Raw genomic sequence first — 57,151 nt, 5'->3', positions numbered from 1 at the left:
GCTGGCGGACTCAAGTTCTACGTCGGTGTCGACAACGTGCTCGACAAGGGCGTGCCGCAGGGCGCAACCACTGCAACCGGCGCAGGCAGTGCGATTTACAGCTTCCGCGGTCGCAACTTCTATGCAGGTGCCCGCGCTCGCTTCTGATCGAGAGCCACCGCAAAAGATTTGGGGGGTCGGAGCCATGCTTCGGCCCCCTTTTCTTTTTGCCGCAGGAAAACCATAGTCGGCCGGGAGGCATCATTTTGGCACTGACGAATCACGACGCCGAGCGATTGGCCAGATCGGGGGTTCAAGCGCTTCAGGGCGGCCGCTCCGCCGAGGCACGGCGAAACTTCGAGGCGATCACGCAAAGCGGGCGTGCCAATGCTCAGATATGGCTTTTGCTCGCGGTGGCCTGCCGCGCCGACACCGACGCGTTAGCCGAAGAGGCCGCGCTCGACCAATTGCTCGCGCTAGAACCGCACGCGGTTCGGGGCCTCATCATGAAGGGTGACTGCCGCGCAGGAGCAGATGATGAACGCGCCGCACTCCGCCTTTATGAAATGGCCCTTCGCATTGCGGCGCAACAGGAACTGCCGGATGACCTTCGGGTCGAGATGCAGCGCGCCGAAATATGGGTGGCGGCGCTCAAAGAACAAATTGTCGACCGGCGAGAAACCACATTAAACGCACGGGGGTGGCCGGAGAATCTTCGGAGCGCGCGCTTCCAGCAATCAATCGACATACTGGCCGGACGCAAACGCATCTTTGTTCAGGAACCAACGGCCTATTATTTTCCCGAACTGCCGCAAATCCAGTTTTACGATCGGGCTCTTTTCGATTGGGTTCCGGCAGTGGAGGCCGCCGCAGCGACGATAAAAGCGGAACTGACATCCTTGCTGGCCGACGGCCTTGAGGGCTTTCGCCCTTACATCCAGTCCGAAGCAGATCAGGCGCGCGCCAACCCCCTTCTCGACAATCGCGACTGGAGCGCGCTTTTCCTTTGCGAGAATGGCCGGCGTTCCGATGACGTCATCGCGCGGTGTCCGTCCGCCATGGCTGCGGTGCAATCGGCGCCCCTTCCCTATATCGCCAATTCGCCGACGGTGATGTTTTCCCTCCTGCGACCCGGCGCGCGAATTGCGCCGCATACGGGTATGCACAACGCGCGGCTGACCTGTCATTTGCCGCTGGTCGTTCCGCCCAATTGCCGCTTCCGGGTCGGAAACGACGTGCGCGAATGGGAAGAAGGCAAGCTGATGATTTTCGACGACACGATCGAGCATGAAGCATGGAACGACAGCGATGAGGATCGGTTTGTACTGATTTTCGACATCTGGCGTCCAGAGCTCAGCGATCAGGAACGCGAACAGGTCGCTGCGGTGTTCCTGGGTGCGGCAGACGCCTAGCTCATGCGCAACGTAGATATAATCGACCACGCCAACGCTTTGCTCGATGCTCGCCAAGCTCAGACCGCGGTCGATTTGATCGTCGATGCCGCCAAACGCGGCAACGGCGATGTCGACGAACGAAGTCGGCACGCCGGCCTCTCGGTAACCCGCGGCGAAAAATGGATCTGCACCCGCTGGATTCGCGCGCGGGACTTCGATCCTTGGGGCATGCGCCCCGCCAAAACTTAGCGCCAGACGCGCTCGAACCGATCGCCCAGCCCGGTGAGCAATTCATATTGCGACAGCCCGCTGCGCGCCGCGACAATGGGCAGATCATAGTCGAGGCTCAGCCAGTCGCCTTCGACGATGCTCCCGGCATCGCTTGCGTCAAACGTCGTCAGATCCATCGACACGCGGCCGATCAGCGGCAGCTTGCGCGTTTGCCACGTTGCACCGCCGCTTCCGGCGTGACAGCGCAGATAACCGTCGGCGTAGCCGAGGTTGGCAACCGCGATCCGGCTGTCGCGGGCCGCTGTCCACGTCGTCCCATAGCCCACCGTCTCGCCCGTGGGGACCGTTCGAAGTTGCAATACTCGCGCTGCCGGAAAGACGACCTGGCGGATATGACCTGTCGCCTCGCCGCGCGGTATGCCGCCATAGAGCGCGATGCCCGGACGCGTCAGGTCGAAACCATAGTCGGCACCGAGACAGATGCCCGCGCTGTTCGCAAGGCTGTAGCGGCGCGCCGGGATGCCGTCGCGAAGCGCGCGAAACGCGCCAAGCTGCTGCGTATTTTGCGGACTATCCTCGTCAGCCGACGCCAGATGGCTGAGCAAGGTTTCGATCGTCAGCCCGTCGAGCGCTCCGCCCAGCGCCGCTTCGGCGCGCAGCCCCAACCGGTTCATGCCGGTATCGACCATGACGTCGCACGGCCGCCCCTCGCCCGCTTCGCGCCAGCGCCGGACCTGTTCGACACTATTCAGCACCGGTCGCGCCGGGAGCAAGCGCGCGGCGACCATGTCGTCGGCGCCGACCCCGTGCAGGACCGAAAGCGAAACGCCTGCGGGCAGCGGCATCAGCGCCGCGGCCTCGGCCCAAGTGGCGACGAAAAAGTCGCGGCAACCCGCCGCGGCAAGATGTCGCATCACGTCGCGCGCGCCCAGCCCATAGCCATCGGCCTTCAGTGCCGCGCCGCACGCCGCCGCGCCGCCCTGCGCCGCCAGCCAACGCCAGTTAGCGACCAGCGCCTCGCGATCGAGATACAGACGGAGCGGCGACGGCACGGCAATCATGCTTCGCCCCTATACGGGTTCGCGGGCGGCGCCAATGGGTTGGATCAGGTGACGGGCGGCACGCCGGGCACCGCCTTGTCCCACTGTCCCTCGACCGGATCCTTCAGCATGAAGGCGGCAACCAGGAAAGCGATCAGCACCACGCCCCAGGTGTACCAAAGCCCGGCATACGCATTGCCCGTCTTGGCAATGATAAAGCTCGCGATCAGCGGCAGGAAACCGCCGAAATAGCCGGTACCGATATGATAGGGGATCGACAGCGACGAATAGCGCACGTGCGGGGGGAACATTTCGGACAACAGCGCCGCGACGGGGCCATAGGTAAAGCCCGACAGCGCGCTCAGGCCCAGCAGCGCGAGGAAGATGACGACGATGCTGCCCCAGCTTGGGATCTGCTTGGCGAAATCATATCCCATCGCCTCCAGCGCGGGTTGCAGCAACGCCGGGTCTTCGCTTGCGACTTCGCGGTCACCGATGCGGATCGTGACGCTGTCGAAGCCGCCCTTGGTCACCGCGACCTTATATGGCACGCCCAGCTTGGTCAGTTCACCAAGGGTGCGGCCGCAGGCGGTCGCCTGTTTCTGCGCGAAGGGATCGAAACTGCACTGCGATCCCATGACGGTCACCGGCGCGCGCGCGGCCGCCGCCTGCAACGACGGATTGGCGACGCTGCCCATCCACCAGAACAGCGGGAACAGCAGGACGAGCGTCGCCGCATAGCCCCAGACGATCGGTTTCCGGCGCCCGATCCGATCGGACAGATGGCCGGCCCAGATGAAAAAGCCCATGCCGAACGCCGCGGCAAAGCCGACGATGATCTCGGAGGCGGTATCCTCGACCTTCATCGGCCCCTTCAGGAACGCGAGGCCCGAGAACATCGCGGTGTACCAGATGACGGTCAGGCCGGCGGCGATGCCGAACAGCGCGATAAAGATGCGGCGCGGGTTGCCGGGATAGGTAAAGCTTTCCTTCAGCGGATTCTTGGCCAGCTCGCCCTGCGCCTTCATCGCCTGGAACACCGGGCTTTCTGACAGTTTCAGCCGCATCCACAGCGAAATCGCCAGCAGGATCAGCGACAGCAGGAACGGCACGCGCCAGCCCCAGCTTTCCCACACTGCGTCGGGCATCAGCGCCTTGCACCCCAGCACGACGATCAGGCTGAGCACAAAGCCGCCGACGACGCTCGCCTGGATGAAGCTGGTATAAAAACCGCGTTTGCCGGGCGGCGAATGTTCGGCGACGTAAACCGCGGCGCCGCCATATTCACCGCCGAGAGCGAGCCCCTGCAGGATGCGCAGCAAGATGATGATGATCGGCGCCGCGATGCCGATCGTGGCGGCGGACGGGATCATGCCAACGCCTGCGGTCGCAATGCCCATCAGGGTGACGGTGACGAGAAACGTATATTTGCGCCCCAGCCGGTCGCCAAGGAAACCGAACAGCACGGCGCCGAGCGGACGAAAGCCGAACCCGACCGCAAACCCTGCCCAGACGAGCAAGGTTTCCAGCGTCGCATTATCGCTGGGGAAAAAGGCCTTGCCGATGATCGCGGCAAGGGTGCCGTAGATGAAGAAATCATACCATTCGAACACGGTCCCTGCCGATGATGCGGCAATGACCATGCGGATTTCTTTCTTGGTCGGCTCGTATGCGGCGCCTGCGGCACTGGCTTCGGTCATGACTTTCTGGCTCCCCCACCCCGTCGGGCTTGTCACTTTTCCGATCGCATCGAGCGAAGTCGAGATGCCGTGAAGGCATTGTCCGACGACGGGTGTTCGACTTCGCTCGACACGAACGGTTACGCTACGTCTAGTTACACCGCAGCGTGGCGCAAGCCTTCTTGGCGTAGGGCGATTCCGGTGACAGACTGCGCAAATGCAGTTCATCGACCTCTCGATCCCGATCACCAACGACGTCATCTCCGACCCGCCGGTGATGCGGCCCAACATCACCTATATGACCCACGAGAATACGTGGGAACAGATCGCGATGTTCTTTCCCGGCCTGACCAAGGATGACTTGCCCGATGGTGAAGGCTGGGCGGTGGAAAGCCTGACCCTGTCGACCCACAATGGCACCCATATGGATGCGCCGTGGCATTATCATTCGACCACCGACAGCGGCGCGTCCCCCGCCCCGTCGATTGACGAAGCGCCGCTCGACCTGTTCTTCCGTCCGGGCGTGAAGCTGGACTTCTCAGACCGCCCGCACGGCGACGTCATCAACGGCGCCGAGGTCGAAGCCGAACTTGCGCGGATCGGGCATGATCTCCAGCCGCTCGACATCGTCCTCGTCCAGTCGGGCGCGGTGTACGGCACCGACAATTTCACCGACCAGGGCTGCGGCATGGGCGCCGAAGCGACCCTTTACTTGACCGAACGCGGCGTGCAGGTCGTCGGCACCGATGCCTGGAGCTGGGACGCGCCGTTCAGCCACACCGCCAAGCGCTGGGCCGAAACGCGCGACCCGAAGATTATCTGGGAAGGCCATAAGGCGGGGCGCATCCGGCCCTATTATCAGATCGAAAAATTAACGAACCTGTCGGCCATCCCCGCGACGGGTTTCACCTTCAGCTGCTTTCCCGTGAAGATCGAGCGCGCGAGCGCGGGGTGGATCCGTGCGGTGGCGCTGGTCGAGGATTGAAGCTCGGACGCTGTTTTAGGCGTCATTGGATGGCCGGCTAACGACCATTTTAGGATATTCTTCTCCCCTCCCGCTTGCGGGAGGGGACAAGCGAACGTCCGCTTCCCACCCCAAACCCGTCATCAGCTGCGCCTACAAATTCACCGTCACCAGCATCCACAAAGTCCAAGCACCCAGCGCCAACAACGTGCCGAAGGTCGCGACGACGCCGATCTGGCGCGGCACCGGTGCCTTGCCGGGAGTTATCTTCGCATACAGCCCCGCGATATGCGCGACGCGACCGATCAGGAAGATCGCGCCGATGACCATCAGCCCCATGTGATTGGCGCGCGCGCTTTCCAGCAGGCCGAGCAGGATGATCGTGATAGGCGCATATTCGGCCAGATTGCCGTGACTGCGGCTCGCACTGATCAGCTTGGCGTCGCCATGGTCGCCGAACGCGGCCTGAACGCGTAGCCGCTGGCGCACCGTGTCAATCGCGGTCGCGAGCAGCAGCAGCGCACATATGGCCGCGACAAAGGCGGTTACCGGTAAAGTCATCGTCTCATCTCCCCCATGGTCCTGCGCACCAGCCTAGCCGACCGGGCGCCGTTTGCCACCGGCAATCGCAGCTATGGATTGGGCGTCTTGCCCAGTTTCGCGCCGAGGAATTCGAGGACGCGCGCTGACACCGGCATGCGGCTGACTTTGTCGCCCAGGCTGACCGCGCCCATCGGGTAGAAATGCCCGAATCCCGGCACCCATGCGATCTCGGCGGCGACGCCCTTCCCCGCCAGCGCCGCGGCGGTGTGCCGGGTGCCGTTGATCACCCCTGCAAAATCATTCTGCCCCAGGATCAGCAGCGCGGGCGCCATACCGCTCTGCGTCGTTTCGTATAGATTATAGCCGCTGATCCCGCCCGACAGCGACACCACTGCCTTGACCGGGACGCCGATACCATAAGCGGTGTTAAGCGCGGTAATCGCGCCCGCCGAAAAGCCGCCAAGCGCCAGACGCTCGCCATCGATGCCGAACTCCGCGGCGCGGGCACGCACGAAATTGGCGGCCATCGCCATATCGTCGGCGGCGGCAAAGGTGGTGTGCCAATAATGGGTCAGCGTGGTGTCGTCGAACGGCGCCAGCCCCATCAACCGGCGCACCTCCTCGATCCGCTCGATATTTTGCGGCGCCATGTTCACCGCCATCGGCACGATGCGTTTCTCGTCGAGCGGGCGGACCAGCCCCGGCACTTCCTGGATCAGGCGATAGTCTATCGAAAAACAGGCGTAGCCCGCGGCAGCAAAGGTGCGGCAATAGTCAGCCATCGAGCTGTCCTGCGCGCCGTCGCCGGTGAAATGCATCTCGCCCTTGTCGCCGCGGTGAAACGCGCCGCCGAACGCCATGACGATCGCCGGACGATCGGTCAGCGGCTTGCCGTCCGCGACCGGGCGATAGGCATCGAGCAACAGATCGCGCGCGTTGGCGCCGTCCGCCGCCACCCCGACCGGGGCGCGGCCGTAAACGATGTCGCGCTTCACCATGACGTCATAGTCGCGCTTGGCCGGTTCTTGCGCTGTCGCGGTCGGCGCGACCAGCGCCGCACCGATCGCCGCCGCTATCATCGTTGCCCGAAACCCCATTGCCCATCTCCCCTGATTATGTTTTGCGCCAAGCCTGTGCCATGCTGGGCGGGCTCGACAAGTGGGCGGTAGCTAAACGCTTGTGCGGACCCACGCCGCATCGGAAATGGTCTAGCCCGCCGCGCGATCAGAAAAGCCGCGACCCATTCGGCACCGGGACATCGGGCGCAAACAGGATCACCGCGCCCGTCGCGTCGGCAAAACCGAGCGTCAGCACTTCGGACAGATATTTGCCAATCTGGCGCGGCGGGAAATTGACGACCGCGGCGATCTGACGCCCGACGAGTTCATCCAACGTGTAGCGATCGACGATCTGGGCGCTGCTCTTCTTGATCCCGATCGCGGGGCCGAAATCGATCTTCAGCTTGAATGCCGGCTTGCGCGCTTCAGGGAAAGGCTCGGCCTCGACGATGGTACCGATCCGGATGTCGACCTTCAGGAAGTCGTCGAAGGGGATGGGGTCGGCTGCGGCAGCGTCGGTTTCGTGGTTCAGGTGCATTCATCAAACTCCGTTCCAACCGTGTCCCTGCGAAGGCAGGGATCCATCTCCGGTCGGTTCCAGATAGAGCCGACCGGAGATGGGCTCCTGCCTTCGCAGGAGCGCAGACCGGGCTATTCCATCTCCAAAATCACTGCATCGACCGCCAGGCTGTCGCCTTGCGCCGCGTTGACGCTCTTCACCGTCCCCGATTTTTCGGCGCGCAGGATATTCTCCATCTTCATCGCCTCGACCGTCGCCAGCGGCTGCCCCGCCTCGACCTTGTCGCCCGCGCCGACGTGCAGCGCGACGAGCAGGCCGGGCATCGGGCAGATCAGGAAGCGCGACAGATCGGGCGGGATCTTTTCGATCATATGCCGGGTCAGCGGAGCGACATGCCACGGCAGCACCCGCACATCATGGATGCGTCCGCGTGTCGTCATCCGCCAGCCAGCGCGGGTCTTGGCGACCTTGACCGCCAGTTCGCTATCGTCGATCTCGGCAATCACCAGCCGGTCGCCGGGGGTATATTCCAGCGCGATGTCGATCTTGTCGTCATCCACCTTGATATGCTTCTGCCCCAGCTTCACCTTGTGCTCGACGCCGCCGACCGTGACCTGCCACTTGGCGGGCGGATCGAGCCGGTCGCCGAGCTGGCCGTCGGTGCGCCGCGCCCGGTCGGCCTCGGCGCTAGCCATAAAGCCAGCGATCGCAGCCAGCGCGCGAACGATATGATCCTCGGTCGCGGCGCCGTGGAAACCGTCGGGATATTCCTCGGCAATGAAGCCGGTCGTCAGCTCGCCCGAGCGGAAGCGCGGGTGCTGCATGATCGCCGACACGAAATCGATATTATGGCCCAGCCCCTCGATCTCGAAACGATCGAGCGCCGCGATTTGCTTGTCGGCGGCTTCGTCGCGCGTTTCGCCCCACGTCACCAGCTTGGCGATCATTGGGTCATAGAAAATCGACACTTCCCCGCCCTCTTCCACGCCAGCATCGACGCGCACGCCATCCTCGCCGCGCGCATTGCCTGCCCATGCCGGAACCGGCGTGCGATAACGCACGAGCCGCCCCGTCGAGGGCAGGAAGCCGCGATAGGGGTCTTCGGCATAGACGCGGTTCTCGATCGCCCAGCCGTCGATCTTGATATCGTCCTGCGTCATCTCGAGCTTTTCGCCCGCCGCGACGCGGATCATCTGTTCGACCAGATCGATGCCGGTGATCGCCTCGGTCACCGGATGCTCGACTTGCAGCCGCGTGTTCATTTCGAGGAAGTAGAAGCTCTCGCCCGTCGGGTCGGCGCCCGACACGATCAGCTCGACCGTACCCGCGCTATAATATCCTACCGCCTTCGACAGCGCGACGCATTGTTCACCCATCGCTTTACGCATTTTTTCGGTGACGAAGGGCGAAGGCGCTTCCTCGACCACCTTCTGGTGGCGGCGCTGGATCGAACATTCGCGCTCGTTGAGATACAGGATATTGCCGTGCTGATCGCCAAGGATCTGGATTTCGATATGGCGCGGGTTGAGGATGAATTTCTCAATAAACACGCGGTCGTCGCCGAAGCGAGTTCAAGCCCCTCACGTTTCGTGGCCTCGAAACCTTCGCGTACATCCTGCTCATTATAGGCAAGCCGCATCCCCTTGCCGCCGCCGCCCGCCGACGCCTTCATCATCACCGGATAGCCGATTTCGTTCCGAAATCCGCACCGCATGTTCGGTGTCGTCGATCTCGCCGACAAAACCGGGGACGACATTGACGCCTGCTGCCATTGCCAGTTTCTTAGACTCGATCTTGTCGCCCATTGCGGCAATCGCGTTCACCGGCGGGCCGATGAAGGCGATGCCGTCCTTCGCCAGCGCCTCGGCAAAGCTGGTCCGCTCCGACAAAAAGCCATAGCCCGGATGTACCGCCTCGGCGCCCGTCGCCTTGCACGCAGCGATGATCTTGTCGGCGATCAGATAGGATTCAGACGCGGGCGATGGCCCGATATGCACCGCCTCATCCGCCATCTGCACAAAGGGCGCGCGCGCATCGGCGTCCGAATAAACGGCAACGGTCGCGATGCCCATGCGGCGCGCGGTCTTGATGGCGCGGCAGGCGATTTCACCGCGGTTGGCGATCAGGATCTTCTTGAACATGCTAAGCTATTTTCCCACCAAAGGACGTAAATGTTCGATGCGTTCGCGCGTCATGTCGGTTCGGCATCCGATATAGATCAGCGGATAGATTGTTCCGCCGCGTCCCTCTAGATCGGCATATGCTGCGCATTGCGCGTCGCGAAACGCCAGCCACGCATTTTGCGCTTTTTGGGCAATATCGAGCCGGGGTTCGAGATGATCGTCGAACTGCCTGTCCTGGCGCCCCAAATCATCGGCAATGTCGCGCCACAGCGAATTGAGCTCGCGGTCCGCGCGGTCGAAACTTCGGTTGGCGCATTGGACCATCTCGACGGTGTTGCCGCCGCAGTCGGGATCGACCGCTGCTGCCTCGGGATCGGCGCCGAGGGCCAGCAACAGTGCGAACATCATCGCCCCGCCCCTCTATGCAGGACGAACGGACCGATCGGCATCGTGAAAAGGGGATGATGCGGCGCCATCAATATTCGGCAATCAACGCTTTGAGTTCGGCGGTCCGCGCTTCGGTCAGCGTCGCCAGGCAGCCGCTGATGACCATCGGTTCTGCCGAACCGCCGCGCATCGTATAGCCTTCGGCGTCGCATTGCCGGTCGCGATAGGTCAGCCAGGCGCGCTGTGCTGCGAGCAAGGTCTCATAATAGCCGGGCCGCTTGTCGTAGCTGCGGTCGAAACCCTTATCCTGCGCTTTCATCGCCGCGGCGGTCAGCTTCCACTGCGCGTTGAGCGCCGCATCGGCGCGCTCATATTCCTGATAGGCGCAGGCGTTCAGGTCGGGTTGCGCCATCGCGTTTTCGCAATCTACCGCAGGATCCTGAGCAGCCGCGACAAGCATCAGCAGCGAGGTGAGTATCATTCGGTCGTCTCCTTCGGCGCCGGTTCGGCGGCAGCGGTGCGATACAGGCGGCCGATCTGCCGCGCCCAATAGAGAATCAGCGCGAGCGCCGCGATCCACAGCAAATTCTCGACCCACAGTGGTCCGCCCGCTTCCCTACCCAGCCGTGCGCGCTGCATATCGCCCGCCGCCACACCCAGCGCGCAGGAGGCGGGAAGCAGGAACAGCGACATCAGCAGGGCGAGGAGCGGCTTTCGCGTCACTCGGCGGCTTCCATCGCCTGCCCTTGGCGCATCGGCTCTTCGCCTTCCATCGGCCGCAGCCCCAGCTTCGCGAACAACGCCGCGTCCTTGCTGTCGCCCGCATTCGCCGTCGTCAGCAGCTTGTCGCCGGTGAAGATGCTGTTCGCGCCCGCCATGAAGCACAAAGCCTGCGTCGCCTCCGACATGCTCTCGCGGCCCGCCGACAGGCGAACCATGCTGCGCGGCATCGTGATCCGCGCCACCGCGACGGTGCGGACGAATTCGATGTCGTCGATCTTGGCGAGCGGGGTGTCAGCCAGCATGTCGCCGAGCACGGTGCCCTTCACCGGCACCAGCGCGTTGATCGGCACGCTGCCCGGATGTTCGGGCAGCGTCGCCAGCACATGGATAAATCCAACGCGGTCGGCGCGGGTTTCGCCCATCCCGACGATGCCGCCGCTGCACACATTGATCCCCGCCTGCCGCACTTCCTCCAGCGTATCCAGCCGCTCGTCGAACGTCCGCGTCGTGATGACATTGCCGTAATTTTCGGGCGAGGTGTCGATGTTGTGGTTGTAATAATCGAGCCCCGCCACCGCGAGCTGCTGCGCCTGTTCCTTGCTCAGCATGCCCAGCGTCATGCAGGTTTCCATGCCCATCGCGCGCACGCCCTCGACCATTTCGACGATCGCGGGCATGTCGCGGTCCTTGGGGTTGCGCCAGGCGGCGCCCATGCAGAAACGCTGCGATCCCGAATCCTTCGCCTGCGCCGCGGCTTGCAGCACCGCGCGGACGTCCATCAGCTTGGTGGCTTTCAGGCCAGTGTCGGCATGCTTCGACTGCGAGCAATAACCGCAATCTTCGACACAGCCGCCAGTCTTGATGCTGAGCAGGGTGCACAGCTGAATCTCGCCGCGCGCGTGGTGGCGGCGGTGGGCGCTTTGCGCCTCCCACATCAGTTCGTCGAACGGCAGATCGAAGAGGGTGGCAATTTCGTCGCGCGTCCAGTCGGTCCTGCTCTCCCCTCCCGCTTGCGGGAGGGGCAGCGAGACTTGCGAACGCAGTTCGTTAGTCGCAGCGGGGTGGGCATCTCGGGTGCTGGAGCTCGCTTCGCTCGCGCCCACCCCTAGCCCCTCCCGCAAGCGGGAGGGGGACTTGATCAGTTCTTTACTCACGCAGCTTCTCCCAACGGCGGCATATTATGCCCCAGCAAGCGCAGCACGTCGGCCGCGCATTCGACAACATTCGAACCCGGGCCGTAAATCCCCTGCACCCCGGCATCGCGCAGATAATCATAGTCCTGCGGCGGGATCACCCCGCCCGCGATCACCTTGATGTCGGTGCGGCCGGCTTCGCGCAGCTTGTTGATCAATTCGGGGATAAGTGTCTTGTGCCCCGCCGCCAGGCTCGACGCGCCGACGACGTCGACGCCGCTGTCGAGCGCCAGCACCACCGTTTCGTCGGGGGTCTGGAACAGCGGTCCCGACACGATGTCGAAACCCATGTCGCCGAACGCCGATGCGATGACATTGGCGCCGCGATCATGGCCATCCTGCCCCATCTTGGCGACCAGCAGCTTGGGTCTGCGCCCAAGCCGCCGCGTCACCGCCTCGACCCCGTCGAGGACCTGCGCCCAGCGCGCGTCGCCTTCATAGGGCGCGGCATAGACGCCCTTCACCGGGGTCGGCTGGGTACCATAGCGGTCGAAACTTTCTTCCATCGCCGAGCTGATTTCGCCGAGCGTCGCGCGCGCGCGCGCCGCTTCGACCGCGAGCGCAAGCAGGTTGTTATCGATACTCGACGGCTTTGCCGCGCCATCGCGCAGCGCGTTTAGCGCGGCCTGACACGCCGCCTCGTCACGCTCGGCCTTGGTTTTCCTGATCCGCGCAATCTGCCCCTCGCGCACCTTGGCATTATCGATGTCGAGCGTTTCGAGGAGATCCTCGTCTTGCTTGCGATATTTGTTCACCCCGACGATCACATCGTCACCGCGATCGACCCGCGCTTGCCGCGCCGCCGCCGCGGTTTCGATCATCGCCTTGGGCCAACCCGCCGCAACCGCCTTGGCCATGCCGCCTTCGGACTGGACGCGGTCGATGATTTCCTGCGCCGCGTCGACCAGCTGCTGGGTCAGTGCCTCGACATAGTAACTGCCGCCGAGCGGATCGACGACCTTCGTCATCCCCGTTTCTTCCTGGATGACGATCTGGGTATTACGCGCAATACGCGCCGAGAAATCGGTGGGCAGCGCGATCGCCTCGTCGAGCGCGTTGGTGTGCAGCGATTGGGTGCCGCCCAGCATCGCCGCCATCGCCTCGATCGTCGTGCGCATCACATTGTTGTACGGGTCCTGCTCGGTCAGCGACACGCCGCTGGTCTGGCAGTGGGTGCGCAGCATCTTCGACCGCTCGTCCTGCGCGCCCAAGGTGGTCATCGCGCGATGCCACAGCACCCGCGCCGCGCGCAGCTTGGCGATTTCCATGAAGAAATTCATTCCGATCGCGAAAAAGAAGCTCAGCCGCCCGGCGAACTTGTCGATATCGAGCCCCGACGCCACGCCATATTTCACATATTCCATGCCGTCGGCGATGGTGAAGGCCAGCTCCTGCACCTGCGTCGCGCCGGCTTCCTGCATATGATAGCCGGAGATCGAGATGCTGTTGAACTTCGGCATCTCGCGCGACGTGTAGCCGAAGATATCGCTGATGATCCGCATCGATGGCTCGGGGGGGTAGATATAGGTGTTGCGGACCATGAACTCCTTCAGGATGTCGTTCTGGATCGTCCCGTCGAGCAGCTTGCGATCGACCCCCTGCTCCTCGCCCGCGACGATGAAGAACGCCAGGATCGGGATCACCGCGCCGTTCATCGTCATAGACACCGACATCTGGTCGAGCGGGATGCCGTCGAACAGGATCTTCATATCCTCGACGCTGTCGATCGCGACCCCCGCCTTGCCGACATCGCCGGTGACGCGCGGATGGTCGCTGTCATAACCGCGGTGGGTGGCGAGATCGAAGGCGACGCTGAGGCCTTTCTGCCCGGCGGCCAGGTTGCGGCGATAAAAGGCGTTCGATTCCTCGGCGGTCGAAAAGCCCGCATATTGCCGGATCGTCCACGGCCGCCCCGCATACATCGACGCCCGCACGCCGCGGGTGAAGGGCGCGAAGCCGGGCAGGCCCGGGTCGGTCTGCACGTCCTCCGCCGTATAGAGCGGCTTGACGTCGATCCCCTCGGCGGTGTGCCAGATGAGGTCCTTGCCTTTGACTTCCTTGTCGGCGGCGGCGGCCCATTGGTCGATGGTCGGTTTGTCGGTCATATGCGGTCTCGTTCTTTCTCTTCGTCATGCCGGGCTTGACCCGGCACCCGCCTTTTTTTCTTCAAGAACAGGCAGGCCCCGGATCAAGTCCGGGGTGACGATATGATGGATCTCAATGATCGCCCTTCGGCGTCTCCATAATCTCGGTCAGCACCCCGCCCATATCCTTGGGGTGCAGAAAGAAGATCAACGTCCCATGCGCCCCAATCCGCGGCTCACCCAGCACCCGCTTGCCCATCGCCTCGAACGCGGCCTTGGCGGCATGAATATCCGGCACCTCGTAACATAGATGATGCTGCCCCCCCCCCGGGTTCTTCTCCAGAAACCCAGCGATCGACGTATTGCCGGGCAGCGGCTCGACCAGCTCGATCTGCGTGCCGTTCTGCGCGCCGTCAGCGCCGGGCGTATCGACAAAACACACCTTCACCCCCTGCTCGGGCAGGTCGAACGGTTCGCAAATCTGCGTCGCGCCCAGCACGTCGCGGTAAAAGACGATGCTGTCGGCAATCGACGGCGTCGCAACGCCGATATGGTTCAGGCGGCCTAATTTCATTCTACAAACCCCATTCATGCCAGTTGTCGGCCAATAGGGTCAGAAGCCCCCAACTCACGGCCAATCCAACACTGTGAAAAATTCGGCTCCCGAAATCAGTGAAAGCCTCTCGCTGCAGATCATTATACAGATCGCGATACCCAGGCTCGTCGGCTGTCGTCAGCCATCCGTCCCGTGCAAGCTCTTCACCCTGCGCGAGAGCCAACCGCAATTCTTGTCGGCGTCGCCAATAGCGGAGCGAGTTGAATAAGAGCAGACCCGCGACCAGCAGAAAGCCGAGCAACTTATAGTGGAATATTGTCATGCTTTTTCCACGGGTTTTCCAACTGCTTGTTACGCAGCTTGCGCAGCCCAAGCGCGATCCGTTTGCGCGTATTATGCGGATGAATGACCTCGTCGATATAGCCGCGCGACGCCGCGACGAAGGGGTTGGCGAAGCGGTCCTCATATTCCTTCGTCCGCTGCGCGATCTTTTCGGGGTCGCCGATGTCGCTGCGAAAGATGATCTCGACCGCGCCCTTCGCGCCCATCACCGCGATTTCGGCGGTCGGCCAGGCATAGTTGAGGTCGCCGCGCAGATGCTTTGACGCCATCACGTCATAGGCGCCGCCATAGGCCTTGCGCGTGATCACCGTGATCTTCGGCACCGTCGCCTCGGCATAAGCGAACAGCAGCTTCGCGCCATGCTTGATGATGCCATTATATTCCTGCGCGGTGCCGGGCAGGAAACCGGGGACGTCGACGAAGGTGATGATAGGGATCTCGAACGCGTCGCAAAACCGCACGAACCGTGCCGCCTTTTTCGACGAATTGATGTCGAGTACCCCCGCGAGCACCAAAGGCTGGTTCGCGACGATCCCGATCGTCCGGCCCTCGATGCGCCCGAAACCGCAGATGATGTTGCCCGCATGCGCCGGCTGCACCTCAAAGAAATCGCCCTCGTCGACCGTTTTGCGGATCAGCTCGTGCATGTCATAGGGCTGGTTCGCGTTCGGCGGGATCAGCGTGTCGAGGCTGGGTTCGGCGCGGTCGAACGGGTCGCTCGTCGGGCGCACCGGCACCCCGCTGCGGTTGTTTTCGGGCAGATAATCGAAGAAATCGCGCGTCGCGAGCAGCGCCTCAATGTCGTTCTCGAACGCAATGTCGGCGACCGAGCTTTTCGTTGTGTGGGTGATCGCGCCGCCCAGCTCTTCCTGCGTCACCACCTCGTTGGTCACCGTCTTGACCACATCGGGGCCGGTGACGAACATATAGCTGCTGTCTTTGACCATGAAAATGAAGTCGGTCATTGCGGGGCTGTAAACCGCCCCGCCCGCGCACGGCCCCATGATCAGGCTGATCTGCGGCACCACCCCCGACGCCAGCACATTGCGCTGGAACACCTCGGCATAGCCGCCCAGTGACGCGACGCCTTCCTGAATGCGCGCCCCGCCGCTGTCATTGATCCCAATGACCGGCGCGCCGACCTTCATCGCATTGTCCATGACCTTCATCATCTTTTGCGCGTGACGCTCGGACAGCGACCCGCCAAAGACGGTGAAATCCTGGCTGAAGACATAGACGAGACGGCCGTTGATCGTCCCCGATCCGGTGACGATGCCGTCGCCGGGGATGATCTGGTCCTGCATCCCGAAATCAGTGCAATTATGCTCGACATAAGTGTCGAGCTCTTCAAACGACCCCTCGTCGAGCAGCACATCGAGCCGTTCGCGCGCGGTCAGCTTGCCCTTGCTGTGCTGCGCATCGATGCGTTTTTGCCCGCCACCCAGAGCGGCGGCAGCACGGCGGCGTTCCATTTCGGCGATATTGGCGGACATTCGGCTCTCCCACGCACTTCAAAGCGTCACTTGCCTGCTTAGAGCGGTGCAAGCAAATGCGAATTTGCAAAGTTGCAAAGTGATAGTTTGCAAACTAACTTGCCACCGATGGTTCAAAACCGACTCTACGCTGGGCGGCAACTTCGCCAACTTCGGGAAGCGCGTAAACTCCGCCAATCCGACTTCGCGATACAGCTCGGCATCTCCGCATCCTACCTCAGCCAGATCGAGCACGACGACCGCCCCGTCACCCCCGCCCTGCTCGACCGCCTGCAAAAGCTGTTCCCGCTCGAATGGGAGGAAGTCGCCGCCGACGCGGGCGACCGCCGCGCCGGGGCGTTGCGAGAGGCAGCCGCCGACCCGCTGTTTGCCGCGTCGCCCTTGCCCCCCGAACAACTCGAACGCGCCGCGCTGCAACAGCCGCAACTCGCCGACCAGTTCGTCGCGCTCCACGCCGCGTATCGCCGCGCCGGGCAGCGATTGCAGATCATCGACGAGGCGCTGACCGGCGGGACTGCCGAGGGCAGCCGCCTGCCATGGGAAGAGGTGCGCGACTGGTTTCACGATGCGGGCAATTATGTCGATAGCATCGACCGCGCTGCCGAAACGCTGGCGGGGCAGCTGCGCGGCAACGACCCCTCGCCCGCGATCGAGACGATCGAACGGCGGCTGCGCGACGCGCTCGGCATCTCGATCGTTTACACCCAGACGCAAAGCCTGCGCGATTTCGACGCGACGATGCGCCATCTGGTCATCGACCCGTCGCAGCCCGCCGAAAGCCGCCGTTTTCAGCTCGCGCACCAGCTCGCGGCGCTGGCCTTGGCGCGCGAGATCGCGGCGGTGGTCGAAGCTTCGCCGCTGCGCACAGCCGCGGCGCGCCAACTCCTCCACGTCGGCCTCGCCAACTATGCTGCGGGGGCGGTGCTGATGCCCTACGCCCCCTTCCGCGCCAGCGCCCGCGCAGTACGCCACGACATCGACCGGCTACGGATGGACTATGGGGTCAGTTTCGAGCAAGCGTGCCACCGGCTCTCGACGCTCCAACGCCCCGGCGCGCGCGGCATTCCGATGTTCTTCTGCCGCGTCGACATGGCGGGCAATATCACCAAGCGCCACAGCGCCACGCGGCTGCAATTCGCGCGCTTCGGCGGCGCTTGCCCGCTGTGGATCGTCCATGAAGCCGCCGCCATCCCCGACCGCATCTTGTTCCAGCTTGCGGAAACACCCGACGGCCTGCGCTATGTGTCGATGGCGAAGGGGCTGGTGAAGCCGTCGGGCAGCTATGCGCGCAGCCCGCGCCGCTACGCCGTGGCGCTAGGTTGCGAGGCCCAATATGCAGGGGACTTCGTCTATGCTGACGGTGTCGATGTCACCGCGCCGCAAGCGGCGACGCGCATCGGCCTGTCCTGCCGCATCTGCCCGCGCGACGATTGCGATCAGCGCGCCTTTCCGCCGAGCGATCGGCCGATTTTGGTCGATCCCGATCGTCGGGATGTCGTGCCGTACCGGATAGGGTGACGCCAACCTCCTCTCCCGCTTGCGGGAGGGGCAGTGAGACTTACGAGCTTGCTCGTTAGTCACAGCGGGGTGGGCCAATGCGATGTCAGAACGCTCGCTGTGCTCGCGCCCACTCCCGACCCCTCCCGTAAACGGGAGGGGAGCAGGACGCTATTTCAACAACACCAGCTCTTCCGCCATGCTCGGATGCAAAGCCACCGTCGCGTCGAAATCGGCCTTGGTCAGCCCCGCCTTCACCGCCACCGCCGCCGCCTGCAGAATCTCCGGCGCATCGGGGCCAATCATGTGCAGGCCGACGACCTGATCGGTCGCCTCGTTGACGATCATCTTGTACAGCGCGCGCTCGTTGCGCCCCGCGAGGACGTTCTTCATCGCGCGGAAATCGCTGGTGTAAACGCGAACGGTACCCAGCTTGTTGCGCGCCTCGGCCTCGGTCATTCCGACCGCGCCGATCGGCGGGTGGCTGAATACGGCGCTCGGGACATTGGCATAATCGACCGTCGTCGGCTTGCCGCCGAACACGCTGTCCGCAAACGCCTGCCCCTCGCGAATTGCGACCGGGGTCAGCTGGATGCGGTTGGTGACGTCGCCGACGGCATAGATGCTGGCAACCGACGACTGGTTAGTGTCATCAACCTTGACCGCGCCTTCCTTGTCGAGTTCGACCCCAGCTTCTTCAAGCCCAAGTCCTTTGGTGTTCGGCACGCGGCCCGCGGCGACCAGCACGATGTCCGCATCGATCGGATCGCAATTGCCCAGATGCACGGTCAGCGAACCGTCTTCCTTCTTCTCGATCGACTCGAATGGCGCGTTGAAACGAAATTCGATGCCCTTGGTCATCGAGATTTGCAGCAGTCGGTCACGTATCTGCTCGTCATAACCCCGCAGGATCGTATCGCCGCGGTTGACGATCGTCACCTTGCTGCCGAATTCGTTGAAGATGCCCGCAAACTCGTTGGCGATATAGCCGCCGCCCGCAATCACGACGCGCTTCGGCAGCTTATCAAGATGGAACACTTCGTTCGAGGTGATCGCATGCTCGCTACCCGGAAAGTCAGGGACGAAGGGCCAGCCGCCGGTCGCGATCAAAATGCGTTCGGCGGTGATTTCCTGCCCGTCCGCCAGCCGCACCTTTTGCGGTCCAATGATCGTCGCGCGCGTTTTGAACAACGTGACCTTGTGGCTCTCGAGCGTCTGACCATACAGCCCTTCGAGCCGCGTTACCTCGGCGAGCACATTGTCGCGCAGCCGGTCCCAGTCGAATTTGCAGTCGGGAACGTCCCAGCCGAAATGGCGCGCGTCCTTCAAATCTTCGGCAAAATGGGCGCCATAGACGAGCAGCTTCTTCGGCACGCAGCCGCGGATCACGCAGGTGCCGCCGACCCGATGCTCCTCGGCCACCGCGACGCGTGCGCCATAGGAAGCGGCGACGCGCGAGGCGCGCACCCCGCCCGACCCGGCACCGATGACAAACAGGTCGAAGTCGAAATTGCTCATGTGGGAGACCCCTGAAATGGAATTGGCTGGCATTCGCAGCCGGCGCCTATGTGGTTACGCGGTACCGCATTGCCAATCGATTTTTGCCATGACAGACAGTGGCGCGGTTCTATTCGCCCAGCGCCGCCGCCATCAGCGCCTGCGTTGCAGGGTCGAATTCGACCGTTCCCTCCGCCAGCCCCTTCGCCATGTCCTTGCCCAGCTCGACCCCGAACTGATCGAACGGGTTGATCCCCAGCAGCACGGCGTTGGCGAACACGCGATGTTCGTAGAAGGCGATCAGCGCGCCCAGCGCGTGCGGCGTCACCTGATCGAGCAGGATCGTCGTCGAAGGCCGGTCGCCGGGATAATTGCGCGCGCCATCGTCGCTCTTGCGTCCGGTCATCAGCGCGGCACCCTGCGCGATGCAATTGGCGACGAGTGTCTCATGATGCGCGTCGTCGAGCAGATGGTCGGGCTCTCGGGCGACGACGAACTCGACCGGAACCAGGTTCGTCCCCTGATGGAGCAGCTGGAACACTGCGTGCTGCGCATCGGTGCCGACCCCGCCCCACGTGATCGCCGCGCTGTTGCGCCCCACCGGCTGGCCGTCGAGCGTCACCGATTTGCCATTCGATTCCATCTCGAGCTGCTGAAGATAGTCGGGCAGCAGCCGTAGTCGCTCGTCATAAGCGAACACCGCGCGCGTCTGACAATCCAGCCGGTTAGCGTAAAGCTGATCGACGAAGGCGGCGAGCAGGCAGACGTTGTCGGCGCCGTCACACAGCCGGAAATGGCGGTCCATCTCTGCCGCCCCCTCCAGCAGATCTTCGAACGCATCCCAGCCGAGCGCCAGCGCCGCTGGGAAACCGATCGACGACCACAGCGAATAGCGCCCGCCGACGCTTTCATTGAACGGCAGGATACGCGTCTCGTCGACGCCCCACTCGATCGCCCGATCGGGCATCGCGGTCAGCGCGATGAAGCGGCCGAGCGGATCATCCACACCCGCCTCATCAAGCCATTGCAGCGCCGAATTGGCGTTCATCAGCGTTTCAGTCGTCGTGAAAGTTTTCGACGCCACCGCGACCAGCGTGTGTTCGGGGCTGAATTTCGCGAACACCTCATCGAGCGCCGCGCCATCGACGTTCGACACCACGGCGACGTCATAGCGGTTGCTGTGGCGCCCCAGCGCGTCGACGAGCAGATCGGGGCCAAGCGCAGAACCGCCGATGCCGATATGCAGCAGGTGGCGAATCTCGCCGAAAGCGCCCGCTTCGATCGCGTCGATCATCATCCGCATCCGTTGGTGCAGTGCTTGCGCGCTATGGACAGATTCGGGGGCACCCTCGCCCCGCTCGGCGCTGTGCTCGGCGGCGCGACCTTCGGTAGGATTGGCGATACCGCCCGAAAACAGCGTCTTGCGCCGCCCGCTGAAGTCCTGCGCCGCGGCCAGGTCGGACAGGATCGTGACCGCTGCATCGTCAAGATGGGTCTTGGCGAAATCGAAGCGGATGTCAGCCACGCTACGCACCAGCGCCTGCAACCGCGCGTCGGGATCGGCGGCGACCAGATCGGTCAAAGTTTGCGGCCGCCACTCGGCGAGCGCCTGCCAAGCTTGGTCGGTTGTGGTCATCGAAAATCCTCTAAAGTCCGTTCGTGTCGAGCGAAGTCGAGACACCGGGAGCTCCTGCGCCACCCATGGGTATCTCGACTCCGCTCGATAGGAACGGGGATGAGATGTCATTCCCTCTCTAAGCATCCCGTCCCCGCGACACCAGCGTCATCCGCCGATATTTGCTTGACGTGGCAACCTATTCATCGCCAAGGCCGCGCGATGACCCAAGCCAGCTTTACCGCCGATGTGACGCCCCCGACCGAGCCTCCAATTGGACCGACGCCGTCCGCTCCTGCGCCCGCGCCTTTATCCGCCAAGGAAGAGGCGGTCGACACCATCCGCTTCCTCGCGCTGCTCGCGATCGCGGTCCTCGTTTTTCGCAGCTTTTTCCTGTCGCCGTTCAACATTCCATCGGAATCGATGCAGCCGCGACTGCTGATCGGCGACTATCTGCTCGTCAATAAAATGGCCTATGGCTATTCGAAATACAGCCTGCCGTTCAGTGTCCCGCTGATTCCGGGCCGCATTTTCGCGCGCACCCCCGAACGCGGCGACGTCGCGGTGTTCAAGGCGCCGCCGGTCGCCGACAATGATTATATCAAGCGCGTCATCGGCCTGCCCGGCGACAGCATCCAGGTGAAGGACGGCATCGTCTGGCTCAACGGCAAACCGTTGAAGCGCGAAGCGATCGCCGATTTCGTCATTCCGGTGACCCCGAATATGGTCGAAGCGTCGCGCGCGACGGGTACCCTGCCCTGTTATTCGATGGAATTCGAAGAGGTCGCAGCCGACGGTCAGCGCCAGTGCCGGTACAAGCAGTTCCGCGAAACGCTGCCCAGCGGCAAAAGCTACGCCATTCTCGACATCACCAACATTCCCGAGGACAACACACCGCTCGTCGTCGTCCCCGCCGGCCATCTGTTCCTGATGGGCGACAACCGCGACCGCAGCGCCGACAGCCGTTTCCCGGCGATGGAAAATCAGGGCATCGGCTTGGTGCCGGAAGAGAATCTGGTCGGCAAGGCGCTCGTCGGCATGTTCTCGACCGACGGATCGGCCAGCTGGCTCAATCCGATCAGCTGGTTCACCGCAGCACGGTGGAGCCGCATCGGGGACGGTTTTTGAACGATAAGCTCGATACCGGAGCGCTCGCCGAGATCCTCGGCTGCACCCCGGACGACCTAGCGCTCTATGACCTGGCGCTCACCCACGGTAGCACCGGGCGCGCCGATTATCAGCGGCTCGAGTTTCTGGGCGACCGCGTCCTTGGTCTGGTGATCGCTTCGGAGCTCTACACGCGCTACCCGACCGCCAGCGAAGGCGAGATGTCGTCGCGACTGCATGTGCTGGCATCGGGTGCGACCTGCGCCGCGATCGCGCAGCGGCTGAACCTCACCGATCTGGTCCGCTTTGGCGCGCAGGCGCGGAGCGATGGCGGCCGCTATAGCGACAATATCGCAGCCGATGCGATCGAGGCGCTGATTGGGGCACTCTATCTCGATCAGGGCATCGACGCCGCGCGTGCCTTCATCCTCGCCCATTGGGGCGACATGGTCGACGGACAGGCGAAGGCACCCAAGCATCCGAAGGCCGCGCTGCAGGAATGGGCGCTGGCACGCAAACGCCGCCCGCCCGAATATGAGATCGTAGCGCGCGAAGGGCCGGACCATGCGCCTCGCTTCCGGGTGGCGGTCAGCATCGGCAAGCTTGCCCGCGCCGAGGCCGAGGGCACATCAAAACAAGCGGCCGAAAAAGCCGCCGCTGCGGCGCTGCTAACCGAGCTTGAAGGAATGAAAATATGACCCACCGCTGCGGATTTGTCGCCGTCGTCGGCGCCCCCAACGCGGGCAAATCGACGATCGTCAACGCGCTCGTCGGTCAGAAGGTCGCGATCGTCAGCCCCAAGGCACAGACGACGCGCACCCGGTTGATGGGGGTCGCGATGGACGGCGAAACCCAAATCATCCTGATCGACACGCCGGGCATTTTTGCCCCGACCCGCCGGCTCGACCGCGCAATGGTCGCCGCCGCGTGGAACAGCCTCGACCAAGCCGAGGCGATCCTGGTGATGATCGATGCCGCGGCCAAGCTTGGCGAGCGCGCCGAGCGCGTGTTGCAGGGGATCGAGGGACGCACCGAGAAGAAGTTCCTCGTTCTCAACAAGGTCGACCTGACCCGGAAGGACAAATTGCTGACGACCGCGACCACGCTCAACGAGCGCGTGGCGTTCGACGAGACCTTCTTCATTTCGGCCAGCACCGGCGATGGGGTTCCCGAACTGAAGGCGACGCTGTCGGCGCTGATGCCCGAAGGCCATTGGCATTTCCCCGAGGACGAGGTCAGCAATGCGCCCGAGCGGATCCTGGCGGCTGAAATCACCCGCGAACAACTCTATCGCCAACTCCACGAGGAGCTGCCCTATCAATCGACCGTCGAGACCGAGAAATTCACGACGCGCAAGGACGGCAGCGCCGAAATCCACCAGCAGATCCTGGTCGCGCGCGACAACCAGCGCGCGATCATCCTGGGCCACAAGGGCGAGCGGATCAAGGAAATCGGCAGCAAATCGCGCGCCGAAATGACCGAATTGCTGGGGCGCACGGTCCATCTCTTCCTGCATGTGAAGGTCAAGGCGAACTGGGACGAGGATCGCAGCGTCTATCGCGACATGGGGCTTGATTGGGTCGATTGAGCGGCGGCCCTGATCGGCGCCGCGCCCCTTTCAACTCGTCATTTCGCGTTTCAGCACGATCTGAACCTGGCCGTCGCTCGATTTCATCCGCAGCCGGTCGCCGTCGATCCAGTAACGCATGCGCAGATCGCCCTCAGGAATATAGATCTCGCGCTCGTTGATCTGGAAGTCTTGGTACATTTCATCGTCCCCGCGAAGCGGGCGCTTGAAATAGGTGATAAACTCCTCGTTGTCGGTAAATTCAACGACATCGTTGCGCGACAGGTCTTCGACCCCGTTCAGCGTCACCACCCGCCATTTGCCCAGCACCCGCATCGGTTGCAGGTCCTTGGGTATCTCCCCCGCATAGCCGGCATAGATTGCCGCCTTGCCGCGCATCGTACCGACCAGTTCGCGTTCCGCGGCCAGGTCGGCATAATCAATCCCGGCCATGCGGCTGTTCAACCCGTCGAGCAGTGCAAAAGCCTTTTTGGGATTGCCTTCGCCGTGGAAGGCGCGCGTCGCGGCATCCATCGCCAGATATTGGTCGACCAACGTCTGCGCGAGCCGCAAATTGGTCGCGGGTTGCACGGTCGGGGTGTTAAGGCTCAGTCTGTCGGCATGCTTGCTGCCGTCGAGCGCGCTAACATAGCTCAGCGAGACGTCCATAAGCGGCGCCCCGTCGGCCAGCGTCGCGGCGGGCAGATGCGCGCGTTCTTCGCCTTTACCCAGCGACGCATAAATCCCACCGCCGTTCGAGGATAGGAACGCGGTGGGCACGGTGATCGCAACCGCGCCGTCCTTGCCCTCGGTCATCAAGCCATCGGGAACGCCGAACACACCGCTGATCCGATAGCCCGCATGCGGGGTCAGCGTCATGACGAGGTCGTGTGCGACCTCGCTGACCATATTGCGGAATTCCTTGCGCATCAGCTCACGGCCTTTGTCGGGGCCATCGACGAAGAAAAGATTGCCGCCGCGGACGCTGGAAATCTTGGTCGCCAGCGCGCCGTCATATTGCGTGCCGACCCCGATTGTCGTCAGGCCGACACCGCGTCGTGATCCTTCCTCGGCCATCGCCATGAAGCTGCCCGCGTCGGTACGTCCGACATTCGGCTGTTCGTCGGTGAACAACATCATGCGCACCTTGCCGGATTTCGCGGCTTCGGCAAAAGCCGCCTCGTAACCCAAAGTCAGTCCTGCCTCCATCGACGTCGAACCATCGATCGCGATCGCATCGATCGCCTGATGCATTGCCGCTTGATTACCCCCAACCCCCGTGACGGGTAGGTGGAGGTTCGAATTGGTGCCATAGATGACGATGCCAAGACGGTCCTTTGGACCCAGCTCATCGACCATCTGGTGCAGCGCGGCCTTTACATTGGCGATCGGCGGGCCGGTCATCGACCCCGACCGATCGACCACCGCCATGATGCTGAGCGGTTCGCGTTTCCAGCTGTCGGCGTCGATGTTGCTGTCGAATGCTAGGCCGACGAACAACAGATCGTCGGGCCGCGTCGGAAGGTTCGCGGTCATTGCCTGAACATTCAGGCAAAACAGCTGGGCGCAAGGAACCGTTCCGGCAGGCAAGGTCAAGTCATGCTCGCCGAGCAAGCCCTCGACCGTCAGCGATTCAGGACGCGGTAGCGTCGTCGCGCTGAGCGCGGTCGAGCGGAAGTGCTGGATGTCCTGCGCGCCGCCCTGGCGGATGCGCGCGCCGGTGACGATCACTTCATAGTTGTCATCATCATCCTGCGTCGTGCCTTGCGTATAGCCCGGTGTCGGCATGGTCACAGCCAGCAACGCGAGGGCGGACAGTGATGTTTGGAAGGCTTTGATGCTCGACATAACGACTCTCCCCAAAGCGTGGTTTAGGGAGCGAAGCTATCATGAACGCAGGCACTTACGTAACGGAAAAAGGTCCCCAGTACGCCGCGTTCAAAACGCTTCGGATCAGAGTTTCGCGCAGTCATTCGGTGCCGATGCTCCGGCAAAACGCTGCCCGATCCAGCTGATCGTCTCGGCAGAACTCTCGCGGGCGCTGGCGCCATGATCGCCGGTCATGTCGATCCAGCGCAGCCTGGTGCCGCGCTTGCAGACGGCCTTCGCGAACTTGCGCGTTACGGCGGGTGCCACGATCGTGTCGTTGCGGCTCTGCGCAATCAACAGCGGTCCCGGGACGCGCGCCGCATCGACGCTGTTGGCGCGGGTGAAACTGCCGAAGGGCTCGATCTTTGCGATATCCTTGTTCTTCGTCGCGCGGACGATGGTCAGGATACCCAGGATCGTCCCGATCTTGGGCTTCTTGTCGAGGCTGACGCAATTATTCTGCGCCAGCCGGGTGATGATGCCCTGGTTCGACTTGTTCGCGATGCCATCCATCGAAAAGCCATAAAGGGTCGACCAGCTGTGGAGTGCAAAGGACAGCAACAACGCGCGTGCATTCTTGTCGCTGCCGTCGCGCAAATTGGCGGCCAGCTCGGTCGGCGGCGCCGCCGCAGCGGTGCCGACGAGGGTCAGGTCGGGCGCGTATGAACGCGCGGTTGTGGCCGTCCACAGCGCGGCGTGACCGCCCTGCGATTCGCCCCATACGGCGAAGCTGCTGCCCGCCGCCGCTCCCGGAATCGCACGCGCCGCGCGCACCGCATCGAGTACCGAATTGGCCGTGTCGACGCCGACCAGAAAGGGATGCATTGTTGCGCTGCCCAAGCCGGGATAATCGGGAGCGACCACGACATAGCCTTCGCGGATGGCATCGAGCGCCGCGGTCGCTGTGAAGAAATTCGGGCTGAGCGACGGCGCGCATTTTTCGGCGACGCCCCACGCGCCGTGGGTCCAGGCGATGACGCGGCGCGGGTGCGGCGGGATCGCCTCGCGCGGCGCCGCGACGATGCCGGTGACAGCAAGCGGCGCGCCGCTCTGGCTGGTGGTCCAATATTGCGCTCGCCAGGCTTGCATGCCCGCAGGTGTATCAGCGATCGGGTCGGCCGAGATCAGGCGGCCTGCCTGTTGCGCCGCGGCGGGCAGCGAAAGCACCGACAAGATGGTGAGCAGGACGGCGGCGAACAGGTGGCGCATGGACAGTCTCCCCGGATGCGCCAATGTAACACGGGTTGGCTGCTTCGGAAACGCCATCTGTCCTTACACTTCGTCATTCCCGCGAAAGCGGGAACCCAGCGAGCAAATGTTGCAAATGCCAAACTGGGTTCCCGCTTTCGCGGGAATGACGAATAGGGTTAGGCCTGCCCTTCGAATCCGCGGTTATTCGGCGACTTTCTTCGCCGGAGCCTTTTTCTTCGCGGGCGCCTTCTTCGCTGCTGGCTTCTTTGCAGCGGCCTTCTTCGGCGTCGCCTTTTTCTTCCCCTTCGCCGGTCCCTTCTCCGCGCGCGCGTCGATCAGCGCGATCGCTTCCTCCAGCGTCAGCGTCGCGGGATCAGCGCTCTTCGGCAGCGTCGCGTTGGTCGTGCCGTCGGTGACATAAGGACCGAAGCGCCCCTCCATCAGCTTCATCTCGCCGCCGCTCGTCGGATGCGGGCCAAAGGTGTTGAGCGGTTCGGCCTTGGTGCGCCCGCGCCCGCCGCCCGCGACCGCTTCGGCGATGCGGACGACCGCGGCGTTCATACCGATGTCGAAGATTTCGGTGGTGCCGGTCAGTTTCGCATATTTGCCGTCGTGGAGGAGGTACGGGCCGTAACGCCCCAGCCCCGCCATGATGACCTTGCCGCTTTCAGGATGCGTCCCGACCTCACGCGGCAGGCTGAGCAGCCGCAGCGCGTAGTCGAGGTCGAAGTCTTCGCCCGGAATATCCTTCGGGATCGACGAGCGTTTCGCTTCTTTGCCATCACCGAGCTGGATATAGGGACCAAAGCGACCGCTGCGCTTGGTCACTTCCAGTCCGCTGTCGGGATCATTGCCCATGGTCTCGGGACCGGTATCGGCACCATCGCTGCCACCCGGCTGCGCAAATTTGCGGGTAAATTTGCAGTCGGGATAATTGCTGCACGCGATGAACGGCCCGAACTTGCCGCCGCGCAGCGCCAGCTTGCCGGTGCCGCAATTGGGGCAGATGCGCGGGTCGGTGCCGTCGCCCTTGTCGGGGAAGAGATAGGGGCCAAGGAATATGTCGAGTTCCGCGGTGATCTCCGACGGTTTCTGCTCCATCACCTCGCCAGTGCGCGGCTTGAAATCGCGCCAGAAGCGTTCGAGCACCGCCTGCCATTGCGCCCGCCCGCCCGACACATCGTCGAGCTCTTCCTCCAGCCCGGCGGTGAAATCGTACTGCACATAGCGTTCGAAAAAGCGTTCGAGGAACGCCGTCAGCAATCGTCCGCTCTCTTCGGGACTGAATCTGTTCTTTTCGACCGTCACATATTCGCGGTCCTTCAGCACCTGAAGGATCGAGGCATAGGTCGACGGACGCCCGATACCGAGCTCCTCCATCTTCTTGACCAGGCTCGCTTCCGAATAGCGCGGCGGCGGTTGGGTCTCGTGCTTCTCAAGCTCGACCCCGGTCTTTGCGGGCGCGTCGCCCTTCGCCATCGCGGGCAGCAAGCGCGCGTCGTCGTCCTCGGAACTTTCGTCGCGGCTTTCGTCATAAAGCGCGAGGAAGCCCGGGAATTTGATCACCTGTCCGGTCGCCCGCAGCATCGTCTTGCCGGTGCCGTCGGTCAGGTCGATGCTGGTCCGTTCGAGCCGCGCCGACGCCATCTGGCTCGCCATCGCGCGCTTCCAGATCAGTTCGTACAGGCGGGCATGGTCGCCGCCGCCAGCTTTGTCCTTGGAAAAATCGGTCGGGCGGATCGCTTCATGCGCTTCCTGCGCATTCTTCGCCTTGGTCTGATATTGGCGCGGCTGGTCGGGGACATAGCCGCCGTCGTAGCGCGTCGCGATCGCTTTCCGCGCGGCGCTGATCGCGCTGCCGTCCATCTGGACGCCGTCGGTACGCATATAGGTGATCGCGCCGTCCTCATACAGACCCTGCGCGATCCGCATCGTATGGCTGGCCGAAAAACCGAGCTTGCGCGCCGCTTCCTGTTGCAAGGTCGAAGTCGTGAACGGCGGCGGCGGGTTACGCGTCAGCGGCTTGGTCTCGACCAGATCGACGGTGAAATGCCCCGCTTTCACATCAGCCTCGGCGGCGCGTGCGTCGGCTTCGTTGGTGATCGTCAGCCGCTCGATCTTGTCGCCGCGCCAGCGCGCGAGGCGCGCCTTGAACGGCGTCCCCGACATTTCGAACAGCCCGGTGATCGACCAATATTGCTGCGCAACAAACGCCTCGATCTCGCGCTCGCGCTCGACGATCATGCGCAGCGTCACCGACTGGACGCGCCCCGCCGACTTGGCGCCGGGCAGCTTGCGCCACAATACCGGCGACAGCGTGAAACCGACCAGATAATCGAGCGCGCGACGGGCGCGATAGGCATCGATCAGATCTTCGTCGAGCGCGCGCGGTGCCGCCATCGCAGTGAGGACGGCTTCTTTTGTAATCGCGTTGAAAGTGACCCGATCGACCTTGGCCGGCAACGCCTTTTTGCTGCGCAGCAATTCCTGCACATGCCAACTGATCGCCTCGCCCTCACGGTCAGGGTCGGTCGCGAGGATCAGGCGGTCGGCGGTCTTTGCGGCGTCCTGGATTTCCTTCATCCGCTTGGCCTTGTCGGGATACAGCAGCCACTGCATCGCAAAGCCGTCGTCGGGGTCGACCGACCCGTCCTTGGGAGGAAGGTCGCGGACATGGCCATAGCTGGCCAGCACCTTGAAATCGCGACCGAGATATTTCTCGATCGTTTTCGCCTTTGCGGGCGACTCCACAATTACCAATTGCATGAAAAACTCGTTCCTCGGAAACTCTCTACGTACGTACGCGCGAGGGTGGCGGGCAGCCAGCCCCTCCGTCAAGAGGGATTTGGACTGCCCGCCTTCGCGTCAACGCAGCGCGCCAAGCCGTCCGATCAGCATTGTGCTGGCCAAGCTTGCCGCTTTCGCCGCCCCTTCTTCATACGCGCCGGGTTTCGCGGTGAAGGCAAATTTGCGCGTCTTGCCAAACCCGAGTCCGCCAAGTCCCGCCACCGCGGCTAGGCCGCCCGCAACATTGGCCGTGGACTGCAGCGCCTTGTCGGCACCACTCGACGCATCGGCCTTTTCGACAAACTCGCCCTCGACAGCGACCGGCGCCTTGACCGTGATCACTGACTGCTTGCCGCTCGGAGCGATCAGGGTGATGCGCGAATAGTCGGCGGTCACCGACAAGCCGCTGTTCACTTCGATCCCGCCGAAGCTGAAAGCACCCGGGCGCTTCTGCTGCGAAAAATCGATCAAATAGACGACGTCGATCACCCCGACGCCCGCTGACTTGGCATATTGGGCCAGCGCCGCGCTCGCCTGCCCCGCCGCCATGTTCATGCCGATGCTGCTCATCCCCGATCCCAGAAAATCGCCGGGGATCATCAACAGCGACGGCAGCGCCGACGGCTTGTAATAGGTCGCCTTGCCCTTGCTGCCCTTTTCCAGCGCGATGTTGATGTCGAGCGGCACGTCCTGCGATTTGATCTTCGCCAGCGCGGCATGGCCGAACAGATCGGCGGCGGTCTGGACCGCGTAGCCGCTCGCGCTCAGCTGCGCGACGAAATCGGCATAGGCGGCGTCGGTCACTGCCTGCATCATTTCGGGCGTGACGCCCACCAACTCGCTCTTGGCTTTGGTCGTTCCCCCAAACGCCCCCATCAGCCCGCCTGACGCTTTTGTCTGGTCGGTCGATTCAAAAATGAAGCCGACGTTGAACGCGCCGACGGTGACGGTGGTAACGCCCTTCGCATTGGCAGGACCGGCGATTTTGACCGGTTCCGTTTCCTTGGCAGCGATAGCGACGGGCTGGGCAAGGATCGCGAACATCGCGATCGCCGACAGCAGTTTTTTCATGGATTGGTCCTCCGACCCCACGGACCGGACGCATCCGGTCGCGAGGTTCCCCCGAAGCGACCCACGGCCCCCGCATCGGTCAGATGCGGGGGCGAGTCAACGGCTTACTGATTGTCCCATTTGAAGTCGGCGGGCAGGATGCATTTGCCCGCGTCATATTTGCCGACGCTGCGGATGATTTCCTGATCGTCGGGTTCGATGCGGCGACCGCTGATCTGGCTGTCAACCACGCGGCGAACCAGCGCATCGAGCCGAGTTACCAGATAGCAGTCGATCGCGGGGGCCGCATGGGCGTTGCCGACGCCGCTGTCGTCGGTCAGGAACAGGTAGCGCGACTGGGTCGCCGCCGCCATCGCGCGCATCGCATATTCCGCCTTGTCGGCGACGCCAGAGGCGGCAACCGGGGTGATATGGATACGCTTGGCGCGCGCCGCTTCGGCGGCTTGCCATGTTCGTCCAAACTGCTCGTCATGCGGCGGCGCGTCGGCGACCAGCAACAGTGACTTCACCGCGTCGGGGCGCCAGTCCTGCCCAACCGCCCGGATCATCGCCTGATCCATCGCCTCGGGATAGTCGCCGCCGCCATTGGCGCTCTGGCGTGCAAGAGCGCCCTGAACGCGCCCGACGTCGCGGTCGAACGTAACCGTGCGCGTGACATAATCGTCGCCGAGGTCGCGATAGAAAACAAACCCGATGCGGATGTCGAGATCACGGTGCTTGGCCGTGATCGCGCCGATGATCGATCGCAGTTCGGACTGCAGATAGGTGATCTCGTCGCCCATGCTGCCGGTGGTATCGACGACCAGCATCAGGTCGAGCTTGGTGACTTTGGTTGCCGCCTGATTGGCGGTCAGGCCAACCGACTGGCCGCCCGCCGAATTGGAAACCAGCACCGGGCGCGCATCGGCGATGGTGCGGCCAGCCTTGCGCGCCGACACCGTGATCCGCTCACTCAGCCGGTCGAGACCGGGGAAGAACACGACATTGCCATCGGCCTGCGTCGCCATCGTGATACTGTTGCCGTCCGAGCAGGTGACCGTGACGTCGGCAAAGGCAACCGGTTGGCCGCTGCGGTCGGCGACCTTCACCGTCACCACGCGCGTTGTATCGACGCGCGGCAGGTCACGGACCTCCTGTGCCAGACTGCCGTTGCGGTTCACATAGGCGGCATAGAGCTCGGGATTGAGCAGATCGTCATGCTCGCCGGCGGTCAATATTCCCGCTTGGGGCTGCGGTTGCGGCCGCGGATAGGGACGGGACGGCGGCACCCGCGAATCCACGGCGGAGCCGGGAACAGGAGGCGCGCTTGAGGGCAACTCTCTGAGCGCGTCCGAGCCGATGACCGTTACCGGACTGGCCGACTCCAGCGACGGCCTAGCAATCCGCGACCCCGTGACGGAGATAGCCGCTTCATCCGCTCTACCATCATAATCGGGCGACGGCGGCGCCATTGGAGGCGGCGGAGGAGGAGGAGGCGGGGGCGGTGGCGGCGGCGGTGGCGGTGGCGGCGGTGGCACCGGTTCCGGGGCCATCGCGACCTCCTCCCGGTCACGCATACTGCCGCCCTTTGTCTTGAGCCCGGCATTCGACTGCGGCGTCGGTGGCTGCACCTCGGGATCGAGGCGTGGCAGCGGATCGGCGGTGCGGCAAAATCCCTGACCTTGCGTAGATTTGGCGTGGGCCATCGCCAACGGGATCGGAGCAGGTGCCGACGCCAGCACCGCGACCATCGTAACGCTTGTCATCAACCGGCTTCGCATCATCATACTCCCCACCATGTAACACAATATCATAAACGTGATGCCCGGCCGCTGAACCGTGGCTGAACCGCGATGAACCGCTAAATGGTTGCCAATTGTCTGGCTGTGCGACGCATCACACGAGGGAAATCTTCGCACCGGCATGCCGTTCGATGCGGCCCGCAAGTTCGAGTTCGAGCAGCACGAGTTGAACCGTAGCGGCGGCCTGCCCCGACTGGCGCACAAGTTCATCGACTGCGACCGGCGTCGGGCCTAGCAGATCGATCAAAGTCCGCCGTTCGCCGTCGCCTGCGTCAACCGCCGCCAGGGGCGCGGCATAAAAATGCACCGGTTCGCGCACCATTCGCGTGTCGATCGGCCCGACCGCCTCCAGCACATCATCGATCGTCTGGATCAGCGTCGCGCCCTCGCGGATCAGCAAATTGCATCCCTGCGCGCGCGGGTCGAGCGGCGAACCGGGTACCGCCATCACCTCGCGCCCATAATCACCGGCGCGCCGCGCGGTGATCAGCGATCCCGATCGCGGCGCCGCCTCGATCACTACTGTGCCATGCGCCAGCCCGGCGATGATGCGGTTGCGCGATGGGAAATGGCGCGCCAACGGCTCGCTGCCCGGCGGCTGTTCGGCGATCAGCAGCTGATCGGTCGCGATCTTTTCCTGCAGCGCGGCATTTTCGGGCGGAAAGGCGATGTCGATCCCGCTGGCGATCACCCCCACCGTCGACCCGCCGAGCGCACCGATATGCGCCGCGGTATCGACCCCGCGCGCCAGCCCGCTGACCACCGTGACATCGCGCGTGGCCAGGTCCGCAGCAAGCTGGCGGGCAAAGCGGCAGGCGATCGCCGAGGCATTGCGCGCGCCGACGATTGCGACGCACGGCCGCCGCAGCATTGCGGTGTCGCCGCGAACGATGATCACCGGAGGCGCGCCCTCGACTTCGCGCAGCAGCGGCGAGTATTCCGCCTCATCGCTGAAAATGTGGCGAGCGCCCAGCGCGGCCACGCGGTCGATTTCGCGTTCGGCGATATCGTTCGGCGCGATCCGCGCCTTTCCTGCCCCGCCGCGCAGCACCAGATCGGGCAACGCGTCGAGCGCGGCCTCTCCCGATCCGAACCGCAGCATCAACTGGTGCCAGCTGACCGGCCCGACGTGCGGGGTGCGGGTCAGCCGCAGCCGCGCCAGCCGTTCGGCGTAGGTCACGCGTCCTTCTTTGCGCCGACGCGCGGTTCTGTTCCCGCGCGCAGCCGGGCGATATTTTCGCGGTGCCGCCACAGCACGATGACCGCCAACCCCGCGAGGCCGACGGCATAAACTGGAAAACCGAACGCCAGCGCCGCGATGGGCGCCGAAACCGCGCCCAGCATCCCGCCGAGCGACGAGATACGGAGCAACAACACGGTACCGATCCACACTGCGGCAAAGACCAGCCCGATCGGCCAGGCGAGCGCAAGCGCAAGACCGAGCAGCGTCGCCACCCCCTTGCCGCCCCGAAATTTCAGCCAGACTGGATAGCAATGGCCGATCATCGCGGCGGCGCCCGCGATCATCGCGGCATGGTCGCCAAACTCAGGCACGAAATGGCGCGCCAGCAGCACCGCCACCGCGCCCTTTGCCCCATCGAGGATCAGCGTCGCCGCCGCCAGCCCCTTGCGCCCGGTGCGTAGCACATTGGTCGCGCCGATATTGCCCGACCCGATCTGGCGCAGGTCCCCCGCGCCGAACAGGCGGGTCAGGATCACCCCAAAGGGGATCGAGCCGAGAAGATAGCCGACAGCGACCAGCAGAAATATCATCATGAAAACCGCGCTCCGTTCATCGCCAGTGTGGCGATGTTGGCCGACGCAATCAATGGATTCGGATACGGTCATCGCCAAATCGGACAAACATCCCGAACGCCGCCGAGGCAAATCATTCCTCGTCCCGGGAAGGCCGCGATATCCAAAGCGCGTCAGACCGCAAGGTCGAGATCCCGGCCTTGGCCGGGATGACGGCATAACGGGGGTGGAGGGAAGCGATTGAGCGCCTTCGCTCCGCCTGCTAATCGCCGCGCATGAACCCCGATCCCGACGCGCCCATCCTGTTCTTCGACAGCGGCCTCGGCGGCCTCACCGTGCTCGGCCAGACCCGTGCGCTGCTGCCGACCGCGCGAATAGTCTATGCCGCCGATTATGCCGGCCTGCCCTATGGCCAGAAGAGCGAGGCCGAGCTCGCGGCGCGCGTCCCGGCGCTGCTCGGCCGGCTGGTCGAACGCTACCAGCCTCGGCTCGCGGTCATCGCTTGCAACACGGCATCGACGATCGCGCTGGCCCATGTTCGCGCCGCGCTGGATCTGCCGATCGTGGGCACGGTTCCAGCGATCAAACCCGCCGCCGAACTGACAAAGAGCGGCGTCATCGGCGTGCTCGGAACCGAGGCGACGGTTCGCCAGCCCTATGTCGACGATCTCAGCGCCAGATTTGCAGACGGAAAAAGGGTCCTGCGCCACGGCAGCCCCGGTCTCGTCACCGGCGCCGAGGCGAAGCTGCGCGGGGGAACGATCGATCCTGCCGTGATATCACGCGCCATCGCGGGGCTGCGCGACCAGCCGGGCGGCGAAGCGATGGACGTCATCGTCCTCGCCTGCACCCATTTCCCGTTGCTGACGGACGAACTGCAGGATGCGGCGGGTCCGGGGGTGCAATTGATTGACGGCGCCGAAGGAATTGCGCGCCGTATCGCGTATCTGACGCAAGATCACCCATGGCCCGCAGCGGCAACTCCAGGCCTCGCGGTGTTCACCCGCAGCGCCGATCGCCCGCCGCCACCGCTGGCGACGCTGGCGCCCTATGGTATCGACCGGATCGAAGTGATCTAGCCGGGCCTATTCGTCGTTGCCGCTGGCGCAGGCGGCGAGCCACGCGCGATCCGCGGCCTCCGGACCTTCGCCCTTCAGCGAGCGCACCTTCGGCAGCCCTGCGCTGCGGATCGCACTTGCGCAGCTGAACCCATCGCCATTCGACACGGCATGCAGCCGCCCACCGCACGCGAACAGACTTTTGTCCGATGGTCCCCAACCGACTTTTGTGGCGCTGGCGGGGGCCGACCCTGCGCAATAGGTGTCGGTCTCTGAACCCGGATCGCCGCAAATCTTGTCGATATGCATCGAATTCGCCCGGGCGGTGCCAACAAACCGTTGGTGATAATAAGCGTTGGTCGCAAAATCGCTCTGGATGCCGCACACCCGATTGCCCCGCTGAACGAGCAGCTTGTGAACGCAGATACGCGCGCCCTGCCATGTTTGGCAGGACATCCACGCGCCGTCGAACGGAGCGGCTTTCGGCTTCGACGCGGACACCCCCGTGCCAAGCGCAGCAACCGCCACGATCGCAACCATAACAAGACGCATATTGGCCAACTCCTTCGCAACGCAAGCCTGGGTTTCACGATAGCCGTTATCTATCAACTGCATCGTGCGGTCGATCACACTGATCGACTGGGCAAATTGCGAATCGTTCGCACTGGATTTCAGCCAGTTTCGACGTTATTGCCGCGCGCAACGAACGCCGCCGAAGGGAGCGGTGCATGCACCTGACTGCGGGGCCGAACGTGAACTATAACGACATTTTCGCCCGGGCGATCGACCGGCTGCATGAAGAAGGCCGCTATCGCGTCTTCATCGATATCCTGCGCAATCGCGGATCCTTCCCCAATGCGCGCTGCTTTGCCGGTCATAACGGGCCAAAGCCGATCACGGTCTGGTGCTCGAACGACTATCTCGCGATGGGTCAGCACCCCAAGGTCGTCGAAGCGATGGAATCGGCGTTGCACGACGTCGGCGCCGGATCCGGCGGCACCCGCAACATCGGCGGCAACACCCATTATCACATCGACCTCGAGCATGAGCTCGCCGATTTGCACGGCAAGGACGGCGCGCTGCTGTTCACCTCGGGCTATATTTCGAACGAGGCGACGCTGGGTACGCTCGGCAAATTGCTGCCGAACTGCATCATTTATTCGGACGAGCTCAACCACGCCTCGATGATCGCGGGTATCCGCAACTCGGGCTGCGAAAAGCGCGTGTGGCGCCACAACGACCTCGCGCATCTCGAAGAATTGATGGCCGAGGATGATCCCGAAGCCGCCAAGCTGATTGCGTTCGAAAGCGTCTATTCGATGGACGGCGACGTCGCCCCGATCCACGCGATCTGCGACCTGGCCGACAAGTACAACGCGCTGACCTATTGCGACGAAGTCCATGCCGTCGGCATGTACGGCCCGCGCGGCGGCGGCATCACCGACCGCGACGAAGCCGCTGATCGCGTGACGATTATCGAGGGGACGCTGGGCAAGGCGTTTGGCGTCATGGGCGGCTATATTGCCGCCGACAAGAATATCATCGACGTGATCCGCAGCTATGCACCGGGCTTCATCTTCACCACCAGCCTGTCGCCGGTGCTCGTCGCCGGGGTGCTCGCCAGCGTCCGCCACCTCAAAAGCTCGAACGTCGAGCGCGAAGCACAGCAGGCCAATGCCGGCTACCTCAAAAAATGCTTCCGCGACGCCGGCCTGCCGGTGATGGATTCGACGACGCACATCGTGCCGCTGATGGTTGGCGACCCGATCCGCGCCAAGAAGATCAGCGACATCCTGCTCGCCGAATATGGCGTTTACGTGCAGCCGATCAATTATCCGACGGTGCCGCGTGGCACTGAACGGCTGCGCTTCACCCCCGGTCCGGCGCATGACGAGGCGATGATGCGCGAACTGACGAGCGCGCTGGTCGAGATCTGGGGCCGGTTGGAGCTGGAGCTTCAGAAAGCCGCGTGACCGCGCTACCCGGCTTTGACGATGTGGTGCTGGGGCGCCGCTCGATCCGCGGTTTCCAGGATAGGCCCGTTCCGAAACAACTGATCGCCGAAGTGATCGAGGTCGCGATGCGCGCGCCTTCTTCGTTCAACAACCAATGCTGGAATTTCTCGGTCGTCACCGGCGCGCCGCTCGACGCGATCCGCCGCGGCAACACCGAAGGGATTTTGGCGGGCACCCCCGACAGCCGTGAGTTCCGCCGCTTCGACGGCATCGCCCCCGAGCATCGCGGGCGCCAGATCGAGGTCGCCAAGCAATTGTTCGGCGCGATGGGCATCGACCGCGACGACAAGGATGGGCGGCAGGATTGGGTGCTGCGCGGCTTCCGCCAGTTCGACGCCCCGGTCAGCATCGTTGTGACCTATGACCGCGTCCTGCTGGGCAGCGACATCGCTCCGTTCGATTGCGGCGCGGTCACCAACGCGCTGGTCAACGCCGCCTGGTCGCGCGGGCTGGGCTGCGTCATCAACAGCCAGGGCATCATGCAAAGCCCGGTGGTGCGCGAGCATGCGCAGATTCCGGACGATCAGGTAATCATGATCTGCGTCGCGCTCGGCTGGCCTGACGAAACCTTCCCTGCCAATGCGATAGTGTCGAACCGCAAAAGCGTTGAAGAGGCAGCTCGGTTCGTGGGTTTCGACGACTGATTTAATTGGTGTCCGGAAATGCGGCCCGTCCCGGGAGGGAAATGGACGGACCGCACCTGTTACCGGACGAAGGGGTTAGCCCGGCAGCAACACGCTATCGACGACGTGGATCACCCCGTTCGACTGCCGCACATCGGCGATGGTGATCTGCGCCTGACCGCCCTTGGCGTCGGTGACATACCATTTGCCGTCCTTGCCCCACACGGTCAGCTTGGCACCCTGCACGGTCGTCAGCACGGCCTTGCCGCCGTTTGCCTTGGCCATTGCGGCCAGATCGGCGGCGGTCAGCGTGCCCGGCACGACATGATAGGTCAGGACCGCGGTCAGCGTCGCCTTGTTCTCGGGCTTCAGCAACGTATCGACGGTGCCAGCGGGCAGCTTGGCAAAGGCGGCGTTCGTCGGCGCAAAAACAGTGAACGGCCCGGCGCTCATCAACGTGTCGACCAGGCCGGCGGCTTTGACCGCAGCGACCAGCGTCGTGTGATCCTTTGAATTTACGGCATTTTCGACGATATTCTTCGTCGGATACATCGCGGCGCCGCCGACCATCGGGTTGGCGGCCATCGGTTTCGCGGCCATCGGCTCAGCGCCGCTCATCGAGGCACAGCCCCCCGCGAGCAATATGATAGCAGCCAGCGACACGGAGTGTTTGGAAAGTTTCATCGACCGTTCCTTTGATTGATTGCGCCCCGGAGATGCGGCGCGCGCCGCAGATACGGCGGCAATCAGCCCACGGATGCACAGGCCAGTCAGATCGTGATAATTTTTCCAACCGCGACCGCGGGAGCGCTTGGCGCCGGATGCGGCGTCTTCGATACCGGCTCCATGGTGATCGCCAGTGTCGCGCCTTCGGTCATCAGCAAGCGGTGCGGCGGCGGCATCGTCATTTCCGCCTTGCCCGCGTGCGCGATCTGCCCCAGCGACACCGGCGTGCCGCCGTCGGGTATCACCCACAGTTCGGGCGCCAGCGACCCCGGTTCAAAACCATGAATACGAAGCTGCATCAGGCCGTTGCTCTGATCATAGCGCGCGAGCACCAGCGGCCCCGCCGCATCGCTTTCGATCCGCGCCACCGCCAGTTGCGGGGCGGCGGGCGCGGGCGGCGGCACGGGCTGGGTGATCAGGACGAACGCCAGCGCCGCCGCGATCGCGCCCGACATCAGCGCCCCGGCGCGCCAGCGGCGCAGACGGGTCTCGATCGCGGTCACCGAAGAGGTGCGCGCTTCGGGCAGCTGTGCTGCGATGCGATCCCACACCGCATCGCCGGGCTGGGCGTCGGTCCACTCGCCATGCAGCGGCGCCAGCTTCGCCTCCCAGGTAGCAACCAGCGCCGCGAACGCGGGATCGTTCAGCAACAGCCGCTGCGCGTCGGCGCGCGCTTGCCCCTCGAGCAGCCCCAGTGCCAGTTCGGCGGCGAGCGCATCGCGCTCCTCGGCGGGCGTCAGATGCTCATCCATCGCCAAGACAATCCTTCAGGCGCAGCAACCCGCGCCGTATCCAGCTTTTCATCGTCCCCAACGGAATATTCTCGCGCGTAGCCAACTCGGCGTAAGTCGACCCGTCGAAAAAGGCCGCGCGGATGCACGACTGGGTCCGCTCTTCGAGTTCGTTCAGGCAGCGTCGCAGTCGATCACCCTCCTCCGCCGCGACCAGAACCTGATCGGCGCGCGGGCTGTCGTCGGCCACCGCAAAGGCCGCCTGTTCGGGCAAGGTATCGCGCACCGCGCGGCCGGCCACCGAACGCCGCCAATCGATCGCGCCATTGCGCGCGATTGTGGCGAGCCAGGTGATCGGGCTGGAACGCATCGCATCGAACTGCCCCGCGCGCTCCCACACCTTGATATAGACGGTCTGCAAAACATCCTCCGCGCTGGCCCTCTCGCCACAGATACGGAGGCAAATTCCAAATAGTTTCGCTGCGGTCATGTCATAGACGTCGCGCAGCGCCTCACGGTCACCGCGCCCGACCGCCGCCAGCGCCGCCGCCAACCGTTCCCGCGCCTCGTCTGCGCTCGATGGCCGTTGCATGATATTCACGGGGCTGAGTCCTAGTGATGTGGCGGGATTATTCAAGCGGCGGGCAGGCGCATCATCCCCCAGAAATGCGGTCCGCCGCCAGGCACGTCCCACTCGGTCTGAGTGACGAAACCCAGCCGCTCGTAAAGCGGCACATTCTGCGGCGTTGCGGTTTCCAGCCAGCATGGCAGGCGCCCGGCGTCGGCCACTGCGGTTTGGGCGCGGATGATCCGGCCACCGTACCCTTTGCCCTGATGGTCGCGGCGAACGCCGACATAATGAAGATACCAGAAACGACCTTTGGGACGATGCGCGTCGATTCCCGCCTGCACTTTCAACCCGCGCGACAGTGCGGTACCGAAGGTCACAACCAGCGGTACAACGGTGCGCAGAAACTCAAACGGCCCGCTATGCGCTTGCCCCGGCGCGCGCCATAGCGCCGCCGCTTCGTCGCCAGCGGCGCGCAGCGCAATGCCCACGCGCATATCCGCGGGGACGAGGGTACGGAAAAGGCTTCGCAGCGCACGAGCGCGGTGCGCGGGATCGGGCAATATCCACGACAGCGCCGGATCGGTCTGGAACGCCTGCGCCAGCGTTTCGATCAGCGCGGGGTGATCGACTACCGTTGCTTTGTTGATCTGATCCATTCCTTCCCCCCGGTATCGCCAATGCAAGCGCAGCGAAGTAATCCAGAGCGGGATACGCAACTCTGGATTGCTTCGTTGCGCTCGCAATGACGAAAGACCCATGAGGTCAATCGCGGCAATAACCCTCGCCGTCCTTAACCTTCAAACACTCCTTTTTGCCCGCCAGATATTTAAGGCCGGTTTCATCACCGCTGGCGCGGGTGAGCGACAGCTCCTCGGCGCCGCGCTTGAACTTGATGCCATGCTCGCTGTCGCTGCCGTCATAGGTGCCCTTGGTATCGAGATCCGACTGCATCTCCAGTTTGTACTTGCCAGGCTCGGCGGTCGTGATCGTCGCGTACATGCCCTCGACCCCGGTCCATTTCCCCGCCCAGCTCGCAAAGCGATGCGGCGCGGTCGCAGGATCGTCGGCTGCAGGTGTTTCCGGCATCGCGGTTTCGACCGGCACCTCGGTCGTCGTCGTGTCCGCAGGCGCTGGCGCTTCCGCCTTTTCGCACCCGCTCAACATCACCAGCGCTGCCGCTCCAAACATGATCATATTCGTCTTCATCTTGTGTCTCCTTCCCCGCCTCAACGCACCTAGTGAAGCAAATATCCCGTCTGCCGTCACGCGGCGATTATTTCCGCATAATGTTGCGGATCGACGTTGCCACCCGACAGCGTGACCAGCGCTACATCGCCCAGATCGATCTTGCCAGCCAGCACCGCCGCCAGCGCAGCAGCTCCACCCGGTTCGATCACCAGATGCAGCCGTGCGAATGCAACGCGCATTGCGTGGCGCACTTCCTCGCGCGTGACCACGACCCCGCGCACGCCCCGCGCCTGCAACACCGCAAAATTGATCGGCCACGTCTGCGGTGTCTGCAGTGCGTCGCATTCGGTCGGATAGGCCAGATCTTCGACCGACAGGATTTTGCCCGCCGCCAGACTGCGTGTCACGTCGTCCCAGCCTTCGGGCTCGACCGCAATAATCTCGGCATCGGGACAGGCCAGCGCGAGACCCGCCGACAGGCCTCCGCCGCCGCAGCAGGCGATGATTTGGGTCGGACCGGTAAGACCGCGTCCAGCAAGCTGCGCCCGCGCCTCGATCCCGGCGCTGCCCTGCCCCTCGATGATCCACGGATCACCATAGGCATGGACCAGCGTCCCGCCGCTCGCTTCGAGCAATTTCGCCGCCACCGTATCGCGCGATTCGGTCACGCGGTCGTACAGCACGACTTCGGCGCCCAGCGCACGGGTCGCCGCCAGCTTCATCTTGGGCGCGTTGCTCGGCATCACGATCGTCGCCGGGATGCCCAGCCGTTTCGCCGCCCACGCGACCCCCTGCGCATGGTTGCCGCTCGACACCCCGACTACGCCCGCCGCAGCCTCTTCAGGGGTCAGGTCGGTCAGCCGGTGCCAGGCGCCGCGAATTTTGAACGCCCCGACCGGTTGCAGGCACTCGGCCTTGCACCAGATGGTCCGACCGTCGATCTCCATCGGCAACAGCGGCGTCAACGGCAGCAAGTCGGCAACCTTCGCCGCGGCGCGTTCGACCCCCGCCAGCGTCGGAGCGCGAGCGGGGTTCAGGAGGGTATCGGGGCTTTGCTGTATCATGGCTTCGTCCTATAGGGCCGGGCATACAAGACAAGGCGGCAGAGGTCCGCGACAGGAGATTTTTTGATGAGCAAGGTTCTGGTGATCGGCGCAGGCGGTGTTGGTTCTGTCGCGGTGCACAAGATGGCGATGAATGCCGACATCTTTCCCGACATCACGCTGGCCAGCCGTCGCAAGTTCAAATGCGACGCGGTCGCCGACTCAGTCAAGAAACGGACGGGCGTGACGATCAAGACCGCCGAGGTCGATGCTGACCATATCGACGCGACCGCAGCGCTGATCCGCGAGATCGGCGCGACGCATGTCATCAACCTCGCGCTGCCCTATCAGGATCTGACGATCATGGAGGCGTGCCTGTCGACCGGCGCGCATTATATGGACACCGCCAACTACGAGCCGCGGGACGAAGCGAAGTTCGAATATCATTGGCAGTGGGCCTATCACGATCGCTTCAAGGATGCGGGCCTGATGGCGCTGCTCGGTTCGGGTTTCGACCCGGGGGTAACGAGCGTCTTCACGACCTGGCTCCGCAAACATCATTTCGATCGCATCGACACGCTCGACATTCTCGACTGCAACGGCGGCGATCATGGCCAGCATTTCGCAACCAACTTCAACCCCGAGATCAACATCCGCGAAGTCACCGCGGTCGCGCGCCACTGGGAAAATGGCGACTGGGTCGAAACCCCGCCGATGTCGGTGAAGCAGAAGTTCGACTTCGAAGCGGTCGGCGAAAAGACGATGTACCTCATGTATCATGAGGAGATCGAAAGCCTGAAGACGCACCTGCCGGAGATCAAACGCATCCGTTTCTGGATGACCTTTGGCGAAGCCTATATCACCCACCTCAATGTGCTGCAGAATGTCGGCATGACGCGGATCGATCCGGTGATGTACGAAGGTCGCGAGATCATCCCGCTCCAGTTTCTGAAAGCCGTGCTGCCCGAACCGTCGAGCCTGGGCGAGACGACGAAGGGCAAGACCAACATCGGCGTCATCGCCACCGGTCTGGGCCAAGACGGCAAGGAAAAGACGCTCTACCTCTACAACATCTGCGACCATGAGGACGCGTTTGCCGAAACCGGCAATCAGGCGGTCAGCTATACCACCGGCGTCCCCGCAATGATCGGCGCCGCGATGATGGTGACCAACGCCTGGAACGGCGACGGCGTGTTCAACATGGAGCAGATGGATCCTGACCCGTTCATGGCGATGCTGAACGACCATGGCCTGCCGTGGCAGGTGAAGGAACTGGAAGGGCCTTTGGATTTCTGATTGATATTACGTCCTGCGTTATTTCCGCGAACGCGGGAACCCACTAGCGGCGTCCAAATTGGGTTCCCCTTCGCGGGAATGACGAGAGGTTGTTGATATGAAATTGCGAATTGCTGCGTTCATCTTGCTCGCCGCCATCACCACGCCCGCCGCCGCGCAGGCCGACGACGCCTATGCCCCGGCGCGCGCGATCGTTGCCGACATCGGCAAGATCGTCACCCCCAACGGCGTGCAGGAAACCTTCGAAGCCACGCTCGGCGGCGCCCGGCAGGTGGTGAACGTCCGCGGCTCGGACAAGGCCAACCCGATCTTGGTCTTCGTCCACGGCGGCCCCGGCGCGGTCGAGATGCCCTTTGCATGGGCATTCCAGCGCCCATGGGAAGATGTCTTCACCGTGGTCCAATATGACCAGCGCGGCGCCGGGCGCTCCTATCCGCTGAACGATCCCGCGACGCTCGCGCCGACAATGACGGTCGAGCGGTACCGCGACGACGCGATCGAACTGATCGACCTGCTCAAGAAACGCTATGGTAAGCGCAAGGTGGTGCTGATGGGGCATAGCTGGGGTTCGATCGTCGGCCTGTCGGTCGCGGTGAAGCGCCCCGACCTGCTCTACACTTATGTCGGCGTCGGGCAGGGCATCGATTTTCGGGCGGGCGAAAAGGCAGGCATGGCGTGGACGCGCGCCAAGGCTGTCGCCGCGGGGAACAGCGACGCGGTCGCCGCGATCGACGCGCTCGCCCCCTATCCGGCGGGCGAGTTCACGATCGCCAAGGCCGACGGCTGGCGCAAATATGCGATCCCCTACGGGTCGCTGATGTACAATAAGCCCGACCTCAATCTCTATTTCCAGACCCCGCGTCTCTCGCCCGAGTACACGGAGGCTGACCGCAAAGCGTGGAGCCAGGGCAGTGCCTTCTCGGTCACGACGCTCTGGCCGCGCCTTGCCGATGTCAGCTTCACCAAGGTGACGAAGGTGGACGTGCCGATCATCTTCATGCTCGGCCGGCACGATTATACCGTGCCCTCGCCCGTCGCCGCCGACTGGTTCGGACAGGTCAAAGCCCCGTCGAAGAAGCTCGTCTGGCTCGAACATTCGGCGCATATGCCGATGGTCGAGGAGCCGGGGCATTTCTTCGCCGCGCTGCTTCGCGAAGTGCTACCGCTGACCAAGGAGTAATGCCGGGATGACCGCCTATCTCGCGCCCATCGGGCTGCTTATCATCTCGAACATCTTCATGACCTTCGCCTGGTATGGGCACCTCGGCGACATGTCGCGGCCGTTGTGGCTTGCGGTGCTGATCGCGTGGGGCATCGCCTTTTTCGAATATTGCCTTGCGGTCCCCGCCAATCGCATCGGTTACGGCGTTTACACCGCCGCCGAACTCAAGACCTTGCAGGAAGTCATCACCCTCGTCATATTCGCCGGGTTCGCGGTCTTCTGGCTCGGTGAGAAGCTGACCGTGAACCATCTCGTCGGCTTTGGCTTTATCGCGGCGGGGGCTTTCTTCATCTTCAAGGGACCGATTGCGGTCGCATAGGAACAGAACGACATGGAAACCCGTGCCGGCGATCCCGGGGCTTTCGCAAGCTTCGACCTCAGCCGCGTCCCCTCGCCCGCCTTTGTTGTCGATGCCGCAAAGGTTCGCGCCAATCTGGCGGTGCTGCGCCATATCGGCGACGCGTCGGGTGCGCGCGTACTCGCGGCGCTCAAGGCTTTTTCGATGTGGTCGCTGGGTTCGACGGTCGCCGAATATCTCGACGGGGTCTGCGCTTCGGGGCTTTACGAAGCCAAGCTCGGCCGCGCTGAATATGGCGGCGAAGTCGCCACCTATTGTGCTGGCTATAAGGAAGCCGATCTGCCCGAGATTGCGATGCTGTCCGATCATCTGATCTTCAACTCACCCGGCCAGATCGCCCGCTTCCGTCCGCTGCTCGACGACCTGCGCGCGCAGGGCGCGATGTTCGACATCGGCCTGCGCATCAACCCGATGCACAGCGAGGGCGAGGTCGCCAAATACGACCCCGCTGCGCCGTGCAGCCGCCTCGGCTTCCCGGTGACCCAGCTGCTTCCCGAACATATGGAGGGCATCGACGGCGTCCATATGCACAGCCTGTGCGAACAGGATTTCCCGCCGCTCGCGCGCACGTGGGAAGCCGTTCAACCGATGCTGCGCCCGTTCTTTAACCAACTCAAATGGATCAATTTCGGCGGCGGCCATCATGTGACCCGCGCTGATTATCAGGTCGATGACCTCATTGCCTTTTTGAAGCAGGTCCGCGCCTCGACCGATTGCGACGTGATGATCGAGCCGGGCGAGGCGATCGCGCTCGACGCCGGCATCCTCATCGGCGAGGTCCTCGACCTGTTCGACAACGGCATGGCGATCGGCATCACCGACATCTCGGCCACGTGCCATATGCCCGACGTGATCGAGGCACCCTATCGCCCCGCAATGCTCGACGAAGGCAGCGAAGGCATGCCGACCCGCCTCGGCGGCCCATCATGCCTCGCGGGCGATGTAATCGGCGACTATCGCCTGCCCGGTGGCGCCCGTATCGGCCAGCGGTTCGCCTTCCTCGACCAGGCGCATTATTCGATGGTGAAAACCAACACCTTCAACGGCGTCCCACTGCCCTCGATCTGGCTGTGGGACAGCGAGAGCGATGAGCTCAGGGTGATCCGCGAATTCGGCTATGAGGATTTCAAGACGCGGCTGGGCTGAGCTCCGCCAGCGCCTGGTGAATGTCGCTGACGACCACCGATCCCTCGCCGACCGACGATGCGACGCGCTTGACCGATCCCTTGCGGACGTCGCCGACGGCATAAATTCGCGGCCAGCTCGTTTCATATCGGCTTGGCATGCGGTCGAGCGACCAGCCCGCCTTGACCATCTCGAGCGGCGAAATGTCGGCGCCGGTCTTCACGAAGCCGCGTTCGTCGCACACCATTTCCTTCGGCAGCCATCCGGTATTCGGGCTGGCACCCAGAAAGAGAAACAGGAAGCGGCAATCGCAATGCCCTTCCGCCCCGGTGTCGCGGCAACGATAGGTCAGACCGCCGAGCTGATCCTCACCATGTAAGGCAACGACGTCGGTCGACGGAATAATCTCGATATTGGGATGCTCTTCCAGCCGCTTGACCAGATATTCGGACATCGTGTCGCGCAGGCTCGACCGGCGGAAAATGACGTGCACTTTCTTCGCGACGCTCGCGAGATAGATGGCGCCCTGTCCCGCCGAATTACCCGCGCCGACGACGGTTACCTCGGCATTGCCGCACAGCTGCGCCTCCATCGGCGTTGCGCCATAATAGATACCGCGCCCTTCATAGGACTCGATGCCATCGATCGGCAGCCGTTGATATTGCGCCCCGCTCGCGACCACCACCGCGCGGCTGCGCAGCTTTCGCCCGTCGGCCAGATGCAGGCAATAGGCGTCATCGTCGCGATTGATCGAGGCCGCACGCACCGGCGACACCAATCGTGCGCCAAATTTCTGTGCCTGCACCGTTGCACGGCGCGCCAGTTCGTTGCCCGATATGCCGGTGGGGAAGCCCAGGTAATTCTCGATCTTCGACGACGTCCCGGCCTGTCCGCCCGGTGCGAGCGCATCGAGCGCGATGACGGTCAGCCCTTCCGACGCGGCATAGACCGCCGCGGCCAGCCCGCCGGGGCCGCTACCCACCACGATAACGTCGGCGGTCGCCCCGTCGGGAAGCAGATCGAGGCCCAGCCCCGCGGCCAGCTGCTCAGGCGTAGGCTGGATCAGTACGTCGGCCGCGCCCAAAATGACTGCAGGCAATTGCTCATCGGTCAGCCCGCGCTCGGCCATCAGGTGCGCCGCGACCGGTCCGTCGGCGGGGTCGAACCAGCGATGCGCCACGCCATGCTTCATCAGCAGGTCGCGCAGTGCATAGACGCTGCGGTCCATCGCCGCCCCGATCACGATGGTGACTGCAAAACCGCGCGTGTTGCTGAACTCGCGCCGCGCCGAAAGAACGCGGATGAAGATGTCCGAATAATGCGAATTGCCCGCGATCAGCCGCTGGAAATCGGCGTGGACGATGCGAAGGATATCGCCGTCAGCGCCCATTTCGACCCGCGACAGATGCCGCTGGCCGGTCAGGACCGACAGATCGCCCGCAAACTGCCCGCGCTCCATCCAACCGACCCGAATCCGCCCTTCATCGGTCGATGCGAAAATATCGGTGTGTCCGGACAGGGTGACGATGCAGTCGGGCGCCATCGCGCCTTCTTCGACAATCAGGTCCCCCGCTTGATGTGATTCGACTGTCCCGAAGGCGCGCACTTCGTCTAGCTCGGTGTCGGTAAAAGTGTGATTCACATCGGCTGGAGAGACCATCAGAAATCCGCTTTCCGTTCCTCGTCATCCCGGCGAAGGCCGGAATCTCGACGTCGCGTCATTATCCACAGGCGAGATTCCAGCCTTCGCCGGAATGACGACACTCAAAAAACCCTAGCCGACGTGTCACGGCTTGTCTCGCTTTGCCCCGCTCGGCGTACATGAAGCCCGCTTCGCCTTTCGTGTTACCGCTCTATTACAAAATTGCGCCAAAGGGTCTTTACAGAGGGGACCCCCCTCCATATATGCGCCTCCGCTGCCCCAGGGGGACTTCCAATAACCGCAAGGCAGCCTTGTCGTTTACCGTTACACTTTTGGGGGTCCCTTGCATTGCACCAGCATCATAGCGCCCACGGGCTGATTCAGGCACTTTCGCCGGTCGAACCTGTCACGCTTGTCCGTCCGCACGCCGCACGGCGCGCGGCGCGTTTCTTTATTGACCGGTTTCCCGGCACGACCATGTATGCGGTCAAGGCGAATCCTTCGGCTGATCTGCTGCGGGTGCTGTGGGATTCGGGCGTCACCCATTATGACGTCGCCTCGATCGCCGAGGTCCGTCTCGTTTCGCGCACCCTGCCCGAAGCGACGCTCTGCTTCATGCACCCGGTGAAGGCCGAGGAAGCGATTTCCGAAGCCTATTGGAAGCATGGCGTCCGCACCTTCTCGCTCGACACGATGGACGAGCTGGAAAAGATCGTCCGCGCGACCGAAGGCGCGCAGGACCTGAATCTGCTCGTGCGTCTTCGTGTTTCGTCCGATCATTCAAAGCTGAGTCTCGCGGCCAAATTCGGCGCCGAAGCCGACGAGGTCGTCGAGCTGCTGATGGCGACCCGCCAGGCCGCCGACGCGCTCGGCATCTGCTTCCACGTCGGCAGCCAAGCGATGACCCCGCACGCCTACGCCCAGGCCATGGAACGCGTCCGCGCCGCGATCGTCGCGGCGTCGGTCACCGTCGACATCATCGATGTCGGCGGCGGCTTTCCGTCGTCCTATCCCGGCATGGAACCGCCGCCACTCGACGCCTATTTCGAGACGATCCACCGCAGCTTCGAAAGCCTGCCGATCAGCTATTCGGCCGAACTGTGGTGCGAACCCGGTCGCGCGCTGTCAGCTGAATATAGCTCACTGATCGTCCGCGTCGAAAAGCGCCGTGGTGACGAGCTGTATATCAACGACGGCGCCTATGGCGCGCTGTTCGACGCCGCGCATGTCGGCTGGCGCTTCCCGGTGTCGCTGCAACGGAATGTCGAAAGCGATGCCGAGATGGTGCCGTTCAGCTTCTATGGCCCGACCTGCGACGACCTCGACCATATGGCTGGCCCCTTCTTCCTGCCGGCCGACATCAAGGCGGGCGATTTCATCGAAATCGGTATGCTGGGCGCCTATGGCTGCGCGATGCGCACCAAGTTCAACGGCTTCGGCGCGGATGAAACCCATGTCGTCAGCGACGAACCGATGACCAGTCTCTACACCGGTGAAGTCGAGCAGGAACGCCGCAGCGCGACGGTGACCAAGCTGTTCTGAATCAAAGGCGATAAAGACAATGAGGGCTGGTGCAGCGATGCACCGGCCCTTTTCTATCAGGTGACATCGCAGACGACTCCGACCATCGCTTTGCCGTGTGTTCACGATCCCCCGATTGCGTTTTCGGTTTCTTTCTGCAACCATTCCTGCTGAAAAGAAGAATGGAGAGGCAGATGATGGCGTTGAACCGGAACCCGCGAGATCGCGCCGCATGACCATGCTCACCGGCATCCGCATCATCGACCTGACGACGGTGATCTTCGGCCCCTATGCCACCCAAATGCTCGCCGATCTGGGCGCCGAGGTGATCAAGGTCGAGACCCCGGGCCTGGGCGACATTTCGCGCTATCTGGGTAATGGCGTGCCCGATCCGACGATGGGATCGATCCACCTCAACGTGAACCGCGGCAAACGCTCGATCGCGCTCGACCTCAAAAAGCCGGAGGATGCGGCCGTGCTGCGCGGATTGATCGCCGACGCAGACGTGTTTTTCCATAATGTCCGGGGCAAGGCGATTGCCAAGCTTGGTTTCGACTATGCCGGGTGCCGGGCGATCAATGACGATATCGTCTATGTCCATGGCACCGGCTTTGGGCAGGACGGCCCCTATGCCGACTTGCAGGCGTATGACGATGTGATCCAGGCGGCGACGGGCACCACCAGCTTGCTGCCGCGCGTCGATGGCGATCCCCGCCCGCGGTATCTCCCGTCGCTGATCGCTGACAAGGTCGCAGGACATTATGGCGCACAGGCAATCCTTGCCGCGCTTGTCCACAAGTTCCGCACCGGCAAGGGGCAGCAGGTCGATGTGCCGATGTTCGAATGCTTCACGGCCTTCATGATGGTGGAACATCTGCGCGACGCCACACTCGATCCGCCCATCGGTCCGGCTGGCTATCCGCGCCAGCTCGACCCGACCCGTCAGCCGTTTCCGAGCAGCGACGGCTATATCGCGATCGTCCCCTACACGCTCGAATCCAGCGCGCGGCTACTGGCGCTCCTCGGCAGTGACCTGCGGCTCGACACCCCCGAATTCGAAGCCGCAAAGGCCAAGGGTCAGCATATGACGTTGATCTATTCCGCGATTGCCGAAAAAACCGCGGCGCGCACCACCGACGACTGGCTCGCTATCTTTGCGGACAACGACATTCCCGCGATGGCGGTCCGCGACCTGCAGGACATCCGCGACGATCCACACTTGGCCGCCACCGGATTTTTCCGCCATCGCACCCACCCCGACGTCGGGGGCTTTTACGAAATGCAACCGCCGGTGAAATACAGCGCCGTCCCGCCCCGCGACATCGGTTTCGCGCCAAAAGTCGATGGTGACGGCGACGCCATCCGGGCCGAAGTTGCTGCGCGCCGGGGCTGAATATCTACCATTGCAATGCATCGCGCGCACCGTAGCATTGCGCCCAAGCGGCCGGGTCGTATCGAGCCGCAAGATGAGGGGGAACAGACCATGCCTGACAGCCTTTTAGCACCCGGGGCGGTGCTCGCCTTGTGGACGCTCATCATGTTCGGATGGCTCGCTGCGGCGCGCTTTCCGGCGCTGAAGAAGTCGGGGATAGACCTCACCAAATCACCGCCGGGCGGGCGCGGTTCGGACCTCGAGACGATCCTGCCACCCGTCGCGAACTGGAAGTCGCACAATTATACGCATCTGCTCGAACAGCCGACGCTCTTTTACGCCGTGATCGTCTTTCTGCACCTGTCGGGCGGCACCACCGATCTGACGCGCGCGCTCGCCTGGGCCTATGTCGTCATCCGCGTCGTGCACAGCATCTGGCAATCGACGGTCAATCGCATCCCGGTCCGTTTCGCGCTGTTTCTGACATCGACGCTTTGCCTGCTTGCGCTGACGCTGCTGGCGGTAATCGCTACTTTGGGTTGAGGGGGAATATCATGGAAACTAATGCAATTTTGGGGCCGGTCGCAACACTCGCGCTCTGGTCGATGATCATGTGGGTGTGGATGTACGCGACGCGCATTCCCGCGATGAGCCGCGCAAAAATCGACGCGAAAAATCTGGTCGGCACGACGGGCAAAGGCCTCGACGACGTTTTGCCGCCGCATGTGCAATGGAAAGCGCATAATTATAATCATTTGATGGAGCAGCCGACGGTCTTTTACGCCGTCGCGCTGGCGCTCGCGATTGGCGGCATGGGCGGTGGGCTCAACACGCAGATCGCTTGGGCCTATGTCGTGCTGCGTATCGTCCACAGCTTGATTCAGGCGACGGTCAATCGTGTCATGTGGCGCTTTGGCATCTTCGCGTTGTCCAGCCTGGCACTGCTCGCGTTGTGCGTGCATGCCTTCATGGGCTTTGTGCTGCATTGAACCGGAATCCCCTCCCGCTTGCGGGAGGGGAAAAGCTATCGCGAAAACCGTCCGGCCAGCTCGACATGCGTCGACCAACGGAACTGACCGACCGGCTGCACCCAATCGAGCGTATAGCCACCGTCGATCAACAGCTTTGCGTCGCGCGCAAAGCTCGCGGGGTTGCAACTGACATAGGCGATCACAGGGGTTTCGGACGCTGCCAATTGCGCGACCTGCTCCTCGGCCCCCGCGCGCGGCGGATCGAGGATCACCGCGCCAAAACGATTGAGCTCGGCCGGAACCAGCGGGCGACGAAACAGGTCACGATGCTCGGTAGCCACCAGCGCGCGGGCGCGGTTCGCCGCCGCCTTCAGCGCCGCCGTCGCATCGCGCGCGCCTTCAGCGGCATAGACCTTCCGACCCTTCTGAACCGACAGCGCGAACGTCCCGACCCCGGCGAATAAGTCGGCAACCGCACCCGCGTCGCCAATCGCCAGCGTCACCGCGTCGACCAGCGCCGCCTGTCCCGCCGTCGTCGGTTGAAGAAACGAGAAGGCCGGTACTTCGACGGTGACATCGCCAAAGCAGACAGTGGGCGGTTCCGGTTGCCACAAGGTTTCCAGCCCATGCCCCTGATCAACGGCAAAGCGTGCCAGCGCATGCTCCCCCGCAAAATCCTGCAGCGCCATCGCCGCATCGAGCCCGTCCGCCTTGACGCCTTCCAATATGACCTCGACGCCTTGGTCGAGCATCTGCAATTTGACTTTTACAGGTCGCTTCTGCTGCGCGATGGTCGCCAGCAAGTCGCGCAGCGGTGCGATCAGCGCGAACAATTCTGGCAGCAGCAGCGGGCATTGCCGCATATCGACGATCTGGTTGCTCTGCGCCGCGTTGAACCCGATCGCCACCTGCTTGCCGGTGCGCAGCGCGGTCAGCGCCGCGCGGCGGCGGCTCTGCGGCGGCGACAGCTGCGCTTGGCGCACCTCACCGACGCTGAGGTCCTGTCCGGCCAAGGCACCGACCACCCGGTCGCGTACGAAATCGGCGAGCGCTGGCTCGGCCACATGCTGCAACTCGCAGCCGCCGCATTTGCCGAAATGACGGCACGCGGGATCGGCGCGGTTCGGTCCCGGGATCAGCGTCCCGTCGGCGGCCACCTGGTCGCCCGGCACGCCGCCCGCGATATGACGACCATCAGCGGTCACGCCGTCGCCGCGCGCCGCAATGCGCTCGATCGGCGTCACATCACTCATTTCATTCCCTAACCAGATCGTCGGCGACAAGGCCGGGGCCTATACGCGCGGCCTGCGCGATATGCCACCCCACCGCCGCCACGGCAGCGTCGAACGCATCGCCGCCGCGCGCCAGCATTGCGCCGCACGCCCCCGCGAGCACATCGCCCGTCCCCGCGGTCGCCAGCCAGGGACAGCCCGGCCAAGCTGCCACGATGCGCCCGTCCGGCGCCGCAATGACAGTATCGGCGCCCTTATAGATAACCACGGCGCCCGTCCGCACTGCCGCTGCCTTCGCGCGATCGATCTTGCTGCCATAAAGCTCGGGAAAGGCACGCGCGAACTCGCCCTTATGCGGGGTCAGAATCGCGCGGCACGGCGTTTCGCACAGGCGCGGCAACGCCGCAGCTATCGCCGCGGCATCAAGCACCAGCGGCTTGCCCGAATCGAGCGCTGCCTCGACATCGAAAAGCAATTCGTCGCCCGCAGGAAATCCCGGCCCGATCACCACCGCCCCGACCCGCGGATCGCTCAGCCGCTCGCCAAAGCGCGCGTCGCTCTCGGTAATGATTGCGGACAACGGTGCGCGCTCGCCGCCCTCGAGCACCACATAGCCCGCGCCCGCGCGCAGCGCCGCCGCGGAGGCCAGCCCTGCCGCGCCCGGCATCGGCCCGGCAAACACCAGCACCATGCCGCGATTGAACTTATGGGCGGTCGCAGCGGGCGTAACTTCTTTAAGTCGCGGCAAGGTCCGCATCATGCCTCGCGGGGCAATCCCGATCGGTGCCAGCAGCACGCGGCCGCAGGCAGGCGCGGTGGGTAGCAACACATGCGCAGGCTTCAGCGCGCCAAGCGCAACGGTGAGATCGGCTGAAAGCGGCGGCAACCAATCGGCGTTGCCGTCGCTCTCGACACCGCTCGGTACGTCAATCGCCAGCACACCGCGTCCGGCGAAACGCCGTAACAACAGCGCCAGATCATCGGGCAGCGGCCGCGACAAGCCCACCCCGAACAACGCATCGACGATCAATGGCGCCGGAGCCAACGCGGGGTCGATCGGTTCGACCGGCCCGCTCCACCGCGCCCGCGCCGCCTTTGCCAGTTCGGTCGTCGGCTCACCCAGCGCTGCCACGCGCACCGCCGCGCCGCGTTCGTTCAGCATCCTCGCCGCAACATAACCGTCACCGCCATTATTTCCGGGTCCACACAGGATCAGGATCGGCGCGCCGGCCGCCATCCGCCACGCGGTGTCGGCGACCGCCGCCCCGGCACGATCCATCAGTTCGGACAACGAGGTTCCCTGGATCGCGCACGCAGCCTCTGTCTCGCGCATCGCGGCGCATGTCAGGATTGGGGCATTGGCGGGAACGGACATAGTGCCAGACTAGCACGCCAAGCCAAAAAGTCGCGGTGGAAGCGCTCGCCTCACTTAACTCGTCATTGCGAGCGCATCGAAGCAATCCAGAGTCGCGTAAACCGCTCTGGATTGCTTCGCTGCGCTCGCAATGACGATAGGTGTTACTTCGCGCCGCCGGTATTCGCTGGCAACCGATACCGGTCGCTGCCAATTGCGACTTCGATCATGCCGTCGCCGACGATCGTCACCGTCGCCGGTTCGGCCCCGTCGGCCGATATGACCCCGCGCCCGTCGGTCGTGATCTGCAACCGGCGGTACCCGACATTGGCGCGGCCGACGACCAGGACCGTTCCATCCTGACCGCTCATCTCCTCGATGGTGCAGGTGCGGTCGAACAATTTGGCGCCTTCCAGCGCGCATTCGATACGGCCGTTTTCCGCCGCTTCACGCGAACCGCGCGCTTCGGCTTCGGCCAGGTCGCTATTGTCGGACGCACCGCCGCACGCGGCCAGCAACATCAAGCTCAAGACGCCCCCGACCTTTTGCATCATTTGCCTTTTAGCTGGGACAGATCGCGCACCGCACCCCGCGCCGCGCTCGTCGTCATCGCGGCATAGGCCTGAAGTGCTACCGAAACCTTGCGCGGGCGCGGCTTGGCCGGTTGCCATGCCGCCTCGCCCTTTGCCTCCATCGCGGCCCGGCGCGTCGCCAACTCGTCATCCGATACCGCCAGATTGATCGTGCGATTCGGAATATCGATCTCGATCAGATCGCCGTCTTCGACAAGGCCGATCAATCCGCCCTCGGCCGCTTCGGGTGACGCATGGCCGATCGACAACCCCGAAGTGCCGCCCGAAAAGCGCCCGTCGGTGACCAGCGCACAAGCCGCGCCCAGCCCCTTCGATTTCAGATAGCTCGTCGGATACAGCATTTCCTGCATCCCCGGCCCGCCCTTGGGTCCCTCATAGCGGATGACCACCACGTCGCCCGCGGCCACCTGACCGGTCAATATGCCCGCAACCGACGCATCCTGGCTTTCAAACACCTTGGCCGGACCCGAGAATTTCAGGATCGACTCGTCGACCCCTGCGGTTTTCACGATGCAGCCATCGAGCGCCAGATTGCCCGACAACACCGCCAGCCCGCCGTCCTGACTGAACGCATGGTCCGCTGACCGGATCACCCCGTTCTCACGGTCCAGATCGAGCGACTCCCAGCGTCGCTCCTGGCTGAATGCCACCTGTGTCGGCACTCCGCCCGGCGCCGCCATGAAGAATTTCTGCACGTCAGGATCGTTGGTCCGCGAAATGTCCCATTTGTTCAGCGCATCGCCCAGCGTCGCGCTGTGCACGGTCGGCAGATGCGCGTGGAGCAGACCCGCGCGCTCCAGCTGGCCGAGGATCGCCATGATCCCACCGGCGCGGTGGACATCCTCCATATGGACGTCGCTCTTCGCCGGCGCGACCTTCGACAGGCACGGCACCCGGCGCGACAGCCGGTCGATGTCGGTCATGGTGAAATCGACCCCCGCCTCGAACGCCGCAGCCAGCAAATGCAGCACCGTGTTGGTCGACCCGCCCATCGCGATGTCGAGGCTCATCGCATTTTCGAACGCCTCGAACCTCGCGATATTGCGCGGCAGGACGCTGTCGTCGTCCTGCTCATAATAGCGCTTGCACATCTCGACGACGATCCGCCCGGCGCGCAGGAACAGCTCCCTGCGGTCGGCATGCGTCGCGAGCTGCGAACCATTGCCCGGCAATGACAGTCCCAGCGCTTCGGTCAGGCAGTTCATCGAATTGGCGGTGAACATCCCCGAACAACTGCCGCAGGTCGGGCACGCGGCCTGTTCGATCGCCAGCACCTCTTCGTCGCTGTATTTTTCATCCGCCGCGGCGACCATCGCATCGACCAGATCGAGCGCAACCGTCTTGCCGTTCAGGACAACCTTGCCCGCCTCCATCGGCCCGCCCGACACGAACACGACCGGAATATTGATCCGCAGCGCCGCCATCAACATACCCGGGGTGATCTTGTCGCAGTTCGAAATGCACACCATCGCGTCGGCACAATGCGCGTTGACCATATATTCGACCGAGTCCGCGATCAGATCGCGCGACGGCAGCGAATAGAGCATCCCGTCATGCCCCATCGCGATGCCGTCATCGACCGCGATCGTGTTGAATTCCTTGGCAACCCCGCCGACCGCCTCGATCTCGCGCGCGACCATCTGGCCCAGATCTTTCAGATGGACGTGGCCGGGCACGAACTGGGTAAAGCTGTTGACCACCGCGATGATCGGCTTCCCAAAATCGCCGTCCTTCATCCCCGTCGCGCGCCACAGGCCGCGGGCACCCGCCTGATTGCGGCCATGCGTGGTCGTGCGCGAACGATAAGAAGGCATTTTCTGATTTCCTAGAAATAATATTACAATTTATTGCGAGAGAAAGCGCCTCTACACGCCTACACTGCGATGTTCAACGCGACTTTCTCGCACATTCGCACCAGCCGCTGCGCGAATAGCGCCTGCCCTGCCGCGTCGCTTACCATATCCTGCCGCATCTCGATCCCCACATACGGAATCCCATTGCCCTCGGCATGACGGTTCATTGTCGCGTTGAGCAGCTTGCCGGAATAGGGCAGCTGATCGCCGACATTCAGATCCTCGGCTTCAAATGCCGCAATCGCCGCGGCCGCCAGCCGATCGTCTTCGTTGTACAGAATGCCGACATGCCAAGGCCGCACCTGGTCAGGATGGGTCGCCAGCGACGGGGTAAAGCTGTGCAGCGACAGGATCATCGCCGGTCGATGGGCGGCAATGGTCGCGGCAATTTGCGAGTGATAGGGTCGAAAAAACCGTGCCAACCGCGCCTCGCGCGCCGCATCGTCCAGCGCATTGCCCGGCACCGCATGCCCGTCGCTGGCGATCGGCAGCACCCCCGGCGCGTCTTCCTCGCGATTGCAATCAACCACCAGCCGCGACACCCCGCCAAGGATCGCGGCATCGACCGCGCCGTCCGCAACCAGCAACGCCGCCACCTCGGCCACGCCAAT

General features: G+C 63.6%; 54 protein-coding genes and 1 pseudogene (1 of these 55 cut by a window edge). 19 read left to right on the top strand and 36 right to left on the bottom strand.

Annotation, left to right across the window (positions count from 1 at the left end):
* From ACQY6T_RS04680 to ACQY6T_RS04670, 3 genes are all read left to right on the top strand, one after another.
* On the top strand, positions 1-147 hold the final stretch of the coding sequence (locus tag ACQY6T_RS04680) for a TonB-dependent receptor domain-containing protein (RefSeq protein ID WP_428628993.1). It extends 3,087 nt beyond the left edge of the window; the window shows 147 of its 3,234 coding nt (coding positions 3,088-3,234); its start codon lies beyond the left edge, outside the window; the stop codon is at positions 145-147.
* A 98-nt stretch (positions 148-245) separates the two neighbouring features.
* Positions 246-1,391 carry an aspartyl/asparaginyl beta-hydroxylase domain-containing protein gene (locus tag ACQY6T_RS04675; RefSeq protein ID WP_428628990.1) on the top strand — a complete coding sequence of 382 codons (1,146 nt, stop codon included), beginning with the start codon at positions 246-248 and terminating at the stop codon, positions 1,389-1,391.
* 75 nt (positions 1,392-1,466) lie between these two features.
* Positions 1,467-1,622, top strand: coding sequence for a hypothetical protein (locus ACQY6T_RS04670; protein WP_428628989.1), 156 nt, complete (start codon positions 1,467-1,469; stop codon positions 1,620-1,622).
* Here the strand turns inward: ACQY6T_RS04670 and ACQY6T_RS04665 are convergent.
* Positions 1,619-2,665: an alanine racemase gene (locus ACQY6T_RS04665; protein ID WP_428628986.1), complete on the bottom strand. Its 1,047-nt coding sequence runs from the start codon at positions 2,663-2,665 to the stop codon at positions 1,619-1,621. The two genes, ACQY6T_RS04670 and ACQY6T_RS04665, sit on opposite strands and share 4 nt — an antisense overlap.
* 44 nt (positions 2,666-2,709) lie before the next feature.
* A complete protein-coding gene (locus tag ACQY6T_RS04660; RefSeq protein WP_428628984.1) occupies positions 2,710-4,344 on the bottom strand; it encodes an MFS transporter in 1,635 nt (544 codons plus the stop codon).
* A gap of 196 nt (positions 4,345-4,540) precedes the next feature.
* Between ACQY6T_RS04660 and ACQY6T_RS04655 the strand changes: the two genes are divergently transcribed.
* Complete coding sequence (locus ACQY6T_RS04655; protein WP_428628982.1) at positions 4,541-5,308, top strand: cyclase family protein; 768 nt, start codon at positions 4,541-4,543, stop codon at positions 5,306-5,308.
* A gap of 132 nt (positions 5,309-5,440) precedes the next feature.
* On the opposite strand, the gene ACQY6T_RS04650 is transcribed toward ACQY6T_RS04655, so the two are convergent.
* The 12 genes and pseudogenes from ACQY6T_RS04650 to ACQY6T_RS04595 form a co-directional block, all read right to left on the bottom strand.
* Complete coding sequence (locus ACQY6T_RS04650; protein ID WP_428628979.1) at positions 5,441-5,848, bottom strand: MAPEG family protein; 408 nt, start codon at positions 5,846-5,848, stop codon at positions 5,441-5,443.
* Between the two features lie 71 nt (positions 5,849-5,919).
* Positions 5,920-6,927 (bottom strand): alpha/beta hydrolase, encoded by a 1,008-nt coding sequence (locus ACQY6T_RS04645; protein ID WP_428628977.1) that lies wholly within the window; start codon positions 6,925-6,927, stop codon positions 5,920-5,922.
* A 127-nt stretch (positions 6,928-7,054) separates the two neighbouring features.
* Positions 7,055-7,426, bottom strand: a complete 372-nt coding sequence (locus ACQY6T_RS04640) for a tRNA-binding protein (protein WP_428628974.1) — start codon at positions 7,424-7,426, stop codon at positions 7,055-7,057.
* Between the two features lie 113 nt (positions 7,427-7,539).
* A pseudogene (locus ACQY6T_RS04635) lies at positions 7,540-9,549 on the bottom strand (biotin carboxylase N-terminal domain-containing protein).
* Between the two features lie 6 nt (positions 9,550-9,555).
* Complete coding sequence (locus ACQY6T_RS04630; RefSeq protein ID WP_428628972.1) at positions 9,556-9,939, bottom strand: lysozyme inhibitor LprI family protein; 384 nt, start codon at positions 9,937-9,939, stop codon at positions 9,556-9,558.
* Between the two features lie 67 nt (positions 9,940-10,006).
* Entirely contained in the window at positions 10,007-10,399 is a 393-nt protein-coding gene (locus tag ACQY6T_RS04625) for a lysozyme inhibitor LprI family protein (protein ID WP_428628970.1), read from the bottom strand.
* The gene (locus ACQY6T_RS04620; protein WP_428628967.1) at positions 10,396-10,641 is read right to left on the bottom strand and encodes a hypothetical protein; all 246 of its coding nucleotides are present in this window, start codon (positions 10,639-10,641) and stop codon (positions 10,396-10,398) included. Before ACQY6T_RS04620 ends, ACQY6T_RS04625 begins: the two co-directional genes overlap by 4 nt.
* Complete coding sequence (bioB, locus tag ACQY6T_RS04615) at positions 10,638-11,666, bottom strand: biotin synthase BioB (RefSeq protein ID WP_428630376.1); 1,029 nt, start codon at positions 11,664-11,666, stop codon at positions 10,638-10,640. The genes ACQY6T_RS04620 and bioB overlap by 4 nt, the downstream gene beginning before the upstream one ends.
* Before the next feature lie 125 nt (positions 11,667-11,791).
* Positions 11,792-13,939, bottom strand: a complete 2,148-nt coding sequence (gene scpA, locus ACQY6T_RS04610; RefSeq protein WP_428628965.1) for a methylmalonyl-CoA mutase — start codon at positions 13,937-13,939, stop codon at positions 11,792-11,794.
* A gap of 112 nt (positions 13,940-14,051) precedes the next feature.
* A complete protein-coding gene (gene mce, locus ACQY6T_RS04605; RefSeq protein ID WP_428628962.1) occupies positions 14,052-14,492 on the bottom strand; it encodes a methylmalonyl-CoA epimerase in 441 nt (146 codons plus the stop codon).
* Between the two features lies 1 nt (position 14,493).
* Entirely contained in the window at positions 14,494-14,796 is a 303-nt protein-coding gene (locus ACQY6T_RS04600; protein ID WP_428628960.1) for a hypothetical protein, read from the bottom strand.
* Positions 14,777-16,309 (bottom strand): acyl-CoA carboxylase subunit beta, encoded by a 1,533-nt coding sequence (locus tag ACQY6T_RS04595; RefSeq protein WP_428628957.1) that lies wholly within the window; start codon positions 16,307-16,309, stop codon positions 14,777-14,779. The genes ACQY6T_RS04600 and ACQY6T_RS04595 overlap by 20 nt, the downstream gene beginning before the upstream one ends.
* Before the next feature lie 108 nt (positions 16,310-16,417).
* On the opposite strand from ACQY6T_RS04595, the gene ACQY6T_RS04590 reads away from it, so the two are divergent.
* Positions 16,418-17,827, top strand: coding sequence for a helix-turn-helix domain-containing protein (locus ACQY6T_RS04590; RefSeq protein WP_428628955.1), 1,410 nt, complete (start codon positions 16,418-16,420; stop codon positions 17,825-17,827).
* Positions 17,828-17,977: 150 nt separating this feature from the next.
* Here ACQY6T_RS04590 and gor read toward each other — a convergent pair whose 3' ends face one another.
* Positions 17,978-19,324, bottom strand: coding sequence for a glutathione-disulfide reductase (gor, locus tag ACQY6T_RS04585; protein ID WP_428628952.1), 1,347 nt, complete (start codon positions 19,322-19,324; stop codon positions 17,978-17,980).
* 109 nt (positions 19,325-19,433) lie between these two features.
* Positions 19,434-20,939 carry a glucose-6-phosphate isomerase gene (pgi, locus tag ACQY6T_RS04580; RefSeq protein WP_428628950.1) on the bottom strand — a complete coding sequence of 502 codons (1,506 nt, stop codon included), beginning with the start codon at positions 20,937-20,939 and terminating at the stop codon, positions 19,434-19,436.
* A 201-nt stretch (positions 20,940-21,140) separates the two neighbouring features.
* Here pgi and lepB point away from each other — a divergent pair, with 201 nt between their 5' ends.
* The 3 genes from lepB to era are packed head-to-tail and all read left to right on the top strand — an operon-like array spanning position 21,141 to position 23,613.
* Positions 21,141-22,046: a signal peptidase I gene (gene lepB, locus ACQY6T_RS04575; RefSeq protein WP_428628948.1), complete on the top strand. Its 906-nt coding sequence runs from the start codon at positions 21,141-21,143 to the stop codon at positions 22,044-22,046.
* Positions 22,043-22,723 carry a ribonuclease III gene (gene rnc, locus ACQY6T_RS04570; protein WP_428628945.1) on the top strand — a complete coding sequence of 227 codons (681 nt, stop codon included), beginning with the start codon at positions 22,043-22,045 and terminating at the stop codon, positions 22,721-22,723. The genes lepB and rnc overlap by 4 nt, the downstream gene beginning before the upstream one ends.
* Positions 22,720-23,613 carry a GTPase Era gene (era, locus tag ACQY6T_RS04565; protein ID WP_428628942.1) on the top strand — a complete coding sequence of 298 codons (894 nt, stop codon included), beginning with the start codon at positions 22,720-22,722 and terminating at the stop codon, positions 23,611-23,613. The genes rnc and era overlap by 4 nt, the downstream gene beginning before the upstream one ends.
* A 30-nt stretch (positions 23,614-23,643) precedes the next feature.
* Here era and ACQY6T_RS04560 read toward each other — a convergent pair whose 3' ends face one another.
* From ACQY6T_RS04560 to plsY, 7 genes are all read right to left on the bottom strand, one after another.
* Entirely contained in the window at positions 23,644-25,440 is a 1,797-nt protein-coding gene (locus ACQY6T_RS04560) for a vWA domain-containing protein (protein ID WP_428628939.1), read from the bottom strand.
* Positions 25,441-25,545: 105 nt separating this feature from the next.
* Positions 25,546-26,670, bottom strand: a complete 1,125-nt coding sequence (locus ACQY6T_RS04555; RefSeq protein ID WP_428628936.1) for an alpha/beta fold hydrolase — start codon at positions 26,668-26,670, stop codon at positions 25,546-25,548.
* A gap of 183 nt (positions 26,671-26,853) precedes the next feature.
* Positions 26,854-29,418, bottom strand: a complete 2,565-nt coding sequence (gene topA / locus ACQY6T_RS04550) for a type I DNA topoisomerase (RefSeq protein WP_428628934.1) — start codon at positions 29,416-29,418, stop codon at positions 26,854-26,856.
* Between the two features lie 99 nt (positions 29,419-29,517).
* Complete coding sequence (locus ACQY6T_RS04545; RefSeq protein WP_428628932.1) at positions 29,518-30,510, bottom strand: hypothetical protein; 993 nt, start codon at positions 30,508-30,510, stop codon at positions 29,518-29,520.
* A 104-nt stretch (positions 30,511-30,614) separates the two neighbouring features.
* Positions 30,615-31,790 (bottom strand): vWA domain-containing protein, encoded by a 1,176-nt coding sequence (locus ACQY6T_RS04540; RefSeq protein ID WP_428628930.1) that lies wholly within the window; start codon positions 31,788-31,790, stop codon positions 30,615-30,617.
* Between the two features lie 595 nt (positions 31,791-32,385).
* The gene (gene dprA, locus ACQY6T_RS04535; protein ID WP_428628927.1) at positions 32,386-33,471 is read right to left on the bottom strand and encodes a DNA-processing protein DprA; all 1,086 of its coding nucleotides are present in this window, start codon (positions 33,469-33,471) and stop codon (positions 32,386-32,388) included.
* Positions 33,468-34,067, bottom strand: a complete 600-nt coding sequence (plsY, locus tag ACQY6T_RS04530; protein WP_428628924.1) for a glycerol-3-phosphate 1-O-acyltransferase PlsY — start codon at positions 34,065-34,067, stop codon at positions 33,468-33,470. The genes dprA and plsY overlap by 4 nt, the downstream gene beginning before the upstream one ends.
* Before the next feature lie 254 nt (positions 34,068-34,321).
* On the opposite strand from plsY, the gene murI reads away from it, so the two are divergent.
* Positions 34,322-35,125, top strand: a complete 804-nt coding sequence (murI, locus tag ACQY6T_RS04525) for a glutamate racemase (protein ID WP_428628921.1) — start codon at positions 34,322-34,324, stop codon at positions 35,123-35,125.
* Between the two features lie 6 nt (positions 35,126-35,131).
* On the opposite strand, the gene ACQY6T_RS04520 is transcribed toward murI, so the two are convergent.
* Complete coding sequence (locus ACQY6T_RS04520; RefSeq protein ID WP_428628919.1) at positions 35,132-35,656, bottom strand: hypothetical protein; 525 nt, start codon at positions 35,654-35,656, stop codon at positions 35,132-35,134.
* 176 nt (positions 35,657-35,832) lie between these two features.
* On the opposite strand from ACQY6T_RS04520, the gene hemA reads away from it, so the two are divergent.
* Entirely contained in the window at positions 35,833-37,077 is a 1,245-nt protein-coding gene (gene hemA / locus ACQY6T_RS04515; RefSeq protein WP_428628916.1) for a 5-aminolevulinate synthase, read from the top strand.
* A complete protein-coding gene (locus ACQY6T_RS04510; protein WP_428628914.1) occupies positions 37,074-37,763 on the top strand; it encodes a nitroreductase in 690 nt (229 codons plus the stop codon). The genes hemA and ACQY6T_RS04510 overlap by 4 nt, the downstream gene beginning before the upstream one ends.
* Positions 37,764-37,838: 75 nt before the next feature.
* Here ACQY6T_RS04510 and ACQY6T_RS04505 read toward each other — a convergent pair whose 3' ends face one another.
* The 6 genes from ACQY6T_RS04505 to ACQY6T_RS04480 all read right to left on the bottom strand — a co-directional run bounded on the left by ACQY6T_RS04505 (position 37,839) and on the right by ACQY6T_RS04480 (position 42,022).
* Positions 37,839-38,426 (bottom strand): fasciclin domain-containing protein, encoded by a 588-nt coding sequence (locus ACQY6T_RS04505; RefSeq protein WP_428628911.1) that lies wholly within the window; start codon positions 38,424-38,426, stop codon positions 37,839-37,841.
* Between the two features lie 86 nt (positions 38,427-38,512).
* On the bottom strand, positions 38,513-39,220 hold the full coding sequence (locus tag ACQY6T_RS04500; protein WP_428628909.1) for an anti-sigma factor: 708 nt from the start codon (positions 39,218-39,220) through the stop codon (positions 38,513-38,515).
* Positions 39,213-39,791 (bottom strand): sigma-70 family RNA polymerase sigma factor, encoded by a 579-nt coding sequence (locus ACQY6T_RS04495; RefSeq protein ID WP_428630375.1) that lies wholly within the window; start codon positions 39,789-39,791, stop codon positions 39,213-39,215. Before ACQY6T_RS04495 ends, ACQY6T_RS04500 begins: the two co-directional genes overlap by 8 nt.
* A gap of 41 nt (positions 39,792-39,832) precedes the next feature.
* A complete protein-coding gene (locus ACQY6T_RS04490; RefSeq protein ID WP_428628907.1) occupies positions 39,833-40,426 on the bottom strand; it encodes a GNAT family N-acetyltransferase in 594 nt (197 codons plus the stop codon).
* Positions 40,427-40,532: 106 nt separating this feature from the next.
* The gene (locus ACQY6T_RS04485; RefSeq protein ID WP_428628904.1) at positions 40,533-40,976 is read right to left on the bottom strand and encodes a hypothetical protein; all 444 of its coding nucleotides are present in this window, start codon (positions 40,974-40,976) and stop codon (positions 40,533-40,535) included.
* 56 nt (positions 40,977-41,032) lie between these two features.
* Positions 41,033-42,022 (bottom strand): threonine ammonia-lyase, encoded by a 990-nt coding sequence (locus ACQY6T_RS04480; protein ID WP_428628901.1) that lies wholly within the window; start codon positions 42,020-42,022, stop codon positions 41,033-41,035.
* Positions 42,023-42,088: 66 nt separating this feature from the next.
* On the opposite strand from ACQY6T_RS04480, the gene ACQY6T_RS04475 reads away from it, so the two are divergent.
* The 4 genes from ACQY6T_RS04475 (at position 42,089) to ACQY6T_RS04460 (ending at position 46,023) form a co-directional block, all read left to right on the top strand.
* Positions 42,089-43,297 carry a saccharopine dehydrogenase family protein gene (locus tag ACQY6T_RS04475; RefSeq protein WP_428628898.1) on the top strand — a complete coding sequence of 403 codons (1,209 nt, stop codon included), beginning with the start codon at positions 42,089-42,091 and terminating at the stop codon, positions 43,295-43,297.
* 97 nt (positions 43,298-43,394) lie between these two features.
* Complete coding sequence (locus ACQY6T_RS04470; protein ID WP_428628896.1) at positions 43,395-44,477, top strand: alpha/beta fold hydrolase; 1,083 nt, start codon at positions 43,395-43,397, stop codon at positions 44,475-44,477.
* Positions 44,478-44,484: 7 nt separating this feature from the next.
* On the top strand, positions 44,485-44,838 hold the full coding sequence (locus ACQY6T_RS04465; RefSeq protein WP_088442100.1) for a DMT family protein: 354 nt from the start codon (positions 44,485-44,487) through the stop codon (positions 44,836-44,838).
* Positions 44,839-44,850: 12 nt separating this feature from the next.
* Positions 44,851-46,023, top strand: coding sequence for a carboxynorspermidine decarboxylase (locus ACQY6T_RS04460; RefSeq protein WP_428628892.1), 1,173 nt, complete (start codon positions 44,851-44,853; stop codon positions 46,021-46,023).
* Here the strand turns inward: ACQY6T_RS04460 and ACQY6T_RS04455 are convergent.
* Positions 46,004-47,662, bottom strand: coding sequence for an FAD-dependent oxidoreductase (locus ACQY6T_RS04455; RefSeq protein ID WP_428628890.1), 1,659 nt, complete (start codon positions 47,660-47,662; stop codon positions 46,004-46,006). The genes ACQY6T_RS04460 and ACQY6T_RS04455 overlap by 20 nt on opposite strands.
* Before the next feature lie 330 nt (positions 47,663-47,992).
* On the opposite strand from ACQY6T_RS04455, the gene ACQY6T_RS04450 reads away from it, so the two are divergent.
* From ACQY6T_RS04450 to ACQY6T_RS04435, 4 genes are all read left to right on the top strand, one after another.
* Positions 47,993-49,186, top strand: a complete 1,194-nt coding sequence (locus ACQY6T_RS04450; protein WP_428628888.1) for a type III PLP-dependent enzyme — start codon at positions 47,993-47,995, stop codon at positions 49,184-49,186.
* A 211-nt stretch (positions 49,187-49,397) separates the two neighbouring features.
* Positions 49,398-50,558 (top strand): CaiB/BaiF CoA transferase family protein, encoded by a 1,161-nt coding sequence (locus tag ACQY6T_RS04445; RefSeq protein WP_428628887.1) that lies wholly within the window; start codon positions 49,398-49,400, stop codon positions 50,556-50,558.
* A gap of 90 nt (positions 50,559-50,648) precedes the next feature.
* Positions 50,649-51,080 carry an MAPEG family protein gene (locus ACQY6T_RS04440; RefSeq protein ID WP_428628884.1) on the top strand — a complete coding sequence of 144 codons (432 nt, stop codon included), beginning with the start codon at positions 50,649-50,651 and terminating at the stop codon, positions 51,078-51,080.
* An 11-nt stretch (positions 51,081-51,091) separates the two neighbouring features.
* Positions 51,092-51,526, top strand: coding sequence for an MAPEG family protein (locus ACQY6T_RS04435; RefSeq protein ID WP_428628882.1), 435 nt, complete (start codon positions 51,092-51,094; stop codon positions 51,524-51,526).
* A gap of 35 nt (positions 51,527-51,561) precedes the next feature.
* On the opposite strand, the gene ACQY6T_RS04430 is transcribed toward ACQY6T_RS04435, so the two are convergent.
* The 5 genes from ACQY6T_RS04430 to ACQY6T_RS04410 all read right to left on the bottom strand — a co-directional run.
* A complete protein-coding gene (locus ACQY6T_RS04430) occupies positions 51,562-52,761 on the bottom strand; it encodes a class I SAM-dependent RNA methyltransferase (protein WP_428628880.1) in 1,200 nt (399 codons plus the stop codon).
* A gap of 1 nt (position 52,762) precedes the next feature.
* Complete coding sequence (locus ACQY6T_RS04425; protein ID WP_428630374.1) at positions 52,763-54,073, bottom strand: NAD(P)H-hydrate dehydratase; 1,311 nt, start codon at positions 54,071-54,073, stop codon at positions 52,763-52,765.
* Between the two features lie 185 nt (positions 54,074-54,258).
* Positions 54,259-54,615, bottom strand: coding sequence for a hypothetical protein (locus ACQY6T_RS04420; protein ID WP_428630373.1), 357 nt, complete (start codon positions 54,613-54,615; stop codon positions 54,259-54,261).
* A 29-nt stretch (positions 54,616-54,644) separates the two neighbouring features.
* Positions 54,645-56,501, bottom strand: a complete 1,857-nt coding sequence (ilvD, locus tag ACQY6T_RS04415) for a dihydroxy-acid dehydratase (RefSeq protein WP_428628879.1) — start codon at positions 56,499-56,501, stop codon at positions 54,645-54,647.
* A 59-nt stretch (positions 56,502-56,560) separates the two neighbouring features.
* The coding region (locus ACQY6T_RS04410; protein WP_428628875.1) for an N-formylglutamate amidohydrolase at positions 56,561-57,151 on the bottom strand (591 nt) is incomplete at its 5' end.

The organism is Sphingopyxis sp., assembly GCF_965279725.1.
Lineage (GTDB): Bacteria > Pseudomonadota > Alphaproteobacteria > Sphingomonadales > Sphingomonadaceae > Sphingopyxis.
Note: the sequence above shows the minus strand (reverse complement) of the source record. Positions and strands in the feature narration are given on the sequence as shown.

Coding starts and splice junctions, on each gene's coding strand:
- topA (WP_428628934.1), bottom strand. CDS start 29,418: ATGCAATTGGTAATTGTGGAGTCGCCCGCAAAGGCGAAAACGATCGAG.
- ACQY6T_RS04555 (WP_428628936.1), bottom strand. CDS start 26,670: ATGCGCCACCTGTTCGCCGCCGTCCTGCTCACCATCTTGTCGGTGCTT.
- ACQY6T_RS04460 (WP_428628892.1), top strand. CDS start 44,851: ATGGAAACCCGTGCCGGCGATCCCGGGGCTTTCGCAAGCTTCGACCTC.
- gor (WP_428628952.1), bottom strand. CDS start 19,324: ATGAGCAATTTCGACTTCGACCTGTTTGTCATCGGTGCCGGGTCGGGC.
- ACQY6T_RS04445 (WP_428628887.1), top strand. CDS start 49,398: ATGACCATGCTCACCGGCATCCGCATCATCGACCTGACGACGGTGATC.
- ACQY6T_RS04650 (WP_428628979.1), bottom strand. CDS start 5,848: ATGACTTTACCGGTAACCGCCTTTGTCGCGGCCATATGTGCGCTGCTG.
- ACQY6T_RS04545 (WP_428628932.1), bottom strand. CDS start 30,510: ATGAAAAAACTGCTGTCGGCGATCGCGATGTTCGCGATCCTTGCCCAG.
- ACQY6T_RS04655 (WP_428628982.1), top strand. CDS start 4,541: ATGCAGTTCATCGACCTCTCGATCCCGATCACCAACGACGTCATCTCC.
- ACQY6T_RS04440 (WP_428628884.1), top strand. CDS start 50,649: ATGCCTGACAGCCTTTTAGCACCCGGGGCGGTGCTCGCCTTGTGGACG.
- ACQY6T_RS04455 (WP_428628890.1), bottom strand. CDS start 47,662: ATGGTCTCTCCAGCCGATGTGAATCACACTTTTACCGACACCGAGCTA.
- ilvD (WP_428628879.1), bottom strand. CDS start 56,501: ATGCCTTCTTATCGTTCGCGCACGACCACGCATGGCCGCAATCAGGCG.
- ACQY6T_RS04485 (WP_428628904.1), bottom strand. CDS start 40,976: ATGAAGACGAATATGATCATGTTTGGAGCGGCAGCGCTGGTGATGTTG.
- ACQY6T_RS04480 (WP_428628901.1), bottom strand. CDS start 42,022: ATGATACAGCAAAGCCCCGATACCCTCCTGAACCCCGCTCGCGCTCCG.
- lepB (WP_428628948.1), top strand. CDS start 21,141: ATGACCCAAGCCAGCTTTACCGCCGATGTGACGCCCCCGACCGAGCCT.
- ACQY6T_RS04645 (WP_428628977.1), bottom strand. CDS start 6,927: ATGGGGTTTCGGGCAACGATGATAGCGGCGGCGATCGGTGCGGCGCTG.
- ACQY6T_RS04430 (WP_428628880.1), bottom strand. CDS start 52,761: ATGAGTGATGTGACGCCGATCGAGCGCATTGCGGCGCGCGGCGACGGC.
- ACQY6T_RS04475 (WP_428628898.1), top strand. CDS start 42,089: ATGAGCAAGGTTCTGGTGATCGGCGCAGGCGGTGTTGGTTCTGTCGCG.
- ACQY6T_RS04590 (WP_428628955.1), top strand. CDS start 16,418: ATGGTTCAAAACCGACTCTACGCTGGGCGGCAACTTCGCCAACTTCGG.
- ACQY6T_RS04595 (WP_428628957.1), bottom strand. CDS start 16,309: ATGTCCGCCAATATCGCCGAAATGGAACGCCGCCGTGCTGCCGCCGCT.
- ACQY6T_RS04465 (WP_088442100.1), top strand. CDS start 44,485: ATGACCGCCTATCTCGCGCCCATCGGGCTGCTTATCATCTCGAACATC.
- ACQY6T_RS04490 (WP_428628907.1), bottom strand. CDS start 40,426: ATGGATCAGATCAACAAAGCAACGGTAGTCGATCACCCCGCGCTGATC.
- ACQY6T_RS04495 (WP_428630375.1), bottom strand. CDS start 39,791: ATGCAACGGCCATCGAGCGCAGACGAGGCGCGGGAACGGTTGGCGGCG.
- scpA (WP_428628965.1), bottom strand. CDS start 13,939: ATGACCGACAAACCGACCATCGACCAATGGGCCGCCGCCGCCGACAAG.
- ACQY6T_RS04470 (WP_428628896.1), top strand. CDS start 43,395: ATGAAATTGCGAATTGCTGCGTTCATCTTGCTCGCCGCCATCACCACG.
- ACQY6T_RS04500 (WP_428628909.1), bottom strand. CDS start 39,220: ATGGATGAGCATCTGACGCCCGCCGAGGAGCGCGATGCGCTCGCCGCC.
- ACQY6T_RS04630 (WP_428628972.1), bottom strand. CDS start 9,939: ATGATGTTCGCACTGTTGCTGGCCCTCGGCGCCGATCCCGAGGCAGCA.
- hemA (WP_428628916.1), top strand. CDS start 35,833: ATGCACCTGACTGCGGGGCCGAACGTGAACTATAACGACATTTTCGCC.
- ACQY6T_RS04665 (WP_428628986.1), bottom strand. CDS start 2,665: ATGATTGCCGTGCCGTCGCCGCTCCGTCTGTATCTCGATCGCGAGGCG.
- pgi (WP_428628950.1), bottom strand. CDS start 20,939: ATGACCACAACCGACCAAGCTTGGCAGGCGCTCGCCGAGTGGCGGCCG.
- ACQY6T_RS04425 (WP_428630374.1), bottom strand. CDS start 54,073: ATGCGCGAGACAGAGGCTGCGTGCGCGATCCAGGGAACCTCGTTGTCC.
- murI (WP_428628921.1), top strand. CDS start 34,322: ATGAACCCCGATCCCGACGCGCCCATCCTGTTCTTCGACAGCGGCCTC.
- era (WP_428628942.1), top strand. CDS start 22,720: ATGACCCACCGCTGCGGATTTGTCGCCGTCGTCGGCGCCCCCAACGCG.
- ACQY6T_RS04505 (WP_428628911.1), bottom strand. CDS start 38,426: ATGAAACTTTCCAAACACTCCGTGTCGCTGGCTGCTATCATATTGCTC.
- ACQY6T_RS04600 (WP_428628960.1), bottom strand. CDS start 14,796: ATGACAATATTCCACTATAAGTTGCTCGGCTTTCTGCTGGTCGCGGGT.
- plsY (WP_428628924.1), bottom strand. CDS start 34,067: ATGATGATATTTCTGCTGGTCGCTGTCGGCTATCTTCTCGGCTCGATC.
- ACQY6T_RS04420 (WP_428630373.1), bottom strand. CDS start 54,615: ATGTTGCTGGCCGCGTGCGGCGGTGCGTCCGACAATAGCGACCTGGCC.
- ACQY6T_RS04640 (WP_428628974.1), bottom strand. CDS start 7,426: ATGCACCTGAACCACGAAACCGACGCTGCCGCAGCCGACCCCATCCCC.
- mce (WP_428628962.1), bottom strand. CDS start 14,492: ATGAAATTAGGCCGCCTGAACCATATCGGCGTTGCGACGCCGTCGATT.
- ACQY6T_RS04520 (WP_428628919.1), bottom strand. CDS start 35,656: ATGCGTCTTGTTATGGTTGCGATCGTGGCGGTTGCTGCGCTTGGCACG.
- ACQY6T_RS04625 (WP_428628970.1), bottom strand. CDS start 10,399: ATGATACTCACCTCGCTGCTGATGCTTGTCGCGGCTGCTCAGGATCCT.
- ACQY6T_RS04435 (WP_428628882.1), top strand. CDS start 51,092: ATGGAAACTAATGCAATTTTGGGGCCGGTCGCAACACTCGCGCTCTGG.
- ACQY6T_RS04660 (WP_428628984.1), bottom strand. CDS start 4,344: ATGACCGAAGCCAGTGCCGCAGGCGCCGCATACGAGCCGACCAAGAAA.
- ACQY6T_RS04560 (WP_428628939.1), bottom strand. CDS start 25,440: ATGTCGAGCATCAAAGCCTTCCAAACATCACTGTCCGCCCTCGCGTTG.